55 protein-coding genes and 2 tRNA genes (1 of these 57 cut by a window edge) are annotated in these 56554 nt (G+C 61.1%); 25 read left to right on the top strand and 32 right to left on the bottom strand.

Annotated features, from left to right (window positions below; all coding sequences use genetic code 11):
- Positions 1 to 1580, bottom strand: the 5' portion of a protein-coding gene (gene ppsA / locus ABI546_RS08095) for a phosphoenolpyruvate synthase (RefSeq protein WP_348045857.1). It extends 820 nt beyond the left edge of the window; only the first 1580 of its 2400 coding nucleotides appear in the window; the start codon lies at positions 1578 to 1580; its stop codon lies beyond the left edge, outside the window.
- Between the two features lie 199 nt (positions 1581 to 1779).
- Here ppsA and ABI546_RS08090 point away from each other — a divergent pair, with 199 nt between their 5' ends.
- Positions 1780 to 2601: a pyruvate, water dikinase regulatory protein gene (locus ABI546_RS08090; protein ID WP_348045855.1), complete on the top strand. Its 822-nt coding sequence runs from the start codon at positions 1780 to 1782 to the stop codon at positions 2599 to 2601.
- 246 nt (positions 2602 to 2847) lie between these two features.
- Here the strand turns inward: ABI546_RS08090 and modC are convergent, their stop codons facing one another.
- From modC to modA, 3 genes are read right to left on the bottom strand one after another with little or no spacing between them, the layout of a single operon-like run.
- Positions 2848 to 3942, bottom strand: coding sequence for a molybdenum ABC transporter ATP-binding protein (modC, locus tag ABI546_RS08085; RefSeq protein WP_348045875.1), 1095 nt, complete (start codon positions 3940 to 3942; stop codon positions 2848 to 2850).
- Between the two features lie 5 nt (positions 3943 to 3947).
- Entirely contained in the window at positions 3948 to 4634 is a 687-nt protein-coding gene (gene modB, locus ABI546_RS08080) for a molybdate ABC transporter permease subunit (RefSeq protein WP_348045853.1), read from the bottom strand.
- Positions 4635 to 4648: 14 nt separating this feature from the next.
- On the bottom strand, positions 4649 to 5431 hold the full coding sequence (gene modA, locus ABI546_RS08075) for a molybdate ABC transporter substrate-binding protein (protein ID WP_348045851.1): 783 nt from the start codon (positions 5429 to 5431) through the stop codon (positions 4649 to 4651).
- A 137-nt stretch (positions 5432 to 5568) separates the two neighbouring features.
- On the opposite strand from modA, the gene ABI546_RS08070 reads away from it, so the two are divergent.
- The 12 genes from ABI546_RS08070 (at position 5569) to ABI546_RS08015 (ending at position 16931) form a co-directional block, all read left to right on the top strand.
- Positions 5569 to 6369: a TOBE domain-containing protein gene (locus tag ABI546_RS08070; protein ID WP_348045849.1), complete on the top strand. Its 801-nt coding sequence runs from the start codon at positions 5569 to 5571 to the stop codon at positions 6367 to 6369.
- A 207-nt stretch (positions 6370 to 6576) separates the two neighbouring features.
- Positions 6577 to 7140, top strand: a complete 564-nt coding sequence (gene ahpC / locus ABI546_RS08065) for an alkyl hydroperoxide reductase subunit C (RefSeq protein ID WP_348045847.1) — start codon at positions 6577 to 6579, stop codon at positions 7138 to 7140.
- Between the two features lie 102 nt (positions 7141 to 7242).
- Positions 7243 to 8817, top strand: a complete 1575-nt coding sequence (ahpF, locus tag ABI546_RS08060; protein ID WP_348045845.1) for an alkyl hydroperoxide reductase subunit F — start codon at positions 7243 to 7245, stop codon at positions 8815 to 8817.
- Between the two features lie 455 nt (positions 8818 to 9272).
- Entirely contained in the window at positions 9273 to 10046 is a 774-nt protein-coding gene (locus ABI546_RS08055; protein ID WP_348045843.1) for a ferredoxin--NADP reductase, read from the top strand.
- A 152-nt stretch (positions 10047 to 10198) separates the two neighbouring features.
- Positions 10199 to 10675: a bacterioferritin gene (bfr, locus tag ABI546_RS08050; RefSeq protein ID WP_348045841.1), complete on the top strand. Its 477-nt coding sequence runs from the start codon at positions 10199 to 10201 to the stop codon at positions 10673 to 10675.
- A 621-nt stretch (positions 10676 to 11296) separates the two neighbouring features.
- Entirely contained in the window at positions 11297 to 13249 is a 1953-nt protein-coding gene (locus tag ABI546_RS08045; RefSeq protein WP_348045839.1) for a TonB-dependent siderophore receptor, read from the top strand.
- 91 nt (positions 13250 to 13340) lie between these two features.
- Positions 13341 to 14048 carry a Fe2+-dependent dioxygenase gene (locus ABI546_RS08040; protein ID WP_348045837.1) on the top strand — a complete coding sequence of 236 codons (708 nt, stop codon included), beginning with the start codon at positions 13341 to 13343 and terminating at the stop codon, positions 14046 to 14048.
- Positions 14049 to 14291: 243 nt separating this feature from the next.
- Positions 14292 to 14537 (top strand): (2Fe-2S)-binding protein, encoded by a 246-nt coding sequence (locus ABI546_RS08035; protein ID WP_348045873.1) that lies wholly within the window; start codon positions 14292 to 14294, stop codon positions 14535 to 14537.
- A gap of 132 nt (positions 14538 to 14669) precedes the next feature.
- Complete coding sequence (locus tag ABI546_RS08030; RefSeq protein ID WP_348045835.1) at positions 14670 to 15353, top strand: energy transducer TonB; 684 nt, start codon at positions 14670 to 14672, stop codon at positions 15351 to 15353.
- A 28-nt stretch (positions 15354 to 15381) separates the two neighbouring features.
- Positions 15382 to 16095 carry a MotA/TolQ/ExbB proton channel family protein gene (locus tag ABI546_RS08025; RefSeq protein WP_348045833.1) on the top strand — a complete coding sequence of 238 codons (714 nt, stop codon included), beginning with the start codon at positions 15382 to 15384 and terminating at the stop codon, positions 16093 to 16095.
- A 66-nt stretch (positions 16096 to 16161) separates the two neighbouring features.
- Complete coding sequence (locus tag ABI546_RS08020) at positions 16162 to 16572, top strand: biopolymer transporter ExbD (RefSeq protein ID WP_348045831.1); 411 nt, start codon at positions 16162 to 16164, stop codon at positions 16570 to 16572.
- 140 nt (positions 16573 to 16712) lie between these two features.
- Positions 16713 to 16931, top strand: coding sequence for a hemin uptake protein HemP (locus tag ABI546_RS08015; RefSeq protein ID WP_348045829.1), 219 nt, complete (start codon positions 16713 to 16715; stop codon positions 16929 to 16931).
- 187 nt (positions 16932 to 17118) lie between these two features.
- On the opposite strand, the gene ABI546_RS08010 is transcribed toward ABI546_RS08015, so the two are convergent.
- Complete coding sequence (locus ABI546_RS08010; RefSeq protein WP_348045828.1) at positions 17119 to 17526, bottom strand: heme-binding protein; 408 nt, start codon at positions 17524 to 17526, stop codon at positions 17119 to 17121.
- A gap of 193 nt (positions 17527 to 17719) precedes the next feature.
- On the opposite strand from ABI546_RS08010, the gene ABI546_RS08005 reads away from it, so the two are divergent.
- Complete coding sequence (locus tag ABI546_RS08005) at positions 17720 to 18409, top strand: Bax inhibitor-1/YccA family protein (protein ID WP_348045826.1); 690 nt, start codon at positions 17720 to 17722, stop codon at positions 18407 to 18409.
- A gap of 164 nt (positions 18410 to 18573) precedes the next feature.
- Here ABI546_RS08005 and rlmD read toward each other — a convergent pair whose 3' ends face one another.
- Positions 18574 to 20070, bottom strand: a complete 1497-nt coding sequence (gene rlmD, locus ABI546_RS08000; RefSeq protein WP_348045824.1) for a 23S rRNA (uracil(1939)-C(5))-methyltransferase RlmD — start codon at positions 20068 to 20070, stop codon at positions 18574 to 18576.
- Positions 20071 to 20127: 57 nt separating this feature from the next.
- Between rlmD and ABI546_RS07995 the strand changes: the two genes are divergently transcribed.
- Positions 20128 to 20538 carry a VOC family protein gene (locus ABI546_RS07995; RefSeq protein WP_348045822.1) on the top strand — a complete coding sequence of 137 codons (411 nt, stop codon included), beginning with the start codon at positions 20128 to 20130 and terminating at the stop codon, positions 20536 to 20538.
- A gap of 172 nt (positions 20539 to 20710) precedes the next feature.
- On the opposite strand, the gene ABI546_RS07990 is transcribed toward ABI546_RS07995, so the two are convergent.
- The 3 genes from ABI546_RS07990 to surE form a co-directional block, all read right to left on the bottom strand.
- Entirely contained in the window at positions 20711 to 21631 is a 921-nt protein-coding gene (locus ABI546_RS07990) for a peptidoglycan DD-metalloendopeptidase family protein (protein ID WP_348045820.1), read from the bottom strand.
- Positions 21632 to 21745: 114 nt separating this feature from the next.
- Positions 21746 to 22603, bottom strand: coding sequence for a protein-L-isoaspartate(D-aspartate) O-methyltransferase (locus ABI546_RS07985; protein WP_348045818.1), 858 nt, complete (start codon positions 22601 to 22603; stop codon positions 21746 to 21748).
- A complete protein-coding gene (gene surE, locus ABI546_RS07980) occupies positions 22600 to 23397 on the bottom strand; it encodes a 5'/3'-nucleotidase SurE (protein ID WP_348045816.1) in 798 nt (265 codons plus the stop codon). Before surE ends, ABI546_RS07985 begins: the two co-directional genes overlap by 4 nt.
- A gap of 192 nt (positions 23398 to 23589) precedes the next feature.
- On the opposite strand from surE, the gene ABI546_RS07975 reads away from it, so the two are divergent.
- Positions 23590 to 24564 (top strand): NADPH:quinone oxidoreductase family protein, encoded by a 975-nt coding sequence (locus ABI546_RS07975; protein ID WP_348045814.1) that lies wholly within the window; start codon positions 23590 to 23592, stop codon positions 24562 to 24564.
- A 57-nt stretch (positions 24565 to 24621) separates the two neighbouring features.
- Here the strand turns inward: ABI546_RS07975 and ABI546_RS07970 are convergent, their stop codons facing one another.
- The 7 genes from ABI546_RS07970 to ABI546_RS07940 all read right to left on the bottom strand — a co-directional run bounded on the left by ABI546_RS07970 (position 24622) and on the right by ABI546_RS07940 (position 30100).
- Positions 24622 to 25098 carry a surface-adhesin E family protein gene (locus ABI546_RS07970; protein WP_348045812.1) on the bottom strand — a complete coding sequence of 159 codons (477 nt, stop codon included), beginning with the start codon at positions 25096 to 25098 and terminating at the stop codon, positions 24622 to 24624.
- 246 nt (positions 25099 to 25344) lie between these two features.
- A tRNA-His gene (locus tag ABI546_RS07965) sits at positions 25345 to 25420 on the bottom strand.
- A gap of 36 nt (positions 25421 to 25456) precedes the next feature.
- A complete protein-coding gene (locus ABI546_RS07960) occupies positions 25457 to 27382 on the bottom strand; it encodes a SurA N-terminal domain-containing protein (protein WP_348045810.1) in 1926 nt (641 codons plus the stop codon).
- Positions 27383 to 27465: 83 nt separating this feature from the next.
- Positions 27466 to 27541 (bottom strand) — tRNA-Val (locus tag ABI546_RS07955).
- 17 nt (positions 27542 to 27558) lie between these two features.
- A complete protein-coding gene (locus tag ABI546_RS07950; RefSeq protein WP_007874140.1) occupies positions 27559 to 27831 on the bottom strand; it encodes an HU family DNA-binding protein in 273 nt (90 codons plus the stop codon).
- Positions 27832 to 28088: 257 nt separating this feature from the next.
- Complete coding sequence (locus ABI546_RS07945; RefSeq protein WP_348045807.1) at positions 28089 to 29195, bottom strand: tartrate dehydrogenase; 1107 nt, start codon at positions 29193 to 29195, stop codon at positions 28089 to 28091.
- Positions 29196 to 29215: 20 nt separating this feature from the next.
- Complete coding sequence (locus ABI546_RS07940; RefSeq protein ID WP_348045806.1) at positions 29216 to 30100, bottom strand: alpha/beta hydrolase; 885 nt, start codon at positions 30098 to 30100, stop codon at positions 29216 to 29218.
- Between the two features lie 133 nt (positions 30101 to 30233).
- Here ABI546_RS07940 and ABI546_RS07935 point away from each other — a divergent pair, with 133 nt between their 5' ends.
- Positions 30234 to 31211, top strand: a complete 978-nt coding sequence (locus ABI546_RS07935) for a LysR family transcriptional regulator (RefSeq protein WP_348045804.1) — start codon at positions 30234 to 30236, stop codon at positions 31209 to 31211.
- Here the strand turns inward: ABI546_RS07935 and ABI546_RS07930 are convergent.
- The 3 genes from ABI546_RS07930 to uvrC form a co-directional block, all read right to left on the bottom strand.
- A complete protein-coding gene (locus tag ABI546_RS07930) occupies positions 31156 to 32034 on the bottom strand; it encodes a DMT family transporter (RefSeq protein WP_348045871.1) in 879 nt (292 codons plus the stop codon). The genes ABI546_RS07935 and ABI546_RS07930 overlap by 56 nt on opposite strands.
- 95 nt (positions 32035 to 32129) lie before the next feature.
- Positions 32130 to 32696, bottom strand: a complete 567-nt coding sequence (pgsA, locus tag ABI546_RS07925; RefSeq protein WP_348045803.1) for a CDP-diacylglycerol--glycerol-3-phosphate 3-phosphatidyltransferase — start codon at positions 32694 to 32696, stop codon at positions 32130 to 32132.
- Positions 32697 to 32835: 139 nt separating this feature from the next.
- Positions 32836 to 34836, bottom strand: coding sequence for an excinuclease ABC subunit UvrC (uvrC, locus tag ABI546_RS07920; RefSeq protein ID WP_348045802.1), 2001 nt, complete (start codon positions 34834 to 34836; stop codon positions 32836 to 32838).
- Between the two features lie 43 nt (positions 34837 to 34879).
- On the opposite strand from uvrC, the gene earP reads away from it, so the two are divergent.
- From earP to ABI546_RS07905, 3 genes are all read left to right on the top strand, one after another.
- Positions 34880 to 36025, top strand: a complete 1146-nt coding sequence (gene earP / locus ABI546_RS07915) for an elongation factor P maturation arginine rhamnosyltransferase EarP (RefSeq protein ID WP_348045800.1) — start codon at positions 34880 to 34882, stop codon at positions 36023 to 36025.
- A gap of 116 nt (positions 36026 to 36141) precedes the next feature.
- Positions 36142 to 36696, top strand: coding sequence for an elongation factor P (gene efp, locus ABI546_RS07910; protein WP_092126478.1), 555 nt, complete (start codon positions 36142 to 36144; stop codon positions 36694 to 36696).
- 101 nt (positions 36697 to 36797) lie between these two features.
- Entirely contained in the window at positions 36798 to 37661 is an 864-nt protein-coding gene (locus ABI546_RS07905; protein WP_348045798.1) for a TIGR00730 family Rossman fold protein, read from the top strand.
- Here the strand turns inward: ABI546_RS07905 and ABI546_RS07900 are convergent.
- The 10 genes from ABI546_RS07900 to ABI546_RS07855 form a co-directional block, all read right to left on the bottom strand.
- On the bottom strand, positions 37639 to 38856 hold the full coding sequence (locus tag ABI546_RS07900) for an MFS transporter (RefSeq protein ID WP_348045796.1): 1218 nt from the start codon (positions 38854 to 38856) through the stop codon (positions 37639 to 37641). The two genes, ABI546_RS07905 and ABI546_RS07900, sit on opposite strands and share 23 nt — an antisense overlap.
- A gap of 75 nt (positions 38857 to 38931) precedes the next feature.
- Positions 38932 to 40284 (bottom strand): DNA recombination protein RmuC, encoded by a 1353-nt coding sequence (gene rmuC, locus ABI546_RS07895; protein WP_348045794.1) that lies wholly within the window; start codon positions 40282 to 40284, stop codon positions 38932 to 38934.
- Positions 40285 to 40309: 25 nt separating this feature from the next.
- Entirely contained in the window at positions 40310 to 41296 is a 987-nt protein-coding gene (locus tag ABI546_RS07890; protein ID WP_348045792.1) for a D-glycerate dehydrogenase, read from the bottom strand.
- A 16-nt stretch (positions 41297 to 41312) separates the two neighbouring features.
- Complete coding sequence (locus ABI546_RS07885; protein WP_348045869.1) at positions 41313 to 42722, bottom strand: sodium:proton antiporter; 1410 nt, start codon at positions 42720 to 42722, stop codon at positions 41313 to 41315.
- Between the two features lie 65 nt (positions 42723 to 42787).
- Positions 42788 to 43975: a nicotinate phosphoribosyltransferase gene (pncB, locus tag ABI546_RS07880; RefSeq protein WP_348045790.1), complete on the bottom strand. Its 1188-nt coding sequence runs from the start codon at positions 43973 to 43975 to the stop codon at positions 42788 to 42790.
- Between the two features lie 102 nt (positions 43976 to 44077).
- The gene (locus ABI546_RS07875; RefSeq protein ID WP_348045788.1) at positions 44078 to 44431 is read right to left on the bottom strand and encodes an FKBP-type peptidyl-prolyl cis-trans isomerase; all 354 of its coding nucleotides are present in this window, start codon (positions 44429 to 44431) and stop codon (positions 44078 to 44080) included.
- Between the two features lie 141 nt (positions 44432 to 44572).
- The gene (locus ABI546_RS07870) at positions 44573 to 45319 is read right to left on the bottom strand and encodes a nitroreductase (RefSeq protein WP_348045786.1); all 747 of its coding nucleotides are present in this window, start codon (positions 45317 to 45319) and stop codon (positions 44573 to 44575) included.
- Positions 45316 to 45759 carry a thioesterase family protein gene (locus ABI546_RS07865; protein ID WP_348045784.1) on the bottom strand — a complete coding sequence of 148 codons (444 nt, stop codon included), beginning with the start codon at positions 45757 to 45759 and terminating at the stop codon, positions 45316 to 45318. The genes ABI546_RS07870 and ABI546_RS07865 overlap by 4 nt, the downstream gene beginning before the upstream one ends.
- Positions 45731 to 46738: an NAD(P)H-binding protein gene (locus ABI546_RS07860; RefSeq protein ID WP_348045782.1), complete on the bottom strand. Its 1008-nt coding sequence runs from the start codon at positions 46736 to 46738 to the stop codon at positions 45731 to 45733. Before ABI546_RS07860 ends, ABI546_RS07865 begins: the two co-directional genes overlap by 29 nt.
- 92 nt (positions 46739 to 46830) lie before the next feature.
- The gene (locus ABI546_RS07855; RefSeq protein WP_348045780.1) at positions 46831 to 47778 is read right to left on the bottom strand and encodes a histone deacetylase; all 948 of its coding nucleotides are present in this window, start codon (positions 47776 to 47778) and stop codon (positions 46831 to 46833) included.
- Between the two features lie 266 nt (positions 47779 to 48044).
- Between ABI546_RS07855 and ABI546_RS07850 the strand changes: the two genes are divergently transcribed.
- Complete coding sequence (locus tag ABI546_RS07850; RefSeq protein ID WP_348045867.1) at positions 48045 to 48590, top strand: phasin family protein; 546 nt, start codon at positions 48045 to 48047, stop codon at positions 48588 to 48590.
- 233 nt (positions 48591 to 48823) lie between these two features.
- On the opposite strand, the gene ABI546_RS07845 is transcribed toward ABI546_RS07850, so the two are convergent.
- The gene (locus ABI546_RS07845; protein WP_348045778.1) at positions 48824 to 49708 is read right to left on the bottom strand and encodes a patatin-like phospholipase family protein; all 885 of its coding nucleotides are present in this window, start codon (positions 49706 to 49708) and stop codon (positions 48824 to 48826) included.
- 120 nt (positions 49709 to 49828) lie between these two features.
- Here ABI546_RS07845 and ABI546_RS07840 point away from each other — a divergent pair, with 120 nt between their 5' ends.
- Both ABI546_RS07840 and ABI546_RS07835 read left to right on the top strand, forming a co-directional pair.
- Entirely contained in the window at positions 49829 to 50872 is a 1044-nt protein-coding gene (locus ABI546_RS07840) for an extracellular solute-binding protein (protein WP_348045776.1), read from the top strand.
- Between the two features lie 195 nt (positions 50873 to 51067).
- Positions 51068 to 51835: a 3-hydroxyacyl-CoA dehydrogenase gene (locus tag ABI546_RS07835; RefSeq protein ID WP_348045774.1), complete on the top strand. Its 768-nt coding sequence runs from the start codon at positions 51068 to 51070 to the stop codon at positions 51833 to 51835.
- Between the two features lie 26 nt (positions 51836 to 51861).
- Here the strand turns inward: ABI546_RS07835 and ABI546_RS07830 are convergent, their stop codons facing one another.
- Positions 51862 to 52794, bottom strand: coding sequence for a LysR family transcriptional regulator (locus ABI546_RS07830; protein ID WP_348045772.1), 933 nt, complete (start codon positions 52792 to 52794; stop codon positions 51862 to 51864).
- A gap of 118 nt (positions 52795 to 52912) precedes the next feature.
- Between ABI546_RS07830 and ggt the strand changes: the two genes are divergently transcribed.
- Positions 52913 to 54781: a gamma-glutamyltransferase gene (gene ggt / locus ABI546_RS07825; RefSeq protein ID WP_348045770.1), complete on the top strand. Its 1869-nt coding sequence runs from the start codon at positions 52913 to 52915 to the stop codon at positions 54779 to 54781.
- On the opposite strand, the gene ABI546_RS07820 is transcribed toward ggt, so the two are convergent.
- Positions 54782 to 55678 (bottom strand): YihY/virulence factor BrkB family protein, encoded by an 897-nt coding sequence (locus ABI546_RS07820; RefSeq protein ID WP_348045768.1) that lies wholly within the window; start codon positions 55676 to 55678, stop codon positions 54782 to 54784.
- Between the two features lie 182 nt (positions 55679 to 55860).
- Here ABI546_RS07820 and ABI546_RS07815 point away from each other — a divergent pair.
- On the top strand, positions 55861 to 56554 hold a 694-nt coding region (locus ABI546_RS07815; RefSeq protein ID WP_348045766.1), incomplete at its 3' end, for a CHC2 zinc finger domain-containing protein.

Below are 56554 nucleotides of genomic sequence, written 5' to 3'. Positions count from 1 at the left end.
TTGTTGTTGATGACAAATTCAAGCCGCGCCAGGCCGACGCCATGGTTGGGGATCTGGCAGAAGTCAAATGCCAGCTGCGGGTTGCCGACGTTCATGGTGATCTTCAGGTCGATCGGCGGCATTTCGCCGCGCTGCACCTCGGTCACTTCGGTCTCTAACAGGCCTTCATAAATATTGCCGGTGTCGCCTTCAGCGCAGCTCACCGTCACCAGCATGCCATCCTTCAGCGTTTCAGTCGCGTCGCCGCAACCGACCACGGCAGGAATGCCGAGCTCGCGGGCAATGATGGCCGCGTGGCAGGTGCGCCCGCCGCGGTTGGTCACGATGGCGCTGGCGCGCTTCATGACCGGCTCCCAGTTCGGGTCGGTCATGTCGGTCACCAGGATATCGCCTGCCTGCACCTGGTCCATGTCCTTGATGTCGTGCACGATGCGGACCGCGCCGGTGCCGATCTTCTGGCCGATCGCACGGCCTTCAGCCAGCACGGTACCCGTGCCCTTGAGCTTGTAGCGCTGCTCGGCCTTGCCCTTGGACTGGCTCTTCACGGTTTCAGGACGCGCCTGCAGGATGTAGAGCTCGCCATCGATGCCGTCCTTGCCCCACTCGATGTCCATCGGGCGGCCGTAATGCACCTCAATGATGAGCGCGTAGCGGGCGAGCTGCTCAACGTCGGTGTCGGTCAGCGAATAGCGGTTGCGCAGCTCGGTCGGCACGTCGGTTGTCTTGACCAGCTTGCCGCCGGCTTTTTTCTCGTCGGCGCTGGTGAACTCCATCTGCAGCAGCTTGCTGCCCAGATTGCGGCGAATGACGGCGCGTTTGCCCGCTTTCAGCATGGGTTTGTGCACGTAAAACTCGTCCGGGTTGACGGCGCCCTGCACCACCGTTTCGCCCAGGCCGTAGCTGGAGGTGATAAACACCACATCTTCAAAGCCGCTTTCGGTGTCGATGGTGAACATCACGCCGGCCGCCCCCTTGTCGCTGCGCACCATGCGCTGGATGCCGGCGGAAAGCGCCACATCGGAGTGGGCAAAGCCCTGGTGCACGCGGTAGCTGATGGCACGGTCGTTATAGAGCGAGGCGAACACCTCTTTCATCTTGTGCAGCACGTCCTCGATACCGACGACGTTCAGGAAAGTTTCCTGCTGGCCGGCAAACGATGCATCGGGCAAGTCCTCGGCGGTAGCCGATGAGCGCACCGCAAAACTAGCCTGCGCATTGCCGGCGCTTAAGGCGGCAAAACTGTCGCGCACGGCTTTTTCGAGGTCGGCCGGGAAAGGCTGGGCTTCAACAAGCGTGCGGATTTTGGCACCGGCTTCGGCCAGCGCGCGCACGTCGTCGGTGTTGAGCGTGTCCAGCACGCCGTTGATTTTTTTGTCGAGCCCGTCGTGGGCCAGGAACACGCGAAAAGCGTGGGCCGTCGTCGCGAATCCGGTGGGCACCCGCACGCCCTGGGGGCCGGTGGGCAGTTGCGAGATCATTTCGCCGAGGCTGGCGTTCTTGCCGCCGACAGACTCGACGTCTGTCATCCTCAGGTTTTCAAACGGTACGACCAGGGCGGTCGCCTCAAAAAGCTTGGACATGAAAATACTCCGGGAGGTTTAAAAACCGGGGAATTCATCATGCGCGGCAGGCAACCTTGTTGTTGTTGGAAGGGGTTGTGGCGGGGCATGATGTGACAAACTGGATAATTGCCACGATTGTAGAGGCCCTGCGCAGGATGCGCCGTGTCAGGCTTTCACCCAGCTTTCAACCAGCCAAACCCTCAATTCCCGCCCTTCCATGTCCCAACGCACCGTGTTTTTCATCTCCGACGGCACCGGCATTACCGCTGAAACCTTTGGTAACGCCATCCTGGCGCAGTTTGAATTCAAGCCGCGCCATGTCCGCCTGCCCTTTATCGACAGCGTGGACAAGGCCCATCAGGCGATCCGGCAGATCAACCATACGGCCGATGTGGAGGGCAAACGGCCCATCGTCTTCACCACGCTGGTGAACATGGAGATCCTGGCGGTCATCAAGGCCCATTGCAACGGCATGCTGCTGGACATGTTCGGCATGTTCGTGGCGCCGCTGGAAGGCGAGCTGGGCATCAAGTCCAACCACCGGGTGGGCCGGTTTTCAGACGCATCCAAAAGCAAGGAATACGACGACCGCATCGAGGCCATCAATTTCTCGCTGGCGCACGACGACGGCCAGAGCAACCGCGACCTGGCCGGCTCCGACGTGATTCTGGTGGGTGTGAGCCGCAGCGGCAAGACGCCGACCTCGCTCTACCTGGCCATGCAGTACGGACTGAAAGCCTCCAACTATCCGCTGATCCCCGAAGACTTTGACCGCCGCCAGCTGCCGCCAGCGCTGGTGCCGCACCGCAAAAAAATCTTCGGCCTCACGATTGCTCCCGAACGCCTGAGCCAGATCAGGAATGAACGCCGGCCCAACTCCAAGTACGCGAGCCTGGAGAACTGCCGCGACGAGATCCATGAGGCCGAAGCCATGATGCGGCGCGAAGGCATACGCTGGCTGTCCACCACCACCAAGTCCATCGAAGAAATCGCCACCACCATCCTGCAGGAAATCCGGCCGGAGCGGCTGGAGTACTGAGACGCGACTTCAATTTGCTACATTTTTGATAGCTGCTTGCGCTGTCCCTGACTGGGCTGGAGCGTGATTTGATGCATAAAATCGGCCGCAAACGGCTTGCAGCAGCTTAAAAACTGGCGACGGCGACCGCAGATCCGCATTTTCGGCCCATTTCACATACAAAATCGGCCTCCAGCCCAATACTGACAAGCGCAAGCAGCTATCTTATTCATAGCATCTTGATGACAGTCTGTGCCACCGCAGCACTCACCCCAGCACCGCCACGCCCTTGACCTGCGCGAACACCCGGCTGCCCGGCTGCAGCTGCAACGCCTCAGCCGATTTCAGGGTGATGCGTGCCAACAGCGGGTGGCCGCCGGCATCCAGCCCCACCATCACCTGGCCGGGGCTGTCGGCTGAAAGATGGGCGACAGTCACTGCAAAAATGTTCTGCACGCTGGTGCCCTCCTGACGCTCCAGCGTGAGGCTGACGTCGCGGGCCTGGATACGGATGCGGACACGCTGACCGATGTGCAGCGCCGGGTTGAGCAAGCTGATGCGGCCACCCGAAAAGTCGGCGTGGCTCATGTGCCAGGCTGGCTCTACCGCGCAGACCGTGGCGTCAATGACCGCGGCGGCGGCATCGCCATGCGCCAGCGGCAGGTCCAGCCGCGTCATCAGTTCACGCGTGGGACCCGACGCCGTGACGCGGCCGGCGTCCAGCAGCACCAGGTGATCTGCCAGCCGCGCGACCTCGTCGGGGGCGTGGCTGACATACAGCACCGGCATGTCCAGCTCATCGTGCAGGCGCTCCAGGTAAGGCAGGATTTCGGCCTTGCGGGCGATGTCCAGCGAAGCCAGGGGCTCGTCCATCAGCAGAAGGCGCGGGCTGGTGGCCAGCGCCCGAGCGATCGCCACACGCTGGCGCTCGCCGCCCGAGAGTGTTCCGGGCATGCGCTCCATCAATGTTTGCAGGCCCAGCAGTTCGATGGCCTGCTCCAGCGAAACGCGGCGCTGGGCCGGCGGCACACGGCGCAGGCCGAAGTCCATGTTGCGGCGCACGTCCAGGTGGGCAAACAGGCTGGCCTCCTGGAACACATAGCCCAGCGGGCGCTTGTGCACCGGCAAAAAGATGCCGGCCGCATCGTCCTGCCAGATCTCGCCATTGACCGCAAGATAGCCGCTGCCGGCGCGCTCCAGGCCCGCGATGCTGCGAAGCAGGCTGGTCTTGCCGGAGCCCGATGGGCCAAAAATAGCCGTGACGCCGCGCCCCGGCACAGCCAGCGCCACGTCAAGCGAAAAACCCGCAAACGCGCGGCGAAACGAAGCAGAAATGCCCGCAACGGCCTCGGCCGGATCCATCGGCCTCATGCGCCCTGCCCTTTTTTGCGCCGCCCCGGCTGCAGGGTGTACAGGGCCAGCAACACCAGGAAGGAAAACACCAGCAGCCCGCCGGCCAGCCAATGCGCCTGTTGGTATTCGAGCGCTTCCACATGATCGTAAATCTGCACCGACACCACACGTGTCTTGCCAGGAATGTTGCCGCCCATCATGAGCACGATGCCGAACTCGCCCACCGTGTGCGCAAAGCCCATAACGGCGGCTGTGAGGTAGGCGGGCCGGGCCAGCGGCAGCACCACACTGAAAAAAGTGTCCAGCGGCGACGCGCGCAGAGTAGCGGCGGCTTCCAGCGGCCGCTCGCCTATCGCCTCAAACGCATTTTGCAAAGGCTGCACCACAAAGGGCATGGAATACAGCACCGAGCCCACCACCAGCCCGGAAAAGCTGAAGGGCAAGACGCCCCAGCCCAGTGACTGTGTGAGCTGGCCCACCGGGCCGTTGGGGCCCATCAGCACCAGCAGGTAGAAGCCCAGCACCACCGGCGGCAAGACCAGCGGCAAAGCCACCAGGGCGCCCACCGGCCCTTTGAGCCACGAACGCGTACGCGCCAGCCACCAGGCCAGCGGCGTACCCACCAGCAGCAGCAACGCCGTGGTGGTGGCCGCCAGCCTCAGGGTCAGCACCAGTGACTGAAAGCCTGCATCGTCGAGCATGGTTCAGCGTCTCTTCAGGGTTCGTAGCCGAATGAGCGGATCACCGCCCTGGCCTTGTCGGTTTTTAAATAAGCCATCAGTTGCTCAGCGGCCTTGCTGTCTTTGGCTTTGGCTTTGGCCAGCAGCACTGCATCCTGGCGGATCGGGCTATGCAGGTTGGCCGGAACAATCCAGGCCGAACCGGACTTGATTTTTCCACCCTCATACACCTGCGATAGCGCGACAAAGCCTAGCTCGGCGTTGCCGGTCGAGACAAAGCTGAAGGCCTGACCAATGCTTTCACCTATGACAAGCTTGGGCTCAAGCGCGGCGTGCAATCCCAGCTTGTTCATCGTTTCGACGGCTGCCGCGCCATAGGGCGCGAGCTTGGGCGCGGCGATGGCTATCTTTTTGAAGTCGCCCTTTTTCAAGACCTCGCCCTCTGCATCGACCACGCCGGGCTGGGCCGACCACAGCACGAGCTTGCCGGTGGCATAGGTAAAGCGGCTGCCATTCACGGCTGCGCCTTCCCTTTCAAGTTTGGCGGGCGTTTCGTCGTCGGCCGCCAGGAAGACGTCAAACGGTGCGCCATGGGTGATTTGCGCGTAAAACTTGCCCGTCGCGCCGAAGCTCAGCACCGCCTTGTGGCCGGTGTCTTTTTCAAAGTCGGCGGCGATCTGCTTCATGGGCGCCGTGAAGTTCGCGGCCACCGCCACCTGGACTTCGCCAGCCAGCGCCGGGACGAAGGCGGTGGCGGTGGCGGTGGCGAAGATTAGAGCTGACAACACCGGCAGCCAGCGCCGTGTGGTTGATGACATGGGGAAATGACTCCGGTGAGGAAAGTGAAAGACGCCATGGGCGCACTACCTGTGGCCCTGCTTGTCCAGCGCTATTCTATTTTAGAATAGCGCTTACTGCCCGCCTTGATGGGGTGGCCTCATTTTCCGGACAGCCCATGAAAAAAGCAGCCCTCGCGGTACCTTCAAGCGCACCCTCTTTCGCCAGCGCCTTCAGCCACGAGCCAGCCGACAAGCGGATCGAGATCCTGCGCCTAGTCGGTGAAAGCGGCTCGATCTCGCAGGCGGCGCGGCAGGCCAAGGTCAGCTACAAAGCGGCCTGGCAGGCCATCGACACCTTGACCAACCTGGCCGGCGTGGCACTGGTGGAGCGCGCCGTGGGCGGCTCGGGCGGCGGCGGCGCCACCCTGACCCCGGCCGGCCAGAAACTGTTGGCCGTGGCAGGCCTCTTGAACGAAACCCGCAGCCAGGTGCTGGCCGCGTTCAAGGCCAACGAACTGCTGCTGCCCCGCGCGCTGCCGGCGCTTTCGAACATGAGCGTGCGCACCAGCATGCGCAACCAGTTGCCTTGTCAGGTCGACAAACTGGAAGTTCGGGGACAGATGGCGCGTGTACACCTGAAGCTGGCCGGCGGCGCGCTGCTGGTCTCACGTATCACCAAGGCCAGCGCCGAGCTGCTCGGTTTGAAAAAGGGACAGACGGTGTTGGCCTTGTGCAAGGCCACGGCGGTGACGGTGACGACACAGCCAAACGCGACCGCCTCGCCATCAGGCGTGCAAGGCCTCAATGGGCAGGCTGTGCGCGTCAGCCGCGGTACTACTGGCGACGAGGTGGCGCTGCAACTCGACGGAGGACTTCAGCTTGTGGGCTTTGCGCTTTCCGGCAGCGGGCTGAAAGTCCGGTCCCCGGTTCAAGCCCTGGTGGATGAATCGTCCCTCGTGATCGCCCTTTCGGCCTGAGTGTCAGCCCGGCGCTTCTAAAGATAACGGCACGGCGCTGCCCACAGCCCAACCGCAAAAATCGGAGTCAGGGCCAAGCCGTTACGACACGTAAGGTCCAACCAAATCTATTTAGTAAATAGCAAATGACTATCGATAAGTATGAATTAACAGTGTTAAACTATCATTTTGCGAAACGTTTCAACCCTCTCCTAATAGGAATCAAACATGTCCCTGATCAACACCCAAGTTCAACCGTTCAAGACCCAAGCTTTCCTCAACGGCAAGTTCATCGACGTGTCCGACGAATCGCTCAAGGGCAAATGGTCGGTCCTGATCTTCATGCCGGCTGCGTTCACCTTCAACTGCCCAACCGAAGTTGAAGATGCGGCTGACAACTACGCCGAGTTCCAGAAGGCCGGTGCAGAGGTCTACATCGTGACCACCGACACGCACTTCTCCCACAAGGTCTGGCATGAGACCTCCCCTGCCGTTGGCAAGGCCAAGTTCCCGCTGGTGGGCGACCCGACCCACACGCTGACCAACGCTTTTGGCGTGCACATCCCCGAAGAAGGCCTGGCACTGCGCGGCACCTTCGTGATCAATCCCGAAGGCATCATCAAGACCGCCGAAATCCACTCCAACGAGATCGCCCGTGACGTCAAGGAAACCCTGCGCAAGCTGAAGGCTGCCCAGTACACCGCCGCCCACCCCGGCCAGGTCTGCCCTGCCAAATGGAATGAAGGCGCCAAGACGATTGCTCCTTCCATCGACCTCGTCGGAAAAATCTAAGCGCCCTGCTGCCTTCCTGACGAAGGCCCGGGCCCCGGCACACGTGTAGGTGTGCCGTCCCGGGCTTTTTTGTTCCCCATTGAAATTGAAAGTGAGTTCCTCATGCTCGACGACGCCACCAAAGCCCAACTGAAAAGCTACCTCGAACGCGCCACGCAGCCGATTGAAATCGTTGCCTCGCTCGACGACAGCGAAGCCTCCGGTGAAGTGCTGTCGCTGCTGAAGGACGTAGCGGCTGCGTCGCCACTGGTCAAGCTGACCGAAAGCCGCGATGACACACACCGCAAGCCCTCGTTCTCAATCAACCGCCCGAGCGAAAACCACGGCCCGCGTTTTGCCGGCCTGCCGATGGGGCACGAATTCACCTCGCTGATCCTGGCGCTGCTGCAGATTGGTGGTTATCCGCCCAAGGTCGAACAGGCAGTGCTCGACCAGATCAAGGCGCTCGACGGCGATTTCGACTTCGAGGTCTATGTCTCGCTCACCTGCCACAACTGCCCGGATGTGGTTCAGGCGCTGAACCTGATGGCGGTGCAGAACCCGCGCATCAAGACGACGATGATCGAGGGCGGCACCTTCCAGGACGAAGTGAAGGAGCGCGAGATCATGGGCGTGCCGACGGTCTTTCTCAACGGCACCATGTTCGGAAACGGCCGCATGAGCCTGGAAGAAATCCTCGCGAAGATCGACACCAGCGGCGTCGAGCGCGAAGCCAAGAACATTGACGCCAAGGAAGCCTTTGACGTGCTGATCGTCGGTGGCGGCCCCGCCGGCGCGGCCGCGGCCGTGTATGCCGCACGCAAAGGCATTCGCACCGGTGTTGCGTCCGAGCGTTTTGGCGGCCAGGTGCTGGACACCATGGGCATCGAAAACTTCATTTCCATCAAGGAAACCGAAGGCCCCAAATTTGCCCACGCACTGGAAGAACACGTGCGTAACTACGACGTGGACATCATGAACCTGCAGCGCGCCAAGGCGCTGGTACCGAACAGCGGGCCGGACAAAAACCTGATTGAAGTGCAGCTTGAAAGCGGCGCCTCGCTCCGGAGCAAGTCGATCGTGATCTCGACCGGCGCGCGCTGGCGCAACATCAACGTGCCCGGCGAGCACGAGTTCAAGAACAAGGGCGTGGCCTACTGCCCGCACTGCGACGGCCCACTCTTCAAAGGCAAACGCGTGGCGGTGATCGGTGGCGGCAACTCGGGCGTTGAGGCGGCTATTGACTTGGCCGGCATCGTCGGCCATGTGACGCTGATCGAGTTCGACACCGCGCTGCGCGCCGACGCCGTATTGCAGCGCAAGCTGAACAGCTTGCCTAACGTGACGGTGTTCACCAACGCGCAGACGACCGAAATCACCGGCGACCAGAAGGTCAATGGCCTGGTCTATAAAGACCGCGCCAGCGGCGAGCTGAAAACCGTGGAGCTCGAAGGCGTGTTCATCCAGATCGGCCTGGTGCCCAATACCGACTGGCTCAAAGGCGTGGTGGATTTGTCCAAACACGGCGAGATCATTGTCGACGCCAAAGGACAGACTTCGGTCCCGGGTGTATTTGCGGCGGGCGACGTCACGACCGTGCCGTTCAAGCAAATCATCATCGCCGCAGGCGAAGGCGCGAAAGCGGCACTGAGCGCCTTTGACTACCTGATTCGCAGCCCGATTGCTGCCACGCATTGATCGCTTGTTCTCCATGTAGATAGCGGTAGTCTGAGGATCGGCCGCCTGGCCAAGGCGGCCGTTTCCTTGTCCCCAGGCGCGGCTGAAGCCCCCTAAGCGCCGAAAAGCTCCGAATTTTTTGCTATATGCATATGCGGATCTGTTGGGTCACGCATTCATTCCCAAGCCAGCTTCAAGCTGGAATTTCATAGAAAACGGTCTGTAGCCCTTATAGAACGAGCGCAAGCAGCTATTAAAACAATAGCAAAAGGTTTCTACGGCGGTGCTTGTCGCAGATTGCCGTGTCGCTGCCTACCGCAGCCTGCGTCCAGGAATAGCCATGTGTGCTTCGATAAAATCTATCACTTCGCCTGTGCGACGCGCGATGTGGGCAGATACCCCACTTTCCCAATCTCCCGCTTCGCATTGCCGGCTCGTCATCCAACCGCTATCCAACCGCCACCCAACTGTCATCCATGAGCGCCTTTAACACCGAACGCATTCTTTCGGTCCACCATTGGACCGACAACCTCTTCAGTTTCACGGCCACGCGGGACTCCGGGTTTCGGTTTGTCAACGGCCAGTTCACCATGATTGGCCTGCCGGTGGACGGCAAACCGCTGCTGCGCGCCTACAGCGTGGCCAGCGCCAACCATGAAGACCAGCTGGAATTTTTCAGCATCAAGGTGCCTGATGGCCCACTGACCTCACGGCTCCAGCATCTGAAGCCAGGCGACGACATCCTGGTGGGACGCAAACCCACCGGCACCTTGCTGCTGCAAAACCTGCTGCCCGGCAAGACCCTGTGGCTGCTGGCCACCGGCACGGGTCTCGCCCCCTTCCTGTCGCTGATCAAAGACCCCGACACCTACGAACGCTTTGAGCGCGTGGTGCTGGTGCATGGCTGCCGCACCAGCGCCGAGCTGGCCTACCGCGAGCTGATCGAGCATGAACTGCACGAGCATGAGTTCCTGGGCGAGCTGGTGCGCGGCCGCTTGATGTATTACCCCACCGTGACACGCGAGCGCTTTCGCAACGAAGGCCGCATCACCGAGCTCATGCAGTCAGGCAAGATCTACACCGATCTCGGCCTGCCGGCGATCTCCACCGACAACGACCGCCTGATGCTGTGCGGCAGTCCCGACATGCTGCGCGACATCAAGGCGATGCTCGAAGAGCGCGGCTTTAACGAGGGCAATATGCAGCGAGCCGGCCATTTTGTGGTGGAGCGCGCATTCGCCGAGCGCTAACCCGGCGCTGATGCGGCCCGCGGGGAAACGTTTGCAATGCGAACGTTTCTCACAATCAAACGCAACCAGACCGCGCCAGCAGGGGAATGCTTGAGTTACGGCTCGCAGCCAGTGACAATCGGCGATCCGCACTACAACGATAAGGAATTCCCATGAAAGGCGACGCACAAGTCATTGCCCACCTGCAAGCGCAGCTGAAGAACGAGTTGACGGCCATCAACCAGTACTTTCTGCACTACCGCATGTACAAACACTGGGGTTTGGACAAGCTGGCAAAGAAGGAATATGAGGAATCCATCGGCGAGATGAAGCACGCCGACAAGCTCATGGACCGCATTTTCATGCTCGACGGCCTGCCCAATCTGCAGGACCTGGGCAAGCTCATGATCGGCGAGGATGTTCCCGAAGCCCTGAACTGCGACCTCAAAGCCGAAACCGGCGCGCAGGCCACCATCAAGGATGGCATTGCCCACTGCGAAAGTGTGCGTGACTATGTCTCCCGCGATTTGCTGCAGGAAATCCTGGACGACACGGAAGAGCACATCGACTTCCTGGAAACCCAGATCGACCTCGTCGGCAAGGTCGGCCTGCAGAACTACCTGCAGAGTCAAATGGGCGAGTTGAGTTAACCAGATGCAATTGCCCCTTTGGGGGCGAATACAAAACGGGGCCTCAGGGCCCCTTTTTTGTTTTAGCCGCTGACTTTGATCCCGGTTTGGTGGGTCAAAACATTGAGGTGCCACCGCAACATGTCAGCAGGATTTCTTCACGAGATATTACGAATCATTATCATTTGAGATACACTTCGGGCGAACTTTACGAGCGAGCCAACTCGCGTGCGCGGAGCACACGAACCAGCCAAGCTTTTTTCTGAACCCGGTCCGCCTGCCCAGGCAGGGCCACGCTTGGAGGCCACCTTGGCACACCCTTCCGCCCGCGCTGCGCGCAATAAAAAGTCCCGCCTCAAGGGCTCTGACAATGTCACCTCACCAGTGGGCCTGACTGCTCATCCAACCGTATCTTCCGACAAGGCCCTGCTCCCGCTGGGTGCGCTGATGCTGGCTGTTTCCGTATCTGGCTGGGCCCAAAGCATTACCCCAACGCCAAGCACCGGGGCGACCACCACCACATCGTCCACACCCGCGACGCCCCTGGAAGGCAAAAGCCTGGCGCCCGTCACGGTAACCGGCACACGGGATCGCGCCAATCAGACCTACCAGAGCGGCATTACCAGCGTCGGCAAAGCACCGTTGGCCGCCAAGGACATTCCCCAATCGCTCACAGTCGTCAATGAGAAGTTGATTCACGACCAGGGGAAAGACAGTTTCAAGAGCGCTCTTGAAAACGTTGTGGGTATCACCTTTGAAGCCGGAGAAGGCGGCCGCATCGGCGACAACATTCGCCTGCGCGGTTTCAGTGCTGCCGGCGATATCTACCTGGACGGCATGCGCGACATCTCGCAATACAACCGGGACACCTTCAACTACGACCGTGTCGAAGTGCTGCGCGGCGCTGCGTCCATGCTTTTTGGCCGTGGCTCTACAGGGGGCATCATCAATCAGGTCAGCAAGACTCCACGCCTGATCACAGAGCATGAAGTAAATACAACGATAGGTACGGGAAACTATTTGCGGCTGTCGGGTGATTTCAATTTCAAGACATCCGACGATGCCGCATTGCGCATTGGAGTCATGACCACGGACTGGGACGGTCGCGCTGGAAAGGCCGAGACGCACCGTCGCGGTTTGGCTGCAGATTACCGCTGGGGTATTGGTACGGCGGATGAGTTCATGGTCAGCCTGTACCACCTTAACTACAGCGACAAGCCCGACCTTGGCGGGCGCTGGCTGCAGAACGCGCCTGCGCCTTTTTCACCCGACAAGTGGTACGGCGTGGATTCCGACTATCAGCGCGACAGCGCCGATATCGTCACCGGTACGCATACGCATCGCTGGGCAGATGGCAGCACCCTGAAAACAACGCTGCGAGACGGACATTTCAAACGTGATTTGTGGGCTACCCAAATTAACGGGTTCGCCAATACCGTTACGCAAGGCAATTTCAACTCAAATACTGTCGTCAATCGCGGCAACCAGACACGGGCAGGGCAAGACCGGCATACGTTTTTGCAGAGCGACTATGTCACCAAAACAAACTGGTTCGGCCTGAAAAATGACCTGCTGGTAGGAGGCGAATACGCGCTGGAGCAATCGGGCAGGGACAGCTACGCGAACGTTCCGGGCAAACCGTCGACTACCGTCGGCATTGCAAGCAATGCAGGTGTTGCAGACACCCGGGTACGAACATGGGCCAACAACTTCACCGCAACTACGGTAGGGGTATATGCACAGGACATCATCAGCCTGACGCAAACATGGAAGTTGGTCGGTGGACTGCGACACGACAGCTTTAAAGGCGATTACGACCGCGTCACTGGCGGCAGGCTGTCCCGTTCGGACAATCTCCTGAGCACCCGCCTTGGCGTGATGTATCAGCCAAGCGACGAGGTGAGCTACTACGTTTCCTACGGCACCTCCTTCAATACGTCGGGCGATCTGTATCAATACGACGCGACGAGTGCCAACACCCCGCCGGAAAAAAGCCGCAACATCGAAATTGGTGCCAAATGGGAGCTGTTTGACGGGGATTTGTCACTGCGTACGGCTCTCGCCCGAACAGACAAGTTCAACGAACGCAGCACCGACACGCAGACAGTGCCCGGCGGTACCGAGTTTCTGTTGTCAGGGCAACGCCACACCAACTCCCTGGAGTTTGAGATTGCAGGCCGTCTGACTCCAAGCTGGGATGTCTTTGCTGGCATTGCGTTCATGCGCGGCATCATCGACAAGGCCGGTTCGAGCCCAGCCTCAGCCGCAAGCGTGGGACAAGAGCCTGGATTGCTCCCTCACCGTCAGGCCAATCTGTGGACCACCTACCGGTTTTCTGACAAGTGGCGCGTGGGCGGTGGCTTGACGGCTGTCAGCAAAAACAAACCGGCTTTGCCTGTGCCAACGACCAATAGTGTGCCGGGGTACACCAAATTCGATGCCCTGCTTGAATATCAGATCAACCAGAACAACTCTATCAAGGTCAACCTGGACAACGTGTTCAACAAGGTCTATTACACCGCTTTGTACACGGGATGGCCCGGCCCTGCTGCACCTGAACGCAGCCTGCGTGCAACCTGGACCAGCAAGTTCTGATTTCAGAAAAAGCGGTTTTCAAAGTCTCGGGCACCTGGGGGATACTCCGGGTGCCTTTTTTCATTTAAGCGATCCTTCCGGAGATCCCTCCATGCTGCTTCGCATTCAACAAGCTCTTCCGCCAGACGAACTCGTGCAGGTTCGCCAGCTCATCCTGGGTGCCGACTGGGCCGACGGCCGCATCACCGCTGGCAGCCAAAGCGGTACCGTCAAGAACAACCTGCAGTTGCCTGAAGAGCTGCCCGCTGCCCAGCAGGCGCGCCACATCGTGTCGGTGGCGCTGGCCCGCAACCCGATGTTTGTGACCGGCGCGCTGCCCAAGTCGGTTTATCCGCCGCTCTTTAACCGCTACAGCGGAGACGCCAACCACTTCGGCAACCACATCGACAACGCGGTGCGTACACACGCCGCCACCGCCCGCCACATACGCACCGACATCTCCTGCACGCTTTTCCTGAGCGATCCGGCCAGTTACGACGGCGGTGAACTGGTGGTGCAAGACACCTACGGAGAACAGCGCATCAAGTTCGAAGCCGGCGACCTCGTCATGTACCCGGGCACCTCGGTGCATCGGGTGGAGCCCGTCACGCGCGGCGAACGGCTGGCCTGCTTTTTCTGGATTGAAAGCATGGTCCGCGCTGATGCGCAGCGCCGGCTCCTGTATGAGATGGACATGGCCATCACGTCGCTAAGGCAAAAAGACCTGGACCGCGCTGCCCCGGGCGCGGCCGAAAGCGCCGAAGTGGTCCGGCTCACAGGCTGCTATCACAACCTGCTGCGTATGTGGGCTGAGGTGTAAGGCGGGAAGCGCCCGCCCTACGCCGTGAAGGGTCTTGGCAAGACAGGCTTATCGCTATTGAATTTACAGCTGCTTGCGCCCGTCCCATATGGGGAAACTGCGGTTTTCTCTTAAAAACTGCAGCCTGAAACGCCTTCCCAATGACCCCCGCTGGCATTAAATCATTCGTCACGATTGCAAATGCGACAGATTCGCATTTATAATCACCTACCGATTGAATCAATCACCAGCCAAGCCAATGCCATGATCGTTTGTGTCTGCCGCCGAATCTCCGACCGCGAAATTGCCCGCCATGCGCGAGCAGGCCTCGGCTTTGACGAGATCCAGTTCGAACTGGGCGTAGCCACCCAGTGCGGCCAGTGCGAAGGTTGCGCGCGTGACGTTGTCGCGCAGTGCAGCGCCACATGCCCAAGCGCCAACATCAAGCTCGCCACCCACACTCTGGAAGGCAGGCCATGGAACATCTCGCAACCCTCTCCTCAGCGCTGATAGCGGCGCTCCCCGTGAGCCTGGTCCTGGTGGTAGGCTCCGCGTGGTGGATCTTCCGCCGCTAGCCCCGGCTTCGCCACCCGCCCCCATCGTGGCTCACACGCGGCCATTCGCCCACCCATTCACCTTCCGATGAACGCCACTTTTTCCAGCGCGCCCCGCCCTGCGCCCCCGCGTCAGCCCCTTAGCCGCAACGCCGTTATCGCGCTGGCCGTGGTGGCACTGCATGTGGGGTTTATCTGGGCGCTGCAAAGCGGCTTGCTGATGCGCGCCGCCGAAATCATCGTGCCGGCAGAAATCCTCACCCGGTTCGTTGACCCGCCTGCGCCCAAGGTGGAGCCAGTGCCGCCTACCCCGCCCACGCCGACTGTTCAGAAAAAAACCGTCGCCAAGGCCCCCGTGAAACCCGCGCCTCAGCCCCTGGCCATCACGGACCCAACGCCTTCGCCCAATGCACCTACCGGCGTGGTCACGCCGCCGCTGCCACCCGCACCGGTCGCCGTGGCGCCGGTTACACCGCCCGCGCCGCCAGCGGTGCTGCTTCCTTCCAGCGATGCTGACTATCTGCAAAACCCCAAGCCCGCCTACCCGCCCATCAGCCGGCGTCTGGGTGAACAGGGCAAGGTGGTGGTGCGCGTGCTGATCGGCGCGGACGGCCAGGCGAAGAAAACCGAAGTCCGCCAGTCAAGCGGATTTGACCGGCTTGACCAGGCGGCAGTCACCACCGTGATGCGCTGGCGCTATGTGCCCGGCAAGCGGGGCGGCGTGGCCGAAGAGATGTGGTTCAACGTCCCCATCAATTTCGTCCTTGAGTAATTTTTTGAAACCCGTGGAGTATTGATTCATGAATTCCCAATTCGGCCTTGCCAACGTCTGGAGCCAGGGCGACATCGTGACCAAATCGGTGGCGCTGCTGCTGCTGGTGATGTCGCTTGCCTCGTGGATGGTCATCGTCATCAAGACGCTTGACCTCATCAAGTACAAGAAGATCGCCCGCTCAGCGGAAGACTTCTGGCACAGCGAAGACTTTGCGGCCGGCCTGACCAAGCTGGGTGGCGACCCTACCAACCCTTTCCGCCAGCTCGCCCTGGAGGGCCGTGAAGCCACGCTGCATCACCGCAACACCAAGGCACACCTGCACGACGCCCTGGACGTCAGCGACTGGGTCACGCGCACCTTGCGTAATGCCATCGACGAATTCACCGCCAAACTGCAGTCCGGCCTGGCCATTCTGGCGTCGGTGGGTTCGACCGCGCCTTTTGTGGGCCTGTTCGGCACCGTATGGGGCATCTACCACGCGCTGCTCTCCATCGGCGCCGCCGGCCAGGCCACCATCGACAAGGTGGCCGGCCCCATCGGCGAATCGCTGATCATGACGGCCCTGGGTCTGGCGGTCGCGATCCCGGCCGTGCTGGGCTACAACGCGCTGGTGCGCGGCAACAAAGGCGTCCTGCAAAAACTCAGCCGCTTTGCCCACGACCTGCACGCCTACTTCGTCACCGGTGCCCGCGTGAGTGCCAGCGGCCAGGCGAACGTTGTCCCCATGAAAAAGGCCTGAACGCGGCCCCTGCCCACCAACCCCGCCGCCTTAAGGCGGGCTCTTATTTCGTGATCGAGAAGCACCATGGCCTTTGGAACCCAAGACGACAGCGATGAAGTGATGAACGAAATCAACATGACGCCCATGGTGGACATCATGCTGGTGCTGCTCATCATCTTCATCATCACGGTGCCCGTGATGAAGCACTCCGTCAACATTGACCTGCCGCGTGCGTCCAACGAAGCGCAGAACATCAAACCGGAAACGGTTCGCCTGAGCGTGGACGCCGAAGGCAGCTATTTCCTGAACGAAACCAAAGTCAGCGACGAAGAGCTTGGGAGCCAGCTCAAGTCCGCCGCAGCCCAGAATCCGCAGCCGGACCTCCACATCCGCGGCGACAAAGCCGTGCGTTATGAACGCGTGGCGCAGGCCATGGCGGCAGCGCAGCAGGCCGGGTTGCGCAAGATCGGCTTCATCACCGAACCCAAGAACTGATGAGAGCCTGCCCGCAGCAACGCCGGCGGGCTTTTCTATTTCCATTGACGTAAAAAAATGCATCCCGGCCGAAACTTGCTTGACTTTTAAATGAGAATGGTTATCATTAACTTAACGAAACCCAATCAGGTTTAACCATCATGTCCATCGCACTGCCCGCTTCCCACACCTTGAGCCTTCCTGCCCGCACGCCTGCACACACACAGGCCGCTTCCGGCAGCCATGGGACAGGCTCTTCTGCCGCAAGCGTCAACAGCACGGAAATCCTGCGTGGGCAAAAGGCAGTAGAAATCAATCACAACGGATCAACGTACCGCTTGCAGGCGACCCGCCTGGGCAAGTTGATCTTGACCAAGTAAGGCCGTATCCACTTTTCCCGTTTTTTTAGTTTCATCGTGGGGCGATCCGGGGCTACCAAGCTCCCAAGGTCGTTTTTAGCCAGCCACAGACTCTCTGGAGTTGTTTAGCCAGGCTTTTTTTCCACTTCAGGCAAACGCAAAAAAGCCGACCCAAGGTCGGCTTTTTTTGCGTCTTCAGCAGGTGGGTCTAGAGGCCGATTGCGGCCATGCCTGCACGCGCAATTTGCGCATCCTCGCTGGACTTCACGCCGCTCACGCCCACGGCACCGATGCACTGACCGTCTTTCACGATGGGAACGCCCCCTTCGAGCATGCCGTGGATATAAGGCGCCGACAGGAAGGACGTGCGGCCGCCGTTGATGACGTCCTCATAGACCTTGCTCTCGCGGCGGCCCATGGCTGCCGTGTTGGCTTTGGAGGGTGCGATGTGTGAGGAAATGGGTGGCGCGCCGTCCAGGCGCTGCAGGTGCAGCAGATGGCCGCCGTCGTCGACGATAGCGATCGTCACAGCCCAGTTGTTCTTGAGGGCTTCTGCTTCGGCAGCGGCTGCGATGAGTTTGACGTCGGCGGATTCAAGCACTGCTTTGGATTTCATGGTCTGAGGGATTCCCGGAGGTTTATTGGCAAAGACACCGAGCATACGCAAATTTGAATGCCCTCTTCACCGGCATTGCAGGCAAATTAGCTTATAGAACCCTTACAAAAAGTAGGGAGTGGGATCTGGAAAAACGGCAATGCGCCCTAAAATAATCTTGCCTGCATTTGCTGGCGCCTCGGAGACGACTTTCATGACTGACAATGTTCAAACCCTCGACTACGGCCTTGCTTCCAGTGTCGAGCAACGCAACAAGGTCCTGCGAAATACCTACTGGCTGCTGGCGCTGAGCCTGTTGCCTACTGTGCTGGGCGCCTGGTTGGGCGTTGCCACGGGCATCACGCGGTCCCTGACGGGCGGCTTGGGCCTGATCGTATTCCTCGGCGGTGCCTTCGGCTTTATCTTCGCCATCGAGAAAACCAAGAACTCGGCTGCGGGCGTTCCCGTGCTGCTGGGCTTTACCTTCTTCATGGGCCTCATGCTTTCGCGCATGATTGGCATGGTGCTGGGCTTCAGCAATGGGGCCTCCCTCGTCATGACCGCCTTTGCCGGTACCGCCGGTGTGATGTTTGTGATGGCGAGCCTTGCCACTGTCATCAAGCGTGACCTGAGCGGCATGAGCAAATGGCTCTTCGCCGGGGCTCTGGTCATCATGGTGGCAGCGGTTATCAATGTGTTTATTGGCTCGACCATGATGATGGCCGTGATCAGCACGCTGGCCATCGCTGTTTTCAGCGCCTACCTGCTATATGACCTGAAACAGGTGATTGACGGCGGCGAGACCAACTACATCAGCGCCACGCTGGCCATTTACCTTGACCTGTTCAATATCTTCCAGAGCCTGCTCGCCCTGCTGGGCATCTTCGGCGGCGAACGGGACTGATCCACTTCGCTACAGAACAAAAAAAGGGCCTCAGGGCCCTTTTTTCATGCGCACCTCGTGTCATTCTCCGCAGGGTGAGCTTGGGGCTTCTCCAATTCAAGCCGGGGCCGCGGATCTGGCTCTGCCAGTCCGCAGGCGCCGCGGCCCCCTCGGGGGGCAGGGAGCTACACGCAGTGAGAGACCATGGGGGCCAAATCAAACACCGCAATGGACTCCACATGCGCCGTGTGCGGAAACATGTTGACCACGCCGGCTGCCGTGCAGCGGTAGGCGCCGCTGTCCACCAGCACGCCCGCATCCCGCGCCAGGGTGGCCGGGTTGCAGCTCACGTACACGATGCGCTGCGGCGGTGACCAGCCGTTCAGGGCCAGGCTTTGCTGCTGGTCCCCGTCGTCGCACGGCACGCCGCTGACGATCTGCTGGTGCAGCGCCGCCAGGGACTTGAACAGCTCAAAGGCGCCTTCACGCGGAGGGTCTACCAGCCATTTGTCGGCACGGCCGTCCTTCACCAGCATCGCCGGCGTCATTTCAAACAGGTTGCGCGCTACAAATTCTGTAGCTGCCAGCGCACGGCGGACGCCGGATGCAGGCCTGTTTCTTTCAAAATTCTCGCGTGAACGGGCCACCAGGACTTCACTGCCCTCGATCCCCAGCACCTCGCGGGCACGCGTGGCCAGCGGCAGCGTGAAATTGCCCAGGCCGCAAAACCAGTCGATCACACGTTCATCCGGCTGCACGGCCAGCATGCGCAAGGCACGCGACACCAGCACCTGGTTGATGTGCGGGTTGACCTGGGTGAAATCGGTCGGCTTGAACGGCATGAGGACGTCAAACTCCGGCAGGGCATAACTCAACTCCAAAGCCTGTCCTGAGCCTGTCGAAGGATCAAGCAGCTTCACGGTGTCGAGCCCACCCGGTTGCAACCACCACTGCAGGCCGGGATATTGCGCAGCGAAAGCACGCAGGCGCGCGAGATCGCCCGGGCTCAGGGGCTCCATATGGCGCAGCACCATCGCGGTCACCTCGTCGCCGCACGCCAACTCGATCTGCGGTACGGTTTCCTTCGCATCCATGCTGCCGATCAGCTCGCGCAGCGGCACCAGCAGGTCACTGACGTGCCGGGGCACCACATGGCACTCGGTCATGTCGGCCACATAGCCGCTTTTGCGTTCATGAAAACCTACCAGCACAGCGCCTTTTTTGCGCACATAACGCACCGACAGCCGCGCACGATAGCGGTATTCCCATGCCGGCCCCTCGATGGGCCGCAGCAGATTGTCTGCCTTGACCTTGCCGATGTGCCAGAGGTTGTCTTCAAGCACACGCTGCTTCACCGCCACCTGCGCCCCCACATGCAAATGCTGCATCTTGCAGCCGCCGCACGCGCCGGTGTGCATGCCGAAGTGCGGGCATGCCGGGCGCACGCGCTGGGACGACTCGCGGTGAACGGCCATCACCATCGCTTTTTCAAAACTGCTTTTTTTGCGGTAAACATTGGCAGTCACCCGCTCGAAAGGCAAGGCGCCCTCGATAAAAACCACCTTGCCGTCAGCCCTGTGGGCAATACCCTGGGCTTCAATATCGAGCGACTCCACCTCCAGCACGTCTGGCGGGTATTCGACCGCTGCGGCAAGCGGCTTGTTCTGGCTTTCTTCTGTCATGCACCAATTGTCTCAGGCTGCGGTACCATTTTCCCCCGGCCTCAAAAGGAACACACCATGGAACTTCGTATTTGCATCGATGTGGACGACATGGAACGCGCGGTCGCGTTTTACACGCAAGGGCTGGGCTTGCGCGTCGGCCGCCGTTTCAAGAGCGACTTCGTGGAAATCCTGGGAGCAGGCAGCCCGATTGACCTGCTGTTCAACGCGCCCGGCACGCGTCCACTCGCGGGCAGTGTGAGCGTGCGCACCTATCAGCGCCACTGGACGCCGGTTCACCTCGATTTTGTCGTGGATGACATCGACACAGCGGTGGAGCGTCTGCAAAGCCACGGCGCAGTGCTCGAAACACCCGTGGCCGAACGGGTCTGGGGACGCATTGCGGGATTGGCCGACCCCTTTGGCCACGGCATTGACTTGCTTGAATTCAAAGGGCGTGGTTACGACGAGATTTTGCAACCCCATTGAGGGCTGCCGCGGCGGGCATCAAGCGGCGTCAGGTGACCTCAATGCTATCAAATACATAGCTGCTTGCGCCCGTTGCGCCTGGGCTGTCGACTCATTCTTCTTATAATCGCAAACCGGGATGCCGAAACAAAAAAAGCCTCGCGATGCGAGGCCTTTTTACAAGGGCACCGGCTTACCTGGCGGGCAAATAGCGCGATGGATCGACCGGCTTGCCCTGGCGGCGGATCTCGAAATGCAGCTTCACGCGGTCCGCATCGCTGTTGCCCATCTCGGCGATCTTTTGGCCCTTCTTGACGCTCTGGTCTTCCTTCACCAGCAGGGTCTGGTTGTGCGCATAGGCCGTCAGGAAGGTGTTGTTGTGCTTGAGGATGATGAGGTTGCCGTACCCACGCAGGCCGGCGCCGGCGTACACCACGCGGCCGTCAGCAGAGGCAATGACTGGGTCGCCCGCTTTGCCGGAGATGTCCAGGCCCTTGTTTTTGGCGTCATCGAAACCGGCCAGCATCGTGCCCTGTGCGGGCCAGATCCAGGCCACGTCCTCATCAGCCGAAGCCGCGGGCGCCGGGCTGGTGCCCGCGGGTGCTGAGGCGGGACGGGCTGCGCTGGCAGCCTGGGCCGGCGTGGTGGACGCGGTTGACGTGGTGGCCGACCCGGACGAGACGGGGCGGGTCACTACCAGGGGGTTGTCACTGCTTGGGGGCACCACACGCAGTACCTGCCCCACTTCGATGATGTTGGGGTTTTCAAGGTTGTTCCAGCGCACGATGTCGCGCCAGTTTTGGCCGTTTTCCAGGCCAATGCGAATCATGGTGTCACCGGGCTTGACGGTGTAGTACCCGGGTTTGCCGGCGTTCTCAAAGCCCGGCAGTTGCTTGACATTGGCCGGGTCCACCGCCCCTTGCGTGGGGCGCGACAAGCCGGTGCCGCGGTCTTCCACTGGTGCATGGGTTAAGGAACGCGAAGAACAGCCCGCGGCCAGCAGCAGCGCTGCCGCCAGGGCGCATGGCAAGGCCAGCCTGCCGAGCGTTGCGCGGGCGCCATGAGTTGCGCCTGTGGCATTCACGGACACTGCACTGCGTACGGTTTGATTCATTGGTTCTTTCGTCTTCAATCTGACTGGTGTACTGGTGGGTGTACTGGTGGTTGAGCGGAGGGTCGAATGGCTGTGATGTCTGATTTGCAGGCTCAGCCCTGTGGGGCCAGGCTGTCAGCTTGTTCCCGATTTTAAAGGCACAAAGTGAACGGCCTCCAGCAAGGTCTGCCGCACGCCTTGGGGGGTTTTATCGACCACGACCAAGGCCTGGGCGCCACCGGCAGTCTGCATGGGCGCCACAAGCCGGCCGCCGACCGCCAACTGCTCAATCCAGGCAGGCGGAATGGCCTCCCCGCCGGCTGCCGCAATGATGGCCGCATAAGGCGCGCCCTTGGCGTAACCCATCATGCCATCCCCAAACAGCAGATGCACGTTGGGCAGGCGTAAAGTCCGCAAATTTTCCCTGGCTTTGTCATGCAGGCCGCGCAGCCGCTCGATGCTGTAGACCTCGGTGGCGAGGTGGCTGAGCACCGCGGCCTGATAACCGCAGCCGGTGCCGATTTCCAGCACGCGACCCAGCCGCCCGGTGGCGCCGTGGCGCAGCAGCTCCAGCATGCGGGCGACCACATTGGGCTTGGAAATGGTTTGCCCCAGCCCGATCGGCAGGCTGGTGTCTTCATAGGCCTGGTTGACCAGGGCGGTGTCAACAAAACGGTGGCGCTCGACCGCCCCCATGGCGGCAAGCACCTGCGCGTCGGCAACGCCCTGCGCGGCAAGCTTGCTGACCATGCGGGCACGCACGGCGTGCGAATCCAGCCCAAGCCCGCCGGGCAAGGCGGAAATCGCGGAAGCCACGGGGTTTTTGAGGTTATTTTGGCCTGTAGCCCGCGGTGGCTGCGCGCCACCAGCTATTGATTTAGTAGCAGACGGAACCCCTGCATCAGGCTTCAGACGAACCGGAAATGCCGGGCGGCTTGGCGCGGCTGGCGCCTTGGCGGCCGGATTGAACGGCGGTTTGAGGCTGGGCTTCATGAGGGATTTTTATGGGAGGCGGTCAGCCTGGCGGCGGTTTGGGCCCAATACGGCAGGCGCTCATGATCGGTCAGGTCCACCTGCAAGGGTGTGATGGAGACAAACTTCTGGCTGGTGGCATAAAAATCCGTGCCCTCGCCCGCCTCTTTGGCCGGGCCGGCGCCGCCTATCCAGTACATGCTTTCACCGCGCGGGCTGGTCTGCACAATGACGCGTTCGGCCGCGTGCCGCCGCCCCAGCCGCGCAACCTTCACGCCCTGGATCTCGTCGTCGGGCAGGTTCGGAATGTTCACATTGAGCAGCCAGGGCGGCACTGTCGGTTCAGCGCCTTCAGCCAGGGTCTCCAGCGTGGGCATCAATTGCTGAACCAGCTCGGCCGCGCGCCGGGCCGCCACATCAATATGCGCCCAGCCCTTTTCGGTCTGCGAAAAGGCAATAGCCGGAATGCCGAACAGGTAACCCTCCATGGCGGCGCCCACGGTGCCGGAGTAAATCGTGTCGTCGCCCATGTTGGCGCCATTGTTGATGCCCGACACCACGAGGTCAGGCCGGTAGCCCAGCAAACCCGTGAGCGCGATATGAACGCAGTCTGCCGGCGTGCCATTGATGTAGCGAAAGCCGTTGGCCGCTGTCTGCACATACATCGGCGAATGCAGGGTCAGCGCGTTGGATTTGGCACTGTTGTTCTGTTCGGGCGCCACCACCTCGACATCTGCAACGGTTTTAAGCGCTTCGTAGAGGGCAATGATGCCGGAGGCCTGGTAACCGTCGTCGTTGCAGATGAGAATTTTCATGGCTTGATTTTACGGTCACGGCTGCGACAGCGCGGGCCCCTCCAGGCTCCGCAAAACCCGGCGCTTTGCCTATGATGCAGGCAAGGCGCCTTTTCTCCCGCTGGGTGCCCTCTTCTTTCGGCCTGTTCTCTTTCTTCCCGTTTTACCTGCTGCACCATCACACGTGCAGCTTTCCTTCTATCGGAGACATCCATGCAAGCCTGGCTTTGTGAAAATCCCACCGGTGTAGACGCCCTGAGCTGGAAAGAACTGCCCACGCCAGAGCCCAAGGCCGGCGAAGTCCTGATCGAGATCAAGGCCGCCAGCCTGAACTTCCCCGACCTGCTGATCGTGCAGAACAAGTACCAGATGAAGCCTCCCCTGCCGTTTGTGCCAGGCTCCGAATACGCCGGCGTGGTGCAGGCGGTGGGTGAAGGCGTCAAGCACCTGCAGGTGGGGCAACATGTGGCGTGCCTCTCGGGCACCGGCGGCTTTGGCACCCACACCATCGCACCGGCGGCCCTGTGCATGCCGCTGCCCACCGGCTTTCCTTTTGTGGACGCCGCAGCGTTCATCATGATTTATGCCACCTCCTGGCACGCCTTGATGGACCGCGCACAACTGAAAGCCGGTGAAACCGTGCTGGTGCTGGGTGCAGCGGGCGGCGTGGGGACGGCAGCAATCCAGATTGCCAAAGCCGCCGGCGCGCGCGTGATCGCAGCCGCCTCGACCGACGAGAAATGCGCACTGTGCGTCTCTATCGGCGCCGATGCGACCATCAACTACACCACCCAAAACCTGCGCGACGAAATCAAGTCCCTGACCGAAGGCAAAGGCCCCGACGTGATCTACGACCCTGTCGGCGGTGACTTTGCCGAGCCGGCATTCCGCTCCATTGCCTGGCGTGGCCGTTACCTGGTGGTGGGTTTTGCCTCAGGCCCCATCCCGGCCCTGCCGCTCAACCTCACGCTGCTCAAAGGCGCCTCCATCGTGGGCGTGTTCTGGGGCGACTTCGCCAGGCGCGAGCCCAAAGCAAACGCAGCCATGATGGCCGAGCTGGCAGGCTGGTATGCCCAAGGCAAGATCAAGCCAGTCATCGACCGCACCATGCCCATGGCAGAGCTGAAAGCCGCCTACGCCCACATGGGTTCACGCGGCGTCAAGGGCAAGCTGGTCATGGTGAATTAGGCTTCGGGTTTCGCGCGTCAAACTTCGCGCGTCAAAAAAACTGCGCAAATCCGGTCCTCAGTTGCTGATCACGCTCCTGGCGCTGCAGGCGGCCTTGATAATCCGCGCAGTGGGGTTATCCGCCATGTCTTCGAATTCCATCGGATGCGCGCCATCTGCGGCGTAGCTTGCCAGCTTGAAAGGCGTTCCCCGAAAATCGGGCTGGGCATAAAAAGCGGCCTTCACGTAGTCAGCCGTGTGCCGCACGCAGTCGATTCGCACATCGGTCTCCACTGAACGGAACTGGACGCTGTCACGAAAGGTCCACAGCCGCGCGCGGTTGATTCGAACCGGAATGATCCGTAAGTCGCCTTGAAGGTCAATGGCGGCGGGATTGACCTGAACGTAATGAGCCCCCGGGTCCGCAGGGTCACCCGCCAGCGTCAACCAGGTTTCAGCCGCGTATGCCGCGGCCGACAATCCGATTGCCGCCACCATCCCCAGCGTCGCGCCGGCATGTCTGGCTTTGGCTCCCAGGTACACGGTGTGAAACACAAGAATCATCCGGTTAACGGGCACGCCTGCATTTCAGGGCCTGTCCAGACCACAAACAGATGGATGCTCAGAGGGATATAACCCACCGCAGAGGTATCTTGCGCCATATTGGGGCCGCGCGGACGAGTGCCTGTTTCCAGATGTGCACCGCCGCCGCTCGCGAAGTTCACCCAGTTCGGCCCGGAAGATTTGTCCAACCCAAAAAGAAAATCCCGCGAGCCTTGCGGCTAGCGGGACTTCAAATGATGGGGTGGCTGATGGGGCTCGAACCCACGACAACAGGAATCACAATCCTGGACTCTACCAACTGAGCTACAGCCACCGGAGCCCTGCATTATAGCGGCAAAGCCGCCCCCATTTATCGGGCGACGACTTCTTCAGCGCCGGCTTTGGCAACAGCAGGCTTGGCAACGAGGATTTTCGTTTTGAAGCGCTCTTTCAGGCCGTTGTAATACGCAAGGTTTTCCGCAGCGGTCCACCACTGCGTGTACTGGTTGCGTTCTTGTTTGGCGGCCGCCTCGGCCGGCGCATCGCGTGGCACCACCTTGTTGACCTTGACCACGGCATAACCCTGGGCGCCGAGGTCCACGCCCACAAAGGCAGGCAAAGCAGCGGAGTCAGCGCGCAGCGCCGCATCGATCACCGATGAAGGAAGTTTTTGTGTCTGTTCACGCGAAACGACCACGGGTGCCGCCAGCGAGGCGGCAGAAGCCGGTGCGGCCTTCCACGCCGCGAGCTTGGACTCGCCTTCCTTGCGTGCTTCTTCAGCACTGCGCTGGGCAACCCAGCGTTGGCGCACCACCTCTTTGACTTCAGCGAAAGCTTGCGTGCGCGCCGGGGTGTACTGCGTGATGCGGCCTGAAACAAGCTGGCTCGGCGCGGTTTCTATGGCTTCGGTGTTGCGCTTTTTCTCAATCGCATCGGGCGAAAAAAGTGCGCCCAGGAATTTCGGGTTTGCCAACACGCCGGCCACGCCGGCGCGAGGCACCCGGCCCACATTGCTGGCCGACTTGATTTCCAGCTTGAGTTTGTCCGCTACCGGTTTCAGGCTGTCAGGCTGCTCGTACACGCCGTTGGTGAAAACATCGGCGATTTCCGCAAATTTCTTCTGGGCCTCCTGCTTGCGAAGGTCGGCCTCCAGCTGGGGTTTCATCTCTTCAAAAGCCGGGCGCTTGGGCGATTTGACGTCAGTCAGTTTGATGATGTGATAGCCGAACTCCGACTCCACGACGTTGCTGATTTCACCCTTTTTCATCGCGAAGGCCGCGTCTTCAAAAGGCTTGACCATGGAGCCGCGCGCGAAGAAGTCGAGATCGCCACCCGCAGGGGCCGAACCCGTGTCTTGTGAATTTTTGCGCGCCACGTCGGCAAAGCTGTCGGGCGCTTTTTTTACTTGCGCCAGCAGTTCCTCGGCCTTGGCTTTGGCCTTCTCGCGATCGGCAGCCGATGCAGTTTTGGGTGCCGCAATCAGGATGTGGCTGGCCCGGCGCTCTTCGGTACCGCTCAGGCGCTGAATGTTCTGCTCGTAATAGGTTTTGAGATCGGCCTCATTGACCGTGACCGACTTTTTGACGGTCTCGATATCAAGCACCAAATACTCAATGTTGGCCTGTTCAGGTGCCTGAAAGAATTTTTCGTTGGCTTTGTAGAACTGCTCCAGATCGGCTTCGGTCGGCACCAGTTTGGCCGCCAGATCGGCCGCCTCAAAACGGGCCAGCTGGATTTCGCGTTTCTCAAAATAAGCATTGAGCGACAGGTCAGCTGCAGCCGCGGTGGAAAAGCCGCTTGCGCCGACACCGCCGAGCACCTGGCGGCTTGGCAGACTGGCCTTGACATTGGCTTCAAAAATTTCAGGCGTCATGCCTTGCGATGCCAACAGCTGGCGATAACGCTCCATGTCGAGCTTGCCATCTGGCGTCTTCAGCGCGGCAATTTCAGGGATCTTTTGCAGCTCGCGCGCCAGGTAGTCGTCCGTGACATGGGCTGCGGCGGCGACCACGCGGTCACGCACCAGCCGTTCCAGCGTGGCGTACCGCGCCTGCGGCGTGTCCAGCAGCTTGACGTCAATCGACGGCATGGAACCCCGTATACGCTGGACTTCGCTTTGATGGGCTTGGTCCCATTCAGGCTGCGTGATGTCTTTTCCATCGACCACAGCCACAACTCCGCTGTTGTTCCCGGACCGGCCACTGCTGTTCATGCCCACCAATATAAAAGAGGGGACGATCAGCAAAAACAGCAACGCCATGGTGACTTTGGTGTGCTTGCGAATGAAATCAAACATCTCGAATTTCCTGTGCATCAGCTGACGAAAAGACCGAAGGCCAACAACAAAAAAGGCGAACCTAGTTCGCCTTTTGTCGTGGGTGGTGGGTGCTGACGGGCTCGAACCGCCGACCTACGCCGTGTAAGGGCGCTGCTCTACCAACTGAGCTAAGCACCCCACGTTGAGCTTCCGTTTCAGTTCAAAGCATCCTTGAGAGCTTTGCCTGGACGGAACTTTGGAACCTTGGCAGCCTTGATTTTAATCGCATCGCCGGTACGCGGATTGCGGCCGGTGCGCGCGGCACGTTTTCCCACGGCAAAAGTGCCGAAACCCACCAGAGACACGGAGCCTCCTTTTTTCAGGGTGGTTTTCACAGCGCCAATGGTTGACTCCAGTGCGCGCGTGGCGGCAGCTTTGGAAATATCAGCATGCTTGGCAATGTGCTCGATCAGTTCAGTCTTGTTCACAAGGAGCCCCTCGTTGATAAAAAGTTAATCTGGTTGTCTCTAAAAAATATCTCCCGGGACACTGTGTTGAAACGGGTCAGCGGGAGCGGCATGTGCAGGTTTTCTGCTGTTGCCAATTAGAGCCACGGACTTCTAACCTGTCAATACAGCAGCAAGTTATTACAACGTGCGGAGGCGGATTCTAGACGGTTTTTCATGGCTTTCCCGGCTTGGTCGTAAGCATGATGTGTAATTTTCATGCTAGGAGAAAAGTGGCGTTACAACCCGCCAAGAGCCGCCGCGATGGCCTTGCCGACATCGGTTGTTCCTGCCTTTCCGCCCAGATCGGCGGTACGCGGTGCACCACTTTCAGGGCTCAGCACGGCTTCAATCGCGGCAAGGATGCCGTCGTGCGCATCCTTGTGCCCGAGAAATTCCAGCATCATGGCGCCGCACCAAATCTGACCAATCGGGTTGGCAATATTGCGCCCGGCAATGTCCGGGGCCGAACCGTGCACAGGCTCGAACAGAGAGGGAAACTTTCGCTCTGGATTCAGATTGGCGCTGGGCGCAATGCCGATGGTGCCGGTGCAGGCCGGACCGAGATCACTCAGGATGTCGCCAAACAGGTTGCTGGCCACCACCACATCAAAAAAGTCCGGGCGCTGCACGAAATGCGCGGTCAGGATGTCGATATGGAATTTATCGAGCCGGATGCCCGGATAGTTTTTCGCCATTTCGGCCACACGCTCATCCCAGTAAGGCATGGAAATCGAAATGCCATTGGACTTCGTCGCGCTGGTCAGGTGTTTCTTTGGGCGGGATTGGGCAAGCTCGAAGGCGAACTTCAGCACGCGATCCACGCCGACACGGGTGAACACCGACTCCTGCAAAACAAACTCGCGGTCTGTGCCCGGAAAGGCCCGGCCGCCGATGCTGGAGTATTCGCCTTCGGTGTTTTCGCGCACGATGTAAAAATCAATCTCGCCGGGCTGGCGCGGGCTGCCGTCGCGCCGGACCACCGGTGCGATGATGCCGGGCATCAATCGGGCTGGCCGCAAATTGATGTACTGGTCAAACTCACGCCGGAAGAGCAACAGCGAGCCCCACAGCGAGACATGGTCGGCAATCTTGTCGGGCCAGCCCACGGCGCCAAAGTAAATGGCGTCATGGCCGCCGATCTGGTCTTTCCAGTTGTCGGGAAGCATTTGCCCATGCTTTTCAAAATAGTCCCAGCTGGAAAAGTCGAAATGGTCAAACTGCAGGTCAATGCCATATTTGCCCGCGGCCGCTTCAAGCACACGAATGCCTTCGGGCATGACTTCTTTGCCGATACCGTCGCCCGCGATGACGGCGATTCTCTTTTTTCCAGTGCGCTGGTTCATGGTGATCCTTGGGGTTGGGTTCAGGGGTTGGGTTTGAAAAAATCAAGGGCTTCTGCCAGCAGCAACGCCGGCGCCTCTTCGGCAATGTAGTGACCGCAGGGCAGACTCATGCCCGACACATGCTCCGCACGGTCTCGCCAGAGCCCAAGCACATCGAAGCATTGCCCGATCGCGCCATGCTGGCCCCACAGCACACGCAGCGGTTGCGCCAGCCGCAGTCCGGCAGCGGTATCTGCCCGATCATGCGCGAGGTCGATCGCCGCGGCGGCACGGTAGTCTTCGCAGATGCTTGCAGCGCTGCCCGGTATCTGGATGCAGCGTTCGTATTCGGCCAGCGCGGCGGGCGCAAAAGCCGCCAGACCGGCATGGCGTTTACCCATGACGCTGCGCAGGTAGCGCACCGGATCGGACTCGATCAACGCTTCGGGCAGCGGCGGCGGCTGGATCAGAAAGAACCAGTGCCAGTAGGCACGCGCAAAAGCCTCCGAGGTGTTTTCATACATGGCAAGCGTGGGCGCGATGTCGAGCAGCATCAAACCTTGCACCCGATCAGGGTGGTCCGCGGCAAGGCGATGCGCCACGCGTGCGCCGCGGTCATGCGCCAACACCTGGAAGCGATCAAAGCCGTGGTGGCGCATGACAGCCACGGCATCCAGCGCCATCGCGCGTTTGGAATAGGCTTCATGGTTCGCACCGCTGGCGACCCGGGCAGAATCGCCGTAGCCGCGGAGATCCATCATCACCACCGTAAAGCTTCCGGCAAGGTCAGTGGCCACCCGATGCCACATGACATGAGTTTGTGGATGCCCATGAAGCAACAGCAACGGCGCACCCCGGCCTCCCCGCAAGGTGTGCAAACGCCCCGCTGGCCCGTCAACATGGCACGACACAAAATGCTCAAACATCCAATTACCCTGATTCTGCGGTGCGCGATCATCCCCGCGCCCTGGGTCTATCAATCCTGACCTTGATTTTGTAGAACACTGGCGTCCAATACAAGCAATAATCGGGCAATTCATTATTTCCAGATAGGCATGAATGGATCGCAGTGACCTGGAGCTGGTGCTTGCCGTCCGCGACCACGGCAGCCTGACCGCCGCAGCGCAAAGCCTGGATGTGGCGCCACCCGTCGTGACCAAGCGGCTTGCTGCCCTGGAGGCCAAACTCGGGCAGCGTCTTTTTCAGCGCACGACGCGCCGTGTCAGCCCCACCGCCGAGGGAGAGACGGTGTGCGAACGTGCGCAGGTCCTACTGCAGGGATTCACGGCGCTCGAGTCGGAACTGCAGGAGCGCAAGGCGGAGCCGACGGGGCTGATTCGCCTGGTCGCCACCTTTGGGTTTGGGCGCTTGTGGCTGGGGCCGGCGCTTGCCAGTTTTCAGGAGCGTTACCCGCGCATCGAAATCCAGCTGCAGCTGACTGAACAGTTGCCCGATCTGGCGCTTGAAGGGTTTGACGGCGCCATCTGGCTTTGGTCGGTTGAGGGCCGGCAGGCAGCGCAGTGGGTGTCACGGCGGCTCGCCCGCAACCAGCGCGTGCTGGTGGCATCGCCCCGCTATCTCCAGCAACACGGCACGCCGGCCACCCTGGAAGCGCTGCAAAACCACGCTTGCCTGATCGTGCGTGAAAACGGCAACACGACCGGCCGGCGCTTTGACGTCTGGTCCCTGCACCGGGAACGCGACAAGGCGCCGACTCGCGTGCGGGTTCACGGCCCGCTGTCCAGCAACTCGGGCGAAATGGTGCGCGACTGGTGCGTGGAAGGCCGCGGCATCATGCTGCGCAGCCTGTGGGATATTGCGCCTCAACTCGCCTCTGGAGAATTGGTACGCGTGCTGCCGGCCTATTCAATGCCCGATGCGGACGTCCACTGGCTGGCGCCCTATCGCACGGACCAGCCACGGCGCATTCGATTGCTGATTGACTACCTGGTGGCCCAGTTCCAGACCACGCCCTGGAAAACTACGCGGCCGTCGGCTTCGCGGCCCGCACCACGAGGCTCACGCCCAGCGCCGTGAAGGCTGTGCCGACAACCGTGGTCACGGTGATGGCTTCATCAAACAGCATCCACGCCATCAAGGCGGTAGCGGGCGGCACCAGATAAAGCAGGCTGGTGACCGAAGTCGCCGCGCCGCGCTGGATCAGCAGGTAAAGCAGCGAGCTGCCCCCCAGCGTGAGCACCAACACCGACCAGGCCATGGCGCCCAGAACGTGCGCGTTCCAGGTGATCGCCTCGCTTTCGAACAGCGCCAGCGGCAGCGTCACGACGAAGGCGGCCGCCAGCTGGATTACATTGGCTGTGCGCACATCGGTGGGTTTCATGAAGCGCTTTTGATAAAGCGTTCCGGCGGTGATGCTGAAGAGGGCAAACACGGTGCAGGCCAGCGTCAGCGTCGTGACCTCGGTGCCTGTGCCGAACTTGCGCGACACCACCAGCAGCAGACCGCCCAGGCCCAGCGCCAAGCCGGCCCATTGCCGCGGGCTGACCCGGGTCTGCGCATTGCCCGCATCACCCGAGGACATCCACGACACCCAAAGCGCCGTGAGCACCGGCTGAAGTCCCACGATGAGTGCCGTGAGGCCCGATCCCATTCCCGATTTGACGGCAATCCAGACGCCGCCGAGATAGCCCGCGTGCATCAGCGCGCCCGTCACCGCCAGATGCAGCCATTGCTGCCGGCCCTGTGGCCAGGGGGCACGTACCAGCGCAATCCAGACCAGGAAGCAAACAATGGACAGGAAAAAACGTATGGCAAGAAAGGTCAACGCAGGCGCATACGGCAAGCCGTACTTGGCGACGATGAAGCCGGTGCTCCAGATCAGGACGAACACGGCGGGCATGGCCCGGATCAGTGCACCGGGAGAAGAGGTAGAACTCAAAGCGGAGGATCTAAAACGGGTTTAACGGCAAGGCGAAAGCAAGGCGAAAAACCGGACTACTTGGCCCTTGCCCTGATTTCCGGGATGGCTTTTTGCAGGTAGTAAATCATGGACCAGACCGTGAGGATCGCGGAAATCCAGATCAGCCAGGTACCCCACAAGTGGGTATCGATCATGCCGAACAGGGTGCCGTCAAACAGTAAAAAGGGAATCGCCACCATCTGGACGGTCGTTTTGACTTTACCCAGCATGTGCACCGCCACGCTTTTGGTGGCGCCTATCAGGGCCATCCACTCGCGGAGCGCGGAAATCGCGATCTCGCGGCCGATGATGATGAGGGCCACAAACACATCGGCGCGCTGCAGGTGCACCAGCACCAGCAGGGAGGCACACACCAGGAACTTGTCGGCCACCGGATCAAGAAAAGCGCCGAAGGAAGAAGTCTGGTTGAGCTTGCGTGCCAGGAAGCCGTCGAGCCAGTCGGTGGCGGCAAACACCACAAACATGACCGTGGCAATCAGGTTGCGCTCGGCGGGTGCCATGTTCAGGTAAAACACCCCCACGATCAGCGGAATCGCAACGATGCGGGTCCAGGTCATCAGCGTCGGGATGGTCAGAAACATGACCTGATTTTGGCATGAGCCGTGGGGCGCTGCCGGATAGCGGTGCAAAGCAAGCCAAAACAGTGCGTTCCGTTGCACAAATACATCTGCATCCACCACGCCGGGCCGCCGCAACAGTTAACACTGGCAATGCCATGCATCAATGCAGGGCGCGGTAGATTTCCTCGGCCAGGTCTTTCGAAATGCCGTCGACCGTGGCGATGTCTTCTGCGCTGGCCGAGGCGATTCCCCGAATGCCGCCGAAACGCTGCAGCAAGCTGGCGCGGCGTTTGGGGCCGATGCCGGCGATGTCCTCGAGCTTGCTGCCGCCCACCCGCACCTTGGCCCGCTTGGCCCGCATACCGGTGATGGCGAAGCGGTGTGCTTCGTCGCGGATTTGCGCAATCAGCATCAGCGCGGCGGAGTCACGCCCCAAATAGACCTTGTCGCGGCCGTCTGCAAACACGAGCTCTTCCAGCCCGACCTTGCGGCCTTCGCCTTTTTCAACGCCGGCAATCAGCCCCAGGTCCAGGCCCAACTCTTCGAAAACTTCGCGCGCCATGGACACCTGGCCCTTGCCGCCGTCCACCAGCACGAGGTCGGGCAGCTTGGCCTCGCCATTGCGGGCGGCTTCGGCCAGCCGGGTGTAGCGCCGCGTCAGGACCTGGCGCATGGCCGCATAGTCGTCCCCGGGCGTGATACCTTCGATGTTGTAGCGGCGGTATTCGCTGTTGACCATCTTGTGCTCCTGGAACACCACGCACGATGCCTGCGTGGACTCGCCCGCCGTGTGCGAGATGTCAAAGCATTCGATGCGCAGCGTGTCCAGGTTGTCCAGCGACAGATCCAGGGCCTCCGCCAGTGCACGTGTACGCGCCTGCTGCGAGCCCTGTTCGGCCAGCAGCCGCGCCAGCTGCAGGCCGGCGTTTTTCTGCGCCATCTCCAGCCAGATGCGGCGCTGTTCGCGTGGCTGGTGAAGGGCCGTGACCTTGGTGCCGGTCTGCGCGCTGAGCGCATCCATCAGTTCCCGGTCCACCGGTTCGCTGCACACCAGGGTGGGCGGCACCGGCACGTCAATGTAATGCTGGGCGATGAACGCTTCCAGCACCAGGGCTTCGAGTGATTTACCGACCACAACCGAGGCTGGAGCGCTTGTGGGGTTTTCGTCTGAGCCGCCATCAACGGACTGGTTGGCAGTTTCCGCATCGGCATCGATGGCCGCATCCAGCGCCGCGACGTCGGTGGCGTTTTCCACGTGGCTCGGAAAATACGCCCGGTCACCCAGATGACGGCCGCCCCGGACCATCGCCAGGTTGACGCAGGCCTTGCCGCCCTGCACTTTCACCGCCAGGATGTCGACGTCCTTGTCGCCGCCTATCTCCATCGACTGCTGGTGCAGCACCTTGGACAGCGCCGACATCTGGTTACGCAACTCGGCCGCCTGCTCGAACTCCAGCCTGTCGGCGTGCACCAGCATTTTTTTCTCAAGCTCGGTCAGGATGTCCTGCGCCTGGCCCAGCAAAAACCGTTCGGCGTTGGCCGTGTCCAGTGCGTACTGCTCCGGCGTCACGTGGCCTACGCAGGGCGCGGAGCAGCGCTTGATCTGGTAGAGCAGGCAGGGACGGGTGCGGTTGTTGAACACGGTGTCTTCGCAGGTGCGCAAGCGAAAGACCTTTTGCAACAGCAGGATGGTGTCTTTCACTGCCCAGGCGCTGGGGTAAGGGCCAAAGTAGCGGTGTTTTTTCTCGACTGCGCCGCGGTAATAGGCAATACGCGGAAAAACCGCAGCCGTCGGCGGCGCGCCCTCCTCGGCCGCACGCGCGCCGGTGAGCTTCAGATAGGGATAGCTTTTATCGTCCCGAAACAAAATATTGAACTTCGGGTTCAAGGTCTTGATCAGGTTGTTTTCCAGCAGCAGCGCTTCGGCTTCCGAGCGCACCACCGTGGTTTCCATGCGCACGATCTTTGTGACCATATGGCCGATGCGCGTACCGCCATGGTTCTTCTGGAAGTAGTTGGAGACCCGCTTTTTGAGGTTACGGGCCTTGCCCACGTAAAGCACGCCGCCTTCGGCATCAAAGTAGCGGTACACCCCCGGCAAGGCCGGCAAGGCCGCGACTTCGCTAAGCAGTTGGGGATCGAATTCGTGGGCTTTGGTCATGAAAACAAAATGAGGCGGGTGGCGTATTGTGGACAATCCTTTCATGAATCGCAGTCTGCAGTGGGACATTTTTTGCAAAGTCATCGACAACTTCGGGGACATTGGCGTGTGCTGGCGGCTCGCTGCCGACCTGGCCTCGCGCGGGCACAAGGTACGGCTTTGGGTGGACGACGCGTCCGCGCTGGCCTGGATGGCGCCCACGGGCCGCGAAGGTGTGCAGGTATTGGCGTGGCCACCCGGTCAGCAGCCTCTGGACCTTGACGCCGCCGGATTGACCCAGCACCCGTGTGACGTGCTGATTGAAGCGTTCGGTTGCGACGTTGCTCCTGATTTCATAGCTGCTTGCGCACGGCATCATTGGGCTGGCGGCCTAAAACCCGTATGGATCAACCTGGAATACCTGTCGGCCGAGAACTATGTGGAGCGCTGCCACGCCATGCCTTCACCGGTACAAGACGGCCCGGCAGCCGGCTGGACCAAGTGGTTTTTCTACCCAGGCTTCACGGTCGATACCGGCGGGCTGCTGCGCGAGCGGGACTTGCCGGCCCGCCGGGCGCGCTTTGACCGCGCCGGTTGGCTGGCAGCCCACGGGATCCACGGGGATGGCGAAACACTGGTGTCCCTGTTTTGCTACGAGCCCCCCGCGCTTGAAGGCTTGCTGGCGCAATTTGCGGCGCATGGCTTGCAGGGAAAGCCGGTGCATCTGCTGGTGGCGGCGGGACGCGCCACCCATGCCGTTCGTGCAGTTCTTGATGATAAAAAACGGCTGCAGCCCAATAAGGACGGGCGCAAGCAGCTATCAATTTCATACCTTCCGCTGATGGAGCAGGCTGAGTTTGACCACTTGCTGTGGACCTGCGACCTGAACTTCGTGCGCGGCGAAGACTCCTTGGTAAGAGCGCTGTGGGCCGGCAAACCCTTCGTCTGGCAGATTTACCCGCAACATGACGATGCCCATCTAGCCAAGCTGCAGGCCTTTCTGGACATGCTGCAGGCGCCGCCTTCACTGCGAGCCTTTCACGCCGCCTGGAACGGCAAAACAGCCGCACCGTCCGCCACGGGAGACTCGGTACCCCTACCGATCGACCTGCCCCTGTGGCAATCGGCGACATTGGCCGGGCAGGCGCGCCTGACGGCCCAGGACGATCTGGCGAGCCGCCTGCTCGGTTTTGTGGCAAAAAAACGTTAAAATCATAGGCTTTGCAGAACAGCCCGAAGGTCGACCGGACTTTGGCGCCTGCACAACCTGCCGCGAAACCTGCACACCGGTGCACGCGTTAAGCGGCCTACCTCAGTGAAACTGCTATGAAAATCGCTCAAGAAATACGCGCTGGCAACGTCATCATGCACGGCAAAGACCCGATGGTGGTGCTCAAGACCGAATACAGCCGCGGTGGGCGCAATTCCGCCACCGTGCGCATGAAGCTCAAAAGCCTGGTGGCCAACTTCAACACCGAAGTGGTGTTCAAGGCCGACGACAAGATCGACCAGATCGTCCTCGACAAAAAGGACTGCACCTACTCCTACTTTGCCGATCCGCTGTACGTCTGCATGGACTCCGAGTTCAACCAGTACGAAGTCGAAGCCGAAAACATGGGCGACTCGCTCAACTACCTGCAAGACGGCATGGAACTGGAGGTCGTGTTTTACGACGGCAAGGCCATCTCCGTTGAACTGCCCACCAGCGTGCAGCGCGAAATCACCTGGACCGAACCCGCCGTCAAGGGCGACACCTCCGGCAAGGTTCTCAAGCCTGCCAAGCTCGCCACCGGTTTTGAAATCGGCGTGCCCATCTTCGTGGCGCAAGGCGACGTGGTGGAAATCGACACCCGCACCGGTGAATACCGCAAGCGCGTCTAAACCCGCTTCGCTCTGCGCAAAGGCTCCTCACGGAGCCTTTTTGCTTTGTGCGGGCCCCACCTGGAAAAGCAGCCGCCTGGCCTGATCGTTCACAATAGCTCATGGAACAAAAACAAGATCTATCCGTCAGCCGCCTGGCCAACGCCTGGGCCGAACTGCAGGCCCACGCCAGGGAAGGCACGCCACTGGAGGCCGACGCATCGCGGCTGGCATTTGCCGACCCGGAGTTTTTGCTGCGGCGCGAAACCCGGGGGATACGCTTCCAGCTGGAGCTGCTCAAGCCCGACCTGGAGCAGCAAGCCCATGGCATTGAAAACACGGTGGTGGTTTTTGGCAGCGCCCGATTTCGCAGCGAGGAGGATTCCGTCACCATGGTGGCCGAAGCCGAGGCCAGCGGCGATGTAGAAGTCATAGACCGCGCGCGTAAACTGGCACGCAATGCCCACTATTACGAAAAAGCCCGCACCTTCGGCAAGCTGGTGGCGCAATACAGCGAAAACAAGCCGCCCGAGTCAAAGCTCTTCATCTGCACCGGCGGCGGCCCGGGCATCATGCAGGCCGCCAATCGCGGTGCGCACGAGGCCGGCGGCCTGAGCGTGGGCCTGGCGATCGCCCTGCCCATGGAAGAAGCCGCCAACCCTTACGTGCCGCCCGAGCTGTCGTTCAAGTTCCACTACTTCGCCTTGCGCAAGATGCACTTCATGATGCGTGCCAAGGCGCTTGTGGTGTTTCCCGGCGGCTTCGGCACGCTCGATGAGCTCTTTGAAGTCGTCACGCTGGTGCAGACCCGCAAAGCCAAACCGGTGCCCATCATTCTTTTCGGTAGCAACTACTGGAAGAGCCTGCTCAACACCGACATGCTGGTCGAGGAAGGCGTCATATCACCCAACGACCTGAAGCTGTTTCAGTACGTGGACGACGCGCAGGTCGCCTGGGACCTGATCAAGGACTTTTACCGTCTGTAGGCCTGGTTTCGGGGTGATGCCCGCCGTGCGCAGGCATGCTGTTCCTGAGTAACCAGGCCGCGCGCGAACCGGCGCCCACCATGACCCCGGTGACCCAGAAGACCCCGGCGATGCCGATCAACGCGCCAGCGGTCCCGAACAACATGGGCATCACCACGCTGGACCCGTTGATCGCCATGAGCCGCAAGCCGAGCGCCTCGCCATGGCGGGCTTCTGGTGTGATCTGGTGCAGCATGCTCATCACCATGGGCTGCACCATGCCCAGCGCGAATCCCAGCAATATCGAGCAAAGCCCCATGCCGATCGCCGAGCGCATCAAGGGATAAACGCCAAACAGCACGGCGGTCACCAGCATGGAGGCGACCAACACTTTCCACTCCTTCAGATGGGCCGCCACCAGCGGCATCACCATGCGGATCAGCGCGGCCGCCACGGCAAATGCGCCCAGAATGGTTCCGATGACAGAGGCGCTGATGCCGCGTTCAAACCCCAGCACGGGCACGACAAAGGTGTGCACGTCCCAGCAGGACGACAAAAACCAGTTCACCAGCATCAGGCGGCGAAATGCCGGCTCTCGCAACAAATCCCAGGCTTTGGGCTGCGGACCGACGGCCGCAACCACGGGTGGGAGTTCACGGGTGCGGCGAACCAGAAACCAGCTGGCCAGGGGCAGTACCGCCATCAGAAAAAAAGCGGCCCGGTAACCAAGAAGGCTGCCCGGTTCGGCGCCCGCATGGTCAATCAGCAGGCCCGCAGAAAAAGGCCCGATGAAATTCGAGACCGCCGGGCCGATCGCCAGCCAGCTAAAGACCTGGCGCAACTGCAACGCGCCGGCGGCCGCACGCCCCACATGGCGTTGAAGCGAGATCACGGCGGCGCCGGTAGCCCCACCCGTCAGCAGCGCAGCCAGGCACAGCACCGGAAACACCGGAAAAGCCACCGCTGCACCGGCGCCCAGCACCGCGGCAAACACGCTGTAGCTGATGGGGCGCCGGAGTCCGTGCCGGTCGGCAAAACGGCCGGCCGGAAGCGCCAGGAACACCTGCGTCAAGGCAAAAAGCGCCAGCAGCACACCCACGGCTGCGGGGCTGTAGCCTTCACGCAGCGCCAGCAGGGGTGCTGCCATGCGGGTGCCCGCCATGCAGGCATGCAGGCAGATCTGCGCCAGGATCAGGCGGGCCAGTTCACGCGTCATGATTTACAAGAGAAATAGCGCTGTAGTGCCCGCCAGTCCGGCGCAACCAGCTATTTATTTGATAGCAATAAAATGTCACAACAGGGGTTCATCGCTGTCGGCTGCCGGCGGCAACAACTCTTGCGACTGCGCCTCGGGCAAGGCTTCGACCTTGCGCAGTGCCAGCCGCATCTGCTTGGCGCGCGTATCGGCCTTGTCCAGCGTGTCGGACGCCTTGGCGACCTGTTCCTTGATGCGCGCCACCCATTCACCATACCGTTCAAATTCGGTCTTGACGGCGCCCAATACCTTCCAGACTTCGGAGGCCTGCTGCTCCAGCGCCAAGGTGCGAAAACCCATGTGCAGGCTGTTCAGCATGGCCAAAAAGGTGGTGGGCCCGGCCAGCGTAACGCGATGCTGGCGCTGGATGGCGTCCATCAGGCCGGGCCGCCGCAGTACTTCCGCGTAAAGGCTCTCGACCGGGAGAAACAAAATGGCGAAGTCTGTGGTGTGCGGCGCGGCCAGGTAGTTTTCGGCGATGGATTTGGCTTCGCTGCGAATGCGCGCCTCCAGCGCCTTGCCAGCGACATCCACACCCAGCACATCCACGCGCTCGTGGGCGTCAAGCAGGCGCTCGTAGTCGTCGCGCGGAAATTTCGCATCTACGGGCAACCACACCGGCTCGCCGTCGTCGCCCCGCCCCGGAAAGCGGATGGCAAAGTCCACGCGCTGGCCGCTGCGCGGCTTGGTTTCAACCTGCTTGGCATATTGGTCGGGCGTCAGCACCTGCTCCAGAAGGGCCTCAAGCTGCACCTCGCCAAACACGCCGCGCGTTTTGACGTTGGTGAGCACCCGTTGCAGGTTGCCCACGCCGACCGCCAGGGTCTGCATTTCGCCCAGGCCTTTGTGCACCTGTTCGAGCCGGTCCGCGACCTGCTTGAAGCTTTCGCCCAGGCGCGCCTCCAGCGTGGTCTGCAGTTTTTCGTCAACCGTCTTGCGCATCTCGTCGAGCTTGGCCGAATTGGTTTGCTGCAGTTGCGCCAGTTGCTTTTCCAGTGTCTCGCGCACTTCGCCCATGCGCCGGGCGTTTGACTCACTGACCGACTGCAGCTGCGTGGTCAGCGTATCGGACAGCGTTTTTTGCAGCAGCGTAAGTTGCTGGCCAAACGCGTCGATCTGTGCATTCTGTGTGCGAATCGCTTCGGCGCTTTGTTGCACCAGCGTCTGCTGAAACGTGGCAAAGGTGGTGGCCAGCTCTTGCCGGCTGCTGCGCGAGTTGTCGCCGATCTCGCGCCGCAGCTCACGCTCAAGCTTGTCATGACCAGCCGTCATGCCCGTCATCAGCTCGTTGCGGCCTTCGTCCGCTGGCTGGACAGGCATGCGCACCAGAAGCCAGACCAGCAACAGCAGGTTGGCCACCCCCAAAACGATCATCAGCCAGAATTCCATCATGTGTTCACGGTTCGGTTGACGCTCATTTTCCGGTCAAGACCGCAGGATTGAGCGGCGTCAGCGGTTTCTTGCCGCCAAAAAACGCGATCAGGTTGTCGGCGGCCAGGCTGGCCATGGCCAGGCGCGTGGGAATGGTGGCGCTGGCGATGTGCGGCGTCAGGACCACGTTGGGCACCGTGAGAAAATCCGGGTGTACCTTGGGCTCGCCTTCGAACACGTCCAGCCCGGCGGCCGCGATGCGTTTGTCCTTCAGCGCGACAGCCAGCGCGGCGTCGTCGACGATGCCGCCGCGCGCGATGTTGATCAGGTTGGCAGTGGGTTTCATCAAGGCCAGCTCCGCCGCGCCGATGGCATGGTGAGAGGCGGCCGAGTAAGGCACCACCAGCACGAGGTGGTCAGCCGTCTTGAGCAACTCGTCTTTGCCGACATAGCTGGCATTGCATTGCGCTTCCAGTGCGGCGTCCAGGCGCGAACGGTTGTGGTAAATCACTTTCATGCCGAAGCCATGGGCGCCGCGCCTGGCAATGCCCTGCCCGATGCGGCCCATGCCAAGAATGCCCAGCGTGGAGCCGTGGATGTCGGAGCCGGCGAACATGTCAAAGCTCCATTTGGTCCATTTGCCGGCGCGCAGGTAATGCTCGCTCTCGGTGACGCGCCGGGCCGTGGCCATCAACAGCGCAAAACCGAAATCGGCCGTGGTTTCAGTCAACACATCGGGCGCATTGGTGGCGAGGACTCCGGCTGCGGTCATCGCATCCAGGTCGAAGTTGTTGTAGCCCACCGCCATGTTGGCGCAGATCTTCAGGTCGGGGCACGCCGCGAGCACCTCGGCATCAATCCGGTCGCCACCCGTGGTGAAAGCGCCCTCCTTGCCCTTCAATCGCTCCGTCAGCTGCGCCTTGGACCAGGTCTCGTCCTTCTGGTTGGACTCGACGTCGAAATGCTGCTCCAGACGGGCGATGACTTCAGGAAAAACCGCGCGTGCAACAAGAATTTTGGGTTTGCTCATGAGAAAGATGCTTTCCTTACTTGAACCAGATGAAGGTCATGATGATGAACAGCGGTACCAGGATGGAACAGGACCACGCCATGTAGCCGAAAAAGCCCGGCATCTTGATGCCGCGGTCTTCTGCGATGGCCTTGACCATAAGGTTGGGTGCGTTGCCGATGTAGGTGTTTGCGCCCATGAACACGGCGCCCGCTGATACTGCGGCCAGTGTGGGCGCCAACGTGGTCATCAAGGTGGCCGGGTCCCCTCCTGCCGTATTGAAGAACACCAGGTAGGTCGGCGCATTGTCGAGAAAAGAACTCAGAAAGCCCGTGGCCCAGAAATACATGGTGGGGTCGGGCTGCCCGTCGGGCCGCGTCACGGCAGACACCACCGCGCCAAAAGGTCCGTTGACGCCCGCCTTCAGCATCGCAATTACGGGAATGATCGTGAGGAAAATGCCAGCAAACAATTTAGCCACTTCAATCATCGGGCCCCACGAAAACTGGTTGTCATCGTGTACGGATTTCGCCGTGATCTTGAGTGAGATCCAGGTGACCGCCACCAGTCCGACATCACGCACCAGGCCGGGCAGGCCGACTTCGGTGCCCATGACATGGAAGGACAATGGCGACTTCCAGAACCCGCTGAGCAGCACCAGCGCCACCACGGCGCCAAGCAGCACGAAATTCGCCGCGCCGTCAAAACCAAAGCGCCGGGTATCGGGGGTCGGGTCGACCGGCAACACGCCTTCCCGGCGGAAAAACCAGCTGTCCAGCGCATAGAAGATGGCAAGCAGGCTACCTACCAGAAAAAGCGTTTCCGGAAATATCTGTTTAACCGTCCAGAAAAAGTCAACACCCTTCAAAAAGCCCAGGAACAAGGGTGGGTCACCCAACGGAGTGAGTGAACCGCCGGCATTGGACACAATGAAAATGAAAAACACCACCACATGGGCTTTGTGCACGCGGTTGTCGTTGGCCCGGATCAGGGGTCTGAGCATCAACATCGACGCACCGGTGGTCCCCATAAAGCTCGCCAGCACGGCGCCAATGGCCAGAATCGCAATGTTCAGGGCCGGACTGCCGTGCAAGTTTCCGCGGATATGAATGCCCCCGGCCACCGTGAACAGTGCAACCAACAGCACGATAAAAGGGATGTATTCGGCCAGCAGTGCGTGCACCAGACTGACAAAAGCGGCAGAGCCACCGTATTGCACGGCAAATGGCACAAAAAAAGCCAGCGCCCACGCTGCAGCAACCTTGCCGTAGTGGTGATGCCAAAACGAAGGCGCCATCAGCGGCATCAGTGCAATTGACAGCAAAATGCCGGCAAACGGCACCGCCCACAGGGCTGACAGCCGGCTTCCGTCCAGTTCAGCGGCAAACGAGAGGCTTGGCAATACAAAAAGCAGCGCCAGCACCACCCATCGTTGTGGAGTTTTCATCATGTCCCGGTTTCCTCTTGATCGTTACGCGTCCATGCGAGGCATGGCCATCAGACTGGTGAAAGTCATTCAATCTCGAACACCTGCCGCAGATACGCCAGGTATTTTTCGTCGTCGCACATGTTCTTGGAGGGCGTGTCCGACAGCTTGGCCACAGGTTGCCCATTGCAACGGACCATCTTGATCACAATTTGCAGCGGCTCATACCCGAGGTCATTGGTCAGATTGGTCCCGATACCAAAGGCCAACTGGCAGCGTCCCTTGAACTGCTGGTAGAGCTCGATGGTGCGCGGCACGGTGAGTCCGTCGCTGAAAATCAGCGTCTTGGTTTTGGGATCGACCCGGTTCATCATGTAGTGCGCAATCATTCGCTCACCCCATTGAAAAGGGTCTCCGCTGTCGTGGCGCGCCCCGTCGAACAGCTTGCAGAAATACATGTCGAAATCGCGCAGAAACGCGTTCATGCCGTAGACGTCCGACAGTGCGATGCCGAGGTCGCCGCGGTACTCCCTGGCCCATGACTCAAAGCCGAAGACCTGGCTGTCGCGCAGACGCGGCCCCAGTGCCTGGCAGGCCTGCAGGTACTCATGCGCCATGGTGCCCAACGGCGTCAAGCCCAGCTTCATGGCGAACAACACGTTGCTGGTGCCGGCCAGCTGGCCCGTCGGGCCTGTGCCCAGGCGTGTCACCAGCGTGCGCAACACTTCTTCGTGCCAGGCCTTTCCAAACCGCCGGCGCGTGCCGTAATCGGCGATCTTCAGCGCGCCCAGGCCATCGGCCTGCAGCTCGGCGATCTTGGTGTCCAGCCGTTGCCGACCTTCCTTGATATCGGCCTTTTTCTGCGTGTTGCGAAAGTAGACCTCGTTGATGATGGCGAGCACCGGAATTTCAAACAGGATGGTGTGCAGCCAGGGGCCTTTGATGGACACCTCGATTTCGCCGGACGGCAATGCGCTGACGCTGACGTATTTTTCATTGAGGCGAAAGATGCCCAGGAAATCCACAAAGTCGCTCTTGATAAAGCGCATTGCCTTGAGGTAGGCCAGCTCTGCGTCCTGAAAGCGCAGGCTGCACAAGCCACGTATTTCCTCGCGGATTTCGGTCACATAAGGCGCGAGATCGCCAATGCCCGATGCGCCGGCATTGCGGCATTTGAACCTGTACTCCACCTCCGCACCGGGAAACTGGTGCAACACCACCTGCATCATGGTGAACTTGTACAGGTCGGTGTCGAGCAGGCTGGTGATGATCATGGAGAACGCTTGGAGGCCGCGGCGCAGCAACGCCTTGGTGGTTAATCAAATGAGCAGCCCGTCGCACACCCTGTGCATTGGGGTTCTTCAACTCGCGCTAATTCAGGTGCCCAAAAAATCCACTTCAAACAGCAAGGTGGCGTTCGGTGGAATCACACCGCCGGCGCCGCGCGCACCGTAGCCCAGTTCTGCCGGGATGATCAGGCGACGCGTGCCGCCGACCGACATGCCCTGCACGCCCTCGTCCCAGCCCTTGATAACCTGGCCGGCACCCAGAGAAAACTCGAAGGGCTGACCGCGGTCCTTGCTGGAGTCGAATTTGGCACCCTGGGTACCGTTGTTGTAGAGCCAGCCGGTGTAATGCACCTTGACATGCTGCCCCGCCTTGGCGATGGCACCGGTGCCCAGCACCGTATCTTCGTATTGCAGGCCGGAAGGAGTGGTGGTGAGAGTCATGATGAGGTCCTTCTAAAGCAGGTGAAACAAAAAAAACATTGCCCAAGCGGGCGAAAAGGAATCGCGTCTTTTCGCGAATCCCTGACTTTACCCGCAACGCCTAAACCAGCAGGCGCGTGCGGGGATGCAGCAGCGCCGCTTCTAGTCAAGCCATGTGGTGAATTCGGAGGCCGGCACCCGCGGCGTACGGAAGGTGTTGACGAGTGCCGTTTCGTCGGCATAACCCAGCGCCATGCCGCATACCAGCATCTCGCCATCACCCGCGCCGATATGCGGCAGGATGATTTTGGCAAAGCCGTTCCAGGCCGCTTGTGGGCAGGTGTGCAGGCCGAGGCCGCGGGCGGCGACCATGAGGCTCTGCATGAACATGCCGTAGTCCACCAGCGACCCGCGGCCCATCACGCGGTCCAGCGTGAACATCAAACCCACCGGCGCATCGAACAACTGGAAATTGCGTTGATGCTGCGCATGCATCTTGTCTTTGTCGCCCTTGGTGATGCCCAACAGGCCATAGAGACCCCAGCCGTTTTCGCGGCGGCGGTCTATGTAGGGCGAGACCCACTGCTCAGGGTAATAATCGTATTCCTCCTTGTATTCAGCCGCCAGTGCGGGGTTGGCCCGCAGGGCGTCGTGCGCATCGCAGACCTTGCTCACCAGTTGATCCCGGCTGGTGCCTTGCAACACATAGGCCTTCCAGGGCTGCGTGTTGGTGCCCGAGGGCGCACGGCTGGCAACTTCCAGCAGGTGGGCTATGCTTTCGCGCGGCACCGATTGGGGTAAAAACTGGCGGATTGACTGACGGCTCACGATGGCTTCGTCCACCGCATTTCGCGCATCGCCCGCGCGGCGCGGGGTGATATAGGGAAGCACGGGCGGTGCCAGGGTCATTGCAAGGTCTCCAGTACAGAAAGCAGTTCGGGGGGCAGCGGCGCTGGCCTGCGCGTGGCACGGTCGACGTACACATGAATGAAATGGCCCCGGGCCGCGCACAGCGCACCCTCGTCGCCGGGAAACAGGGCCACTTCGTAGCGCACGCTGGAAGAGCCCACATGCGCCACGCGGATGCCCGCAACGACAGGCTCCGGAAAAGCCAGCGGCGCAAAGTAGTTGCACTGGGTTTCGATCACCAGGCCGATCACGCTGCCGCTGTGGATGTCGATGGCTCCGCGTTCAATCAGGAGACCGTTAACGGCGGTATCAAACCAGCTGTAGTAAACAACGTTGTTGACGTGGCCGTAAACATCGTTGTCGGACCAACGGGTGCCGATGTCACGAAAAGCTTTGTAGGCGCTACGGGCTTCAGCCTGCGGGCGTGTCGGGGAGGTCATGAGGGCCTATTTTGCCAGCGTGAACCGCGCCGGGCCGGCGGCGAATCGTGGGAGCGCCCGGTGACCTGATCGGAAGCGGCTCACGCCCCAGCAACTCGGGCAGCCGGTTGGGTGAAGGCATGTTGTCCCGCTGCAGCAAAATCCAGTGTCCGTATGAGAAGGGTGAAAAGTGCAGCGCGTCGCACACATGTGCGCCCAGGCGGGCCGCCCAGTTGGGCAACGGAATCTGCAGCGCGCGGGTGCCGGTGTAGTCTGCGCGAAGCTCACGCAGGTATTCGGCATAGCCATAACGGCGCGTGCCACCGAGCTCCACCTCACGATGACTGGCCAGCGAAGGAAGAGCCGCCAGCGCGGCGAACGCTTGCCCAAGATCGGTGGCGGCCATTGCCGCGATGCCACCGCGCGCGCCGCGAGGGATGAATTGAATCGGCGAGCGCGACAAGCCGCGCAGCCAGCGAGCGCCAAAGCCCCCTTCGCCGTCCAGCAAAGAAGGACGCACGATGGCGTAGTCGCCGCCGGAAGCCTCAATGGCGTATTCGCCAAGCAGCTTGCTGGACAGGAAGCGGCTTTGGGCACCTTCGTGCAGTGCCAGGGCGGAGGTATGGATAAGCTTTATGCCGGCGCCGGCGCACGCGACGGCCAGCGCCGCCGGCGCGCGGTGGTGCACGTCGTCATAAGACTCATTCGGCCGCTGGCGCAGGATGCCCACGCAGTTGACAACCACATCCACATCTTTCAACAAGGGCGCCCAGGCATCGGGATGCAACAACTGCTCGAACCGGGCAAGGCGCAAAACAGCAAAGGGATAGTTGCTTTCGTGACGCTCGGGATGGCGGCTGCCTATCGAGACCTGCGTGCCCGAAGCATGCAACGCCGCCACGGCGTGGCGGCCAATGAAGCCGGTACCGCCCAGCACCAGGACACGGAGGGCTCGGGCAGAAGCGTTTTGCGAAGAGTCTGCAGGGTCAGGCAACGGCATGTTTTGCTGCTTCTTATGATTTTTTATGTGGGCTGCACAGAGGCCAAGGCAATGTAGCAGCAATTTCCTGCAAACCCCTTCGATGGCAGTCGCTATGGGTTCCAGCGCTTCCAGTATTCGAGCGCCACCCGATAGGTGTTCATCTGCACCTGCACGGTTTCATCAATGTTCACGCCATAGCCACCCGCCATCGAAAACGCCAGCGGAATGCGGCGTTGCCAGGCCCAGTCAAAGACGCGCCGGTCACGCGCCTCCAGGCCGTCGAAGCTCAGGGCCAGGCGGCCCAGTCGATCGCCTTCGTAGGGATCAGCGCCCGCCAGGAACAGCAACAACCCTGGCTCGAAACGCCGCTCCAGCTCGTCGAGCGCATGCTCCAGCGCCTGCAGGTAAGCCGCGTCACCGCAGCCGTCTGGCAAGTCCACGTCAAGGTCGCTGGCCTCCTTGCGAAACGGGAAGTTCTTCTGCCCGTGCAATGAAAGCGTGAACACGCTGTGGTCGCCCCGGAAAATACTGGCCGTGCCATTGCCCTGGTGTACATCGAGATCAACAATGGCGACCTGCAGCGGCCGGCGCTCATGGCGGTGCTGCCGCGCCCACTCCGCCTGCATCAGCCTGGCGGCCACCGCCGCGTCATTGAAGACGCAAAACCCCCCGCCCTTGTCGGCATAGGAATGATGGGTTCCGCCCGCCAGATTGGCGGCGACGCCCTCGCCCTTTCGGCTCGCGGCTCCTATCGCCACGCGGGCCGCCGCGATGGTGGCGCCCGCGGAGCGCCGGGCCCGTTCCGCCATGCCCGGACTCCAGGGAAAGCCGATTTCACGCTGCGCCGCGGCAGGCAAGCAGCCATGGGCAATGGCATCTACATAACCCGGCGTGTGAACGAGGGCCAGCTCGCCGTCTGTGGCGGCAGGCGCCTGCGTCATTCGAACAGCGGGTAGTTCGTTGACCAGGCGGTCGCGCAGCAGCCGGTACTTGGCCATGGGAAACCGGTGCCCCGGCGGCAGCGGCAATACAAAGTTGTCGGCGTAGAAAGCTTGCAATGCGATTCCGAAGAAGGGTTATTCGATTTGGCTACAGATCAGAGGTGAGACATGTAGTACCTCAACTGCGCCTACGGGGCAAATTGAGTACTTTTCAAGCAATTTTTACAGAGGCAAATAGGGCCTGGCCCCTAAAATGCTGCACTGCAACAAAAATCACTTGCAATGCTCTGGCCAATCCCTATACTTAGGGTCATGTTGCAGTGCAGCAATACAGCGCAAAGCAACTACTGACCGACAACTTACCAACCTATATTTGGAGATTCATTATGCTGACCGCTGAACAAATCCTTGCATCGCACAAAGCCAACATCGAAACCCTGTTTGGTCTGACCCACAAAGCCTTTGAAGGCGTTGAAAAACTGGTCGAACTGAACGTACAAGCCACCAAAGCCGCTCTGGCCGAAACCGCCAACCACGCACAAGCCGTGATGGGCGTGAAAGACGCACAAGAACTGATGGCCCTGCAAGCCGGCCTGGTCCAGCCCCTGGCTGAAAAAACCGCCGCCTACAGCCGTCACCTGTATGACATCGCTTCGGCTGCCGGCGCCGACCTCGGCAAAACCTTTGAAGCCCAGACCTCTGACGCACAGAAGAAATTCGTGGGCTTGGTCGACAACGCTTCCAAGAACGCACCGGCTGGTTCCGAAACCGCTGTGGCTGTGATGAAGAGCGCCGTCGCTGCTGCGAACAACGCTTTCGAATCCATGCAAAAGGCCGTCAAACAAGCCAGCGAAATGGCTGAAGCCAACTTCAACACGGTGGCTGCATCCGCAGTCAGCGCAACCAAGACGGCATCCAAAAAGCGTTAATTTTCATCTACCGCTCCCGTGCATACGGGAACGGCCGGAGCCTGAAACCGGAATCCTGTTCAACAGGATTCCAGACCCCTTGTCTCCTCGGATCCGTTCGAATTCATTTCATGGATCCAGTTAAGCCCAATCGCAAGATTGGGCTTTTTTTTGCCTTGGCGCATCTGGCTTTAAGCCATTTTGGCGGTCTGCCCAATAAGGCCGGGCGCAAGCAGCTATCAAAACAATAGCAACTACCTCGGCAACCCCATCCCCGCCGCTGCCAGTTTTGCCCTCAGTTGCGGCAGCGCCGCCAACATGGCCGCCCGGCCTGAATCGATGGCGCGCTGCCTCGCCGAGAAGTCGGCACTTTTCAAACCCGTGAGCGAGGGCCGGACCACCACGTCGGCATCCTTGAGCTCGTACTGGTTGATGCTTTTGCCCATGATGGCAAAAGTCTGCAAAAGGATTTGCAGCGTATCGCCGGCCGGGTTGGCTTCAGGCGGGCTGGAAATGTCGACGGCAATTACCACGTCCGCTCCCATCTGCCGCGCAAAACGCACCGGCACCGGCGAGACCAGTCCACCATCGACATACTCGCGGCCACTGATCTTGACGGGCACAAACACCGCCGGCACCGCGCTGGACGCGCGCACCGCCGTGCCGGTATCGCCGCGCTGGAACAACACTGCCTGGCCGCTGTTGAGGTCGGTGGCCACAATCCCCAGCGGAATCGCCATGTTTTCCATCAATCGGTTAGCCACCAGCTCGTTGACATAGCGGGCCAAGGCATCGCCGCGAAACATGCCGCGGCCGATGATGGGCAGCATCCAGTCGGTAATGGCGACCTCTTCCATGTTCAGCGCAGTCTGCTGCAGCTGCGCGCTGGTCTTGCCGCTGGCATACAGTGCCGCCACCAGGCTACCGGCCGATGTGCCAACCACCAGTTGCGGCTTGAGCCCGGCCTCCTCGAGCACGGCGATCACGCCGACATGCGCGAAGCCGCGCGCGGCCCCGCCGCCCAAGGCGAGACCGATACGCACCGGCTTTCTGGCAGCCTCCGACGGCGGCGCCGCAACGGGCGCACCCGGAACGATGGGCGACGTGACGCAGCCAGCCAGCAACGTCAGAGCCGTCACCAGGCCAAGCCTGGACAGCCACTTCCGCCCCCGCGAAGGCTTGCGCCACGTAGGGGAACTAGCAAGAATGATTCTTATTTGATTTATCATGGCCGGGCTTCAAAATACCAGTGGAAAGTTATGTACAAAAAAATGATTCTCTCGTCGCTGATGCTGCTGGCCGGCTTCGCTTCGGCGCAGGAACAAGTAGTTAACTTGTATTCTGCCCGCCATTACCAGACGGACGAGAAGCTCTACAGCGACTTCACCAAAGCCACCGGTATCAAAGTCAACCGCGTGGACGCCGACGACGCCGGCATTCTGGCCCGCCTCAAAGCTGAAGGCGCTGCCTCTCCCGCCGACGTGATTTTGCTGGTGGACGCCGCCCGCCTCTGGAAGGGCGACGTGGACGGCCTGTTCAAACCGATCAGATCACCGGCCCTGGAAGCCGCCATTCCGGCCAAGCTGCGCGCCAAGGAAACCGCCGAAGGCACGACCTGGTTTGGCTTCTCCACACGCGCGCGTGTTGTGGTCTACGACAAACTCAAGGTCAAAAAGGCCGACGTGGACACCTACGAAGAGCTGGCCGACCCGAAGAACAAAGGCCTGCTGTGCACACGTTCGGGCGCGCACCCCTACAACCTGTCGCTGTTCGGCGCCGTGACGGAACACCTGGGCGAAGCCAAGGCCGAGCAGTGGCTCAAGGGCATGGTCGCCAACATGGCGCGCGACCCCAAGGGCGGCGACAGCGACCAGATCAAAGCCGTGGCCAGCGGCGAATGCGGCATTGCGCTGACCAACACCTATTACCTGGCGCGCATCATGCGTTCCAATGCGCCTGACGACAAAGTCGTTGCCGACCGCGTCGGCGTGGTGTTTCCCAACCAGGACAGCTGGGGCACACACGTGAACATCGCCGGCGCCGCCGTGGCCAAGAACGCCAAGAACACGGCTAACGCCATCAAGTTCATGGAATACCTGGCCAGCCCCAGTGCGCAGGAATACTTCGCCAACGGCAACAACGAATGGCCTGCCGTTCCAGGCCTGGCAGTCAGCAATCCGGCGCTCAAGGCCATGACCTCGTCGGGCAATGGCAGCTTCAAGTCGGAAACCATTCCGATCAGCGCCGTGGGCAACAACCAGCTCAAGGTGCAGCAGATGCTGGACCGCGTGGGCTACAAATAAGGCAGCACCTCACATTGATGAAAAGCCCGGCCGCCGACAGGCGCCGGGTTTTTTTCATGCGCCACTCATGCGCCATAATTGACGTTTACGTTAACGTCACCTAAAACCGTCATGCAGCAAGTCCCGTTTGCCCATCAGCACAGGCGTTCACGCAGGTCCTTCAAACTCTTCTGACTCATTTCATCAAGGAACACCATGGATATCGCAGGCAAAGTATTTATCGTCACCGGCGGCGCATCGGGCCTGGGTGAAGGCACGGCGCGCATGCTGGTGGCCAATGGCGCGAAAGTCGTCATCGCCGACATGCAGGCCGACAAAGGCGAAGCCATCGCCAAAGAGCTGGGCGAAGGCAAAGCCGCTTTCGTCAAGTGCGACGTGAGTCAGGAAGCCGACGGCCAGGCCGTGGTGGCCAAGGCTGTCGCCATGGGCAAGCTGATGGGTCTCGTGAACTGCGCCGGCATTGCGCCCGCCGAGAAGACCGTGGGTAAGAACGGCGCGCACGGCCTGGCCGCTTTCAGCAAGACCGTCACCGTCAACCTGATCGGCAGCTTCAACATGATCCGCCTGGCAGCCGACGCCATGTGCAAGAACGAGCCTGAATCCACCGGCGAGCGCGGCGTGCTGATTTCCACCGCCTCCGTCGCGGCTTACGACGGCCAGATCGGCCAGGCTGCCTACAGCGCCTCCAAGGGCGGCATCGTCGGCATGACCCTGCCCATCGCCCGCGACCTGGCGCGCAACGGCATCCGCAACATGACCATCGCTCCCGGCATCTTCGGCACGCCCATGCTGTTCGGCATGCCGCAGGAAGTGCAGGACTCGTTGGCGGCAGGCGTCCCCTTCCCGTCGCGCCTGGGTACGCCGCAAGACTACGCCAAGCTGGCCAAGCACATCATCGAAAACGACATGCTCAACGGCGAAGTGATTCGCCTTGACGGCGCGATCCGCCTGGCACCGCGCTAAGCGACACGAAACCGCACGCAGCAGTTTCAGGCTGCCGGCGGATGTAACGCTGCCAGCCGCTCGGTCACCTGCGCTGAAAGCCGCTCAATCACCTCGTTCACACGCGCAGGCACATAGTGCCGGCTCGGCACAACGGCATACAGCGGCGCCGGTTCTCCGAGGTGCCCCGCAAACAGGCGCACCAGTTCGCCGCCGGCCAAAGAGGCCATGAGGTCGATCTCGGACTGGTAGACAATGCCCCGCCCCTCCAGTGCCCACTGCAACGCAATCGACGCGTCGTTGCAGGCCAGCGGCCCTGCCACGCGCACCTGAAAGGGCGCACTGGCTTCTCCCTGCAATTCAAACTGCCACTGGTCTTGCCGCCGCTCGCGCACATGACAAACCAGGCAGTCGTGTTGCGCGAGCTCGCAAGGCACCTGTGGCGTACCTCGGCGCGCCAGGTAATCGGGGCTGGCGCAGGCCACGCGCCGGGCCGGCGCCAGCAGGCGCGCCGAATGCGTCGAATCCATCAAAGGGCCGTTGCGAAGCGCGATGTCTATGCCTTCGCGCACCAGGTCCACGCGCGCATCGCTGATCTGCAGGTCAATTTCAATGCCGGGATGGATGCTGGCAAATTCAGCCAGCCAATACGCCAGCATTTCACGGGCCAGCATGGCGGTGGCGGTGATCCGAATGTTGCCCGTCAGGCCGAACGTGCCGGCACGCACCTTGGCCTGCCCTTCAGACACCAGTTCGAGCGCACGGCGCGCATGGTCGACCATGACAGCACCCTCGGCCGTGGGCCGCACCACACGCGTGGTGCGCTCGAAGAGACGCACACCCAGCGAGGTTTCCAGCCGCTTGATCGCCGCGCTGACTGCCGCCGTGGACAGCCGGCAGCGTTTGCCCGCACCCGTGAGGCTGCCGGTTTCTGCGGTGGCGAGCAGCACGCGCAACGTATCGAGATTGTCAAATTCCATGGAAGAGTGATTTCTCCGAAACGCCATTGTGGGGCGAAGGGGCGCTCGATATATTTGCCAACGGGCATCAGAACCTGTTCAAGCCCCATGACGCCATCACGACATTCAAGGATATCCCATGAGACACGCCTTCCCGGCGCTGGCAGCCACCACGCTGCTCGCCGCCTGCGCCAGCAGCCCCACCGCGTTCAACTACCAGGTCCCTGCCGATGAGGTGGCGCGCGGCACCAAGTACATGCAACCCGAAGGCTCCTCGGGCTTCACGCCCAAACCGGGCTGGGCGACGAAGACCTTCGCGGTGGCGGCTGCCAACCCGCTGGCCACCGACGCGGGCTACCAGGTGCTCAAGGCCGGGGGTTCAGCCATCGACGCGGCGATTGCCGTGCAAATGGTGCTCGCGCTGGTAGAACCGCAATCGAGCGGCATAGGCGGCGGCGCATTTTTGCTGCATGCCAGCGGAGGCAAGGTCGAAGCCTTTGACGGCCGCGAAACGGCACCCGCTGCGGCAGATGAAAAACTGTTCATCGGCGCCGACGGCAAACCCATGGCGTTTTACGACGGCGTGGTCGGTGGCCGTTCCGTCGGTACGCCGGGTACCGTGCGCATGCTGGAAATGGCCCACAAGCAATACGGGCGCCTGCCGTGGGCCCAGTTGTTTGTGCCGGCCATCCAGCTCGCCGAAGGAGGCTTCAAGGTCAGCCCGCGGCTCAATACCTTGCTCAAGGGCGAAGTGCATCTGAAGAAAGACGCCACCGCCGCGGCCTACTTCTACAAGGCCGATGGCAACCCCATCGATGCGGGCTCTGTATTGCGCAACCCGGCGCTGGCCGACGTGCTTCGGCAAATCGCAGCAAAAGGATCCAGTGCGCTACTCGAGGGCAAGGTCGCGCAAGCCATCGTCACCAAGGTGCAGGGCCACGCCAACAACCCCGGCAAGCTGGCCATGGGTGACCTGGCCGGTTACCAGCCCAAAAAGCGTGACCCGATCTGTTCAGACTACAACGCGGCCGGCAAGGCCTACCGCCTCTGCGGCATGCCACCGCCCAGTTCGGGGGCGATTGCGGTTGCTCAAATCCTGGGCATCCTGAACAACACGCCTGCCGCCACGCTGGGCCTGGTGACCGGCACCGGCGGCGTTCCGGGCACAGTCTCGCCAACTCCTTCTGCCGACTGGCTGCACCTGTACACCGAGGCCTCGCGCCTCGCGTTCGCAGACCGCGCCCAATACCTGGGCGACCCCGACTTTGTACAGGCGCCTGGCGGCAACTGGATGAGCCTGCTGGATCCCGCTTACCTGAGCGAGCGCGCCAAACTGATCCAGCCCACCGGTCCCAGCATGAAGACCGCCAAACCGGGCGTTCCCGGCGCCGTCAAGACGGCCTACGCCCCGATGCCCGACCAACCCGAGTACGGCACCTCGCATATCAGCATCATCGACGGCTACGGCAATGCGATCGCCATGACCACGACGATTGAAGACCAGTTCGGCTCGCGCCTGATGACCGATGGCGGCACCGACAAGGCCGGCGGCTTTTTGTTGAACAACGAACTCACCGACTTCAGCTTCGCGCCGGCAGACGCAGAAGGCAAACCCGTGGCCAACCGCGTGCAGGCCGGCAAACGCCCCCGCTCGTCGATGGCGCCCACGCTGGTGTTTGACAAAGCCTCAGGGCAGCTCGTCATGAGCGGCGGCAGCCCCGGCGGCGCGCTCATCATCCACTTCACGGCCAAAACGCTTTACGGCACGCTGAACTGGAGCCTGAACGCCCAGCAGGCGATCGACCTGCCCAACTTCGCATCGCTTAACGGCCCGAGCATCCTGGAAGAAAAGCGCTTTTCACCCGCAACGGTCGAAGCGCTGCGAAGCCGCGGCGCCGAAGTGCGTGAGCAGACCATGACCAGCGGCCTGCAAGCCATCCAGAAAACGCCTCAGGGCTTCTTCGGCGGCGCCGACCCGCGTCGTGAAGGGCTGGTGCTGGGGGACTAGCTAGCCCAGCCGCATGGGCTTGGCAGGCTGGTCCTGCCGGGCCGTGCCCAGGCGCTCATATTCTGAAATCACCTGCGCGCCAAGCAGCAGCAAGGTGGCCGCCACTTCCAGACTCAACAGTACCAGGATGGAAGTGGTGAGTGAGCCATACACCAGGCCGACTTGCGACAGCGTGGAGAAGTACCAAACAAGAAGGTGGCGCGTCAGCTCCCAGAGCAGCGCGGCGGTCACGCCGCCCAGCAGCGCGTGCCGCCATTGCAGACGGCCCACTGGCATCACCATGTACAGCGAGGTCAGCAGAAGTATCTCGCCCGCCAGGCCCAGCAGGTACAGCAGCGCGCCGGAAAACCCGCTGAGCGACCATTCCAGACCCAGGAAGTCCACGCTTTTTTCACCGAGCGCCTGCAGGCTGCCCGAGACCAGCGTGACCAGCAACAAGCCCAAGCCCACGGACAGGATGTAGCAATAGGGCAAAACGGCAGACACCAGCATGTGGCGGCGGCGAATCGCCACGCGGTGCAAAAAGATAACCGACATGGCGTTTTCCAGTACCGTGAAAGCCAGCGAACTGAAAAACAGCATGGTGGCCAGCAGCACCCAGCCCATCACTTCGCGGTGCGCCAGGAAGTTGGCCAGCTCCGACGTGATGAAACCGCCCTGTCCGGGCGCGAGCCAGCCGATGTAGCGCCCCAGCGCCTGCAGCAACGCGTCCTGGTCAATCACATGCGACAGCGCAATCGCGACGAGGATCAGCAGCGGCACGATGGACAGCAGCGCGTAATAGGCGACCGCACCGGCCAGCAGCAGGCCCTGGTTGGCGCGAAAGCCCTTGAGCACCCGAAGCGTGAAAGCGCCCGGATGGCTGAAGACATAGGCAAGGTTGGGGGCAAGCGTCATTGAAAAGCCCCGCTGCGGGGCTGCAAGGAAAAGCTCATTATGAAAAGCTGCCGCGGCGCCCACTGCCTCCAGATGGCGCCAATGCGTGTCAGCCCAGCACCCATGAACGCCGGGGGCTATCAGGGTGTGAGTCGCCTCCGCCCGGGACGCGTGTGCTAAATTGACCCCCCTCTTTCCACCCCATGGCCATTCCCTCATCATTCATCCAGGAGCTGCTCGCGCGAGCCGATATCGTCGATATCGTGGGCCGCCATGTGCAACTCAAGAAAGGCGGCGCCAACTTCATGGGGCTGTGCCCCTTCCACGGTGAAAAATCACCCTCTTTCTCGGTCAGCCCGACCAAGCAGTTCTATCACTGCTTTGGCTGCGGTGTCAGCGGGGATGCGATCAAGTTCATGACGGAATACGGTGGCATGACGTTTATTGAGGCAGTGAAAGACCTGTCGCAACAATACGGCCTGCAGGTGCCTGAAGACGATGTCTCGCCGCAAGACCGCGCCCGCGCCGCCCAGATGCGCGAGCAGCAGGCCACGCTCACCAGCGTGCTTGAAAAAGCTGGCGCCGCCTACATCAAGGCCCTGCGCAACTCCGAGCGCGCCATCGACTACTTCAAGGGCCGCGGCGTTTCGGGCGAAGTTGCCAAGACATTTGGCTTGGGCTATGCGCCTGAAGGCTGGCGCAGCCTGGCCAGCGTCTTTCCGGATTACAACGACCCGCTGCTGGTGGAGAGCGGCCTGGTCATCACCGGAGAGCCCGGCGAAGAAAACGCTGCCGGTGAAGCCAAACGCTATGACCGTTTTCGTGACCGGGTCATGTTCCCCATCCGCAACGTCAAGGGCGAATGCATAGGCTTTGGCGGCCGTGTGCTGGGCGACG

The organism is Polaromonas sp. (assembly GCF_039932935.1).
Taxonomy (GTDB): Bacteria; Pseudomonadota; Gammaproteobacteria; order Burkholderiales; family Burkholderiaceae_C; genus Polaromonas.
The sequence above is the reverse complement of the archived record's forward strand: the minus strand, read 5'-3'. Positions and strand labels throughout refer to the sequence as shown.

Coding starts and splice junctions, on each gene's coding strand:
- ABI546_RS08040 (WP_348045837.1), top strand. CDS start 13,341: ATGCTGCTTCGCATTCAACAAGCTCTTCCGCCAGACGAACTCGTGCAG.
- ABI546_RS07960 (WP_348045810.1), bottom strand. CDS start 27,382: ATGTTTGATTTCATTCGCAAGCACACCAAAGTCACCATGGCGTTGCTG.
- ABI546_RS07930 (WP_348045871.1), bottom strand. CDS start 32,034: ATGCCCGCCGTGTTCGTCCTGATCTGGAGCACCGGCTTCATCGTCGCC.
- ABI546_RS07860 (WP_348045782.1), bottom strand. CDS start 46,738: ATGCCGTTGCCTGACCCTGCAGACTCTTCGCAAAACGCTTCTGCCCGA.
- ABI546_RS07865 (WP_348045784.1), bottom strand. CDS start 45,759: ATGACCTCCCCGACACGCCCGCAGGCTGAAGCCCGTAGCGCCTACAAA.
- ABI546_RS07985 (WP_348045818.1), bottom strand. CDS start 22,603: ATGAAGCCCAGCCTCAAACCGCCGTTCAATCCGGCCGCCAAGGCGCCA.
- ABI546_RS07835 (WP_348045774.1), top strand. CDS start 51,068: ATGGATATCGCAGGCAAAGTATTTATCGTCACCGGCGGCGCATCGGGC.
- surE (WP_348045816.1), bottom strand. CDS start 23,397: ATGAAAATTCTCATCTGCAACGACGACGGTTACCAGGCCTCCGGCATC.
- modC (WP_348045875.1), bottom strand. CDS start 3,942: ATGGATCCGGCCGAGGCCGTTGCGGGCATTTCTGCTTCGTTTCGCCGC.
- ABI546_RS07820 (WP_348045768.1), bottom strand. CDS start 55,678: ATGACGCTTGCCCCCAACCTTGCCTATGTCTTCAGCCATCCGGGCGCT.
- pncB (WP_348045790.1), bottom strand. CDS start 43,975: ATGATCATCACCAGCCTGCTCGACACCGACCTGTACAAGTTCACCATG.
- ahpF (WP_348045845.1), top strand. CDS start 7,243: ATGCTCGACGACGCCACCAAAGCCCAACTGAAAAGCTACCTCGAACGC.
- ABI546_RS07905 (WP_348045798.1), top strand. CDS start 36,798: ATGGAACAAAAACAAGATCTATCCGTCAGCCGCCTGGCCAACGCCTGG.
- ABI546_RS07875 (WP_348045788.1), bottom strand. CDS start 44,431: ATGACTCTCACCACCACTCCTTCCGGCCTGCAATACGAAGATACGGTG.
- bfr (WP_348045841.1), top strand. CDS start 10,199: ATGAAAGGCGACGCACAAGTCATTGCCCACCTGCAAGCGCAGCTGAAG.
- modB (WP_348045853.1), bottom strand. CDS start 4,634: ATGCTCGACGATGCAGGCTTTCAGTCACTGGTGCTGACCCTGAGGCTG.
- ABI546_RS07945 (WP_348045807.1), bottom strand. CDS start 29,195: ATGAACCAGCGCACTGGAAAAAAGAGAATCGCCGTCATCGCGGGCGAC.
- uvrC (WP_348045802.1), bottom strand. CDS start 34,836: ATGACCAAAGCCCACGAATTCGATCCCCAACTGCTTAGCGAAGTCGCG.
- ABI546_RS07830 (WP_348045772.1), bottom strand. CDS start 52,794: ATGGAATTTGACAATCTCGATACGTTGCGCGTGCTGCTCGCCACCGCA.
- ABI546_RS08035 (WP_348045873.1), top strand. CDS start 14,292: ATGATCGTTTGTGTCTGCCGCCGAATCTCCGACCGCGAAATTGCCCGC.
- ABI546_RS07940 (WP_348045806.1), bottom strand. CDS start 30,100: ATGTTTGAGCATTTTGTGTCGTGCCATGTTGACGGGCCAGCGGGGCGT.
- ABI546_RS07840 (WP_348045776.1), top strand. CDS start 49,829: ATGTACAAAAAAATGATTCTCTCGTCGCTGATGCTGCTGGCCGGCTTC.
- ABI546_RS08030 (WP_348045835.1), top strand. CDS start 14,670: ATGAACGCCACTTTTTCCAGCGCGCCCCGCCCTGCGCCCCCGCGTCAG.
- rlmD (WP_348045824.1), bottom strand. CDS start 20,070: ATGACAGAAGAAAGCCAGAACAAGCCGCTTGCCGCAGCGGTCGAATAC.
- ggt (WP_348045770.1), top strand. CDS start 52,913: ATGAGACACGCCTTCCCGGCGCTGGCAGCCACCACGCTGCTCGCCGCC.
- ABI546_RS08010 (WP_348045828.1), bottom strand. CDS start 17,526: ATGAAATCCAAAGCAGTGCTTGAATCCGCCGACGTCAAACTCATCGCA.
- ABI546_RS08070 (WP_348045849.1), top strand. CDS start 5,569: ATGAAAAAAGCAGCCCTCGCGGTACCTTCAAGCGCACCCTCTTTCGCC.
- ABI546_RS07890 (WP_348045792.1), bottom strand. CDS start 41,296: ATGAGCAAACCCAAAATTCTTGTTGCACGCGCGGTTTTTCCTGAAGTC.
- ABI546_RS07995 (WP_348045822.1), top strand. CDS start 20,128: ATGGAACTTCGTATTTGCATCGATGTGGACGACATGGAACGCGCGGTC.
- ABI546_RS08090 (WP_348045855.1), top strand. CDS start 1,780: ATGTCCCAACGCACCGTGTTTTTCATCTCCGACGGCACCGGCATTACC.
- ABI546_RS07885 (WP_348045869.1), bottom strand. CDS start 42,722: ATGAAAACTCCACAACGATGGGTGGTGCTGGCGCTGCTTTTTGTATTG.
- ABI546_RS07990 (WP_348045820.1), bottom strand. CDS start 21,631: ATGAATCAAACCGTACGCAGTGCAGTGTCCGTGAATGCCACAGGCGCA.
- ABI546_RS07900 (WP_348045796.1), bottom strand. CDS start 38,856: ATGACGCGTGAACTGGCCCGCCTGATCCTGGCGCAGATCTGCCTGCAT.
- ABI546_RS08020 (WP_348045831.1), top strand. CDS start 16,162: ATGGCCTTTGGAACCCAAGACGACAGCGATGAAGTGATGAACGAAATC.
- rmuC (WP_348045794.1), bottom strand. CDS start 40,284: ATGGAATTCTGGCTGATGATCGTTTTGGGGGTGGCCAACCTGCTGTTG.
- ABI546_RS08025 (WP_348045833.1), top strand. CDS start 15,382: ATGAATTCCCAATTCGGCCTTGCCAACGTCTGGAGCCAGGGCGACATC.
- earP (WP_348045800.1), top strand. CDS start 34,880: ATGAATCGCAGTCTGCAGTGGGACATTTTTTGCAAAGTCATCGACAAC.
- pgsA (WP_348045803.1), bottom strand. CDS start 32,696: ATGTTTCTGACCATCCCGACGCTGATGACCTGGACCCGCATCGTTGCG.
- ABI546_RS07935 (WP_348045804.1), top strand. CDS start 30,234: ATGGATCGCAGTGACCTGGAGCTGGTGCTTGCCGTCCGCGACCACGGC.
- ABI546_RS08055 (WP_348045843.1), top strand. CDS start 9,273: ATGAGCGCCTTTAACACCGAACGCATTCTTTCGGTCCACCATTGGACC.
- ABI546_RS08015 (WP_348045829.1), top strand. CDS start 16,713: ATGTCCATCGCACTGCCCGCTTCCCACACCTTGAGCCTTCCTGCCCGC.
- efp (WP_092126478.1), top strand. CDS start 36,142: ATGAAAATCGCTCAAGAAATACGCGCTGGCAACGTCATCATGCACGGC.
- ABI546_RS07975 (WP_348045814.1), top strand. CDS start 23,590: ATGCAAGCCTGGCTTTGTGAAAATCCCACCGGTGTAGACGCCCTGAGC.
- ABI546_RS08005 (WP_348045826.1), top strand. CDS start 17,720: ATGACTGACAATGTTCAAACCCTCGACTACGGCCTTGCTTCCAGTGTC.
- ahpC (WP_348045847.1), top strand. CDS start 6,577: ATGTCCCTGATCAACACCCAAGTTCAACCGTTCAAGACCCAAGCTTTC.
- modA (WP_348045851.1), bottom strand. CDS start 5,431: ATGTCATCAACCACACGGCGCTGGCTGCCGGTGTTGTCAGCTCTAATC.
- ABI546_RS07870 (WP_348045786.1), bottom strand. CDS start 45,319: ATGACCCTGGCACCGCCCGTGCTTCCCTATATCACCCCGCGCCGCGCG.